This is a genomic window from Mangrovactinospora gilvigrisea (assembly GCF_001879105.1).
Classification (GTDB): Bacteria; Actinomycetota; Actinomycetes; order Streptomycetales; family Streptomycetaceae; genus Mangrovactinospora; species Mangrovactinospora gilvigrisea.
This window is the reverse complement of sequence record NZ_MLCF01000074.1, coordinates 1-42,835: the sequence shown is the minus strand read 5'-3', so window position 1 is coordinate 42,835 and position 42,835 is coordinate 1. Positions and strand designations below refer to the sequence as shown.

The 42,835-nt window shown below is 72.2% G+C and carries 46 protein-coding genes, 1 tRNA gene and 1 pseudogene; 41 read left to right on the top strand and 7 right to left on the bottom strand.

Features of this window, described 5'->3' with window-relative positions; all coding sequences use genetic code 11:
• Positions 1-153: pseudogene (locus tag BIV57_RS26085) on the top strand (SAM-dependent methyltransferase); the annotation flags it as partial.
• A gap of 199 nt (positions 154-352) precedes the next feature.
• Here the strand turns inward: BIV57_RS26085 and BIV57_RS14640 are convergent.
• Positions 353-1,660: a Fic family protein gene (locus tag BIV57_RS14640; RefSeq protein WP_071657241.1), complete on the bottom strand. Its 1,308-nt coding sequence runs from the start codon at positions 1,658-1,660 to the stop codon at positions 353-355.
• Between the two features lie 91 nt (positions 1,661-1,751).
• Here BIV57_RS14640 and BIV57_RS14635 point away from each other — a divergent pair, with 91 nt between their 5' ends.
• The 10 genes from BIV57_RS14635 (at position 1,752) to BIV57_RS14595 (ending at position 6,249) form a co-directional block, all read left to right on the top strand.
• Complete coding sequence (locus BIV57_RS14635) at positions 1,752-2,312, top strand: DinB family protein (protein WP_071657240.1); 561 nt, start codon at positions 1,752-1,754, stop codon at positions 2,310-2,312.
• A 15-nt stretch (positions 2,313-2,327) separates the two neighbouring features.
• Positions 2,328-2,672 carry a hypothetical protein gene (locus BIV57_RS14630; protein WP_071657239.1) on the top strand — a complete coding sequence of 115 codons (345 nt, stop codon included), beginning with the start codon at positions 2,328-2,330 and terminating at the stop codon, positions 2,670-2,672.
• A 77-nt stretch (positions 2,673-2,749) separates the two neighbouring features.
• Positions 2,750-3,118: a hypothetical protein gene (locus BIV57_RS14625; protein ID WP_071657238.1), complete on the top strand. Its 369-nt coding sequence runs from the start codon at positions 2,750-2,752 to the stop codon at positions 3,116-3,118.
• A 194-nt stretch (positions 3,119-3,312) separates the two neighbouring features.
• The gene (locus tag BIV57_RS14620) at positions 3,313-3,966 is read left to right on the top strand and encodes a DUF433 domain-containing protein (RefSeq protein WP_071657237.1); all 654 of its coding nucleotides are present in this window, start codon (positions 3,313-3,315) and stop codon (positions 3,964-3,966) included.
• Complete coding sequence (locus BIV57_RS14615; RefSeq protein WP_071657236.1) at positions 3,947-4,342, top strand: PIN-like domain-containing protein; 396 nt, start codon at positions 3,947-3,949, stop codon at positions 4,340-4,342. The genes BIV57_RS14620 and BIV57_RS14615 overlap by 20 nt, the downstream gene beginning before the upstream one ends.
• A gap of 29 nt (positions 4,343-4,371) precedes the next feature.
• Positions 4,372-4,551 carry a hypothetical protein gene (locus BIV57_RS14610; RefSeq protein ID WP_071657235.1) on the top strand — a complete coding sequence of 60 codons (180 nt, stop codon included), beginning with the start codon at positions 4,372-4,374 and terminating at the stop codon, positions 4,549-4,551.
• Complete coding sequence (locus BIV57_RS14605) at positions 4,548-4,841, top strand: hypothetical protein (RefSeq protein WP_071657234.1); 294 nt, start codon at positions 4,548-4,550, stop codon at positions 4,839-4,841. Before BIV57_RS14610 ends, BIV57_RS14605 begins: the two co-directional genes overlap by 4 nt.
• A gap of 25 nt (positions 4,842-4,866) precedes the next feature.
• On the top strand, positions 4,867-5,136 hold the full coding sequence (locus BIV57_RS14600) for a hypothetical protein (protein ID WP_175548760.1): 270 nt from the start codon (positions 4,867-4,869) through the stop codon (positions 5,134-5,136).
• A gap of 2 nt (positions 5,137-5,138) precedes the next feature.
• Entirely contained in the window at positions 5,139-5,261 is a 123-nt protein-coding gene (locus tag BIV57_RS26445) for a hypothetical protein (RefSeq protein ID WP_265736996.1), read from the top strand.
• Between the two features lie 214 nt (positions 5,262-5,475).
• On the top strand, positions 5,476-6,249 hold the full coding sequence (locus tag BIV57_RS14595) for a hypothetical protein (protein WP_139275671.1): 774 nt from the start codon (positions 5,476-5,478) through the stop codon (positions 6,247-6,249).
• Positions 6,250-6,452: 203 nt separating this feature from the next.
• Here the strand turns inward: BIV57_RS14595 and BIV57_RS14590 are convergent.
• Positions 6,453-6,524 (bottom strand) — tRNA-Arg (locus tag BIV57_RS14590).
• A 161-nt stretch (positions 6,525-6,685) separates the two neighbouring features.
• On the opposite strand from BIV57_RS14590, the gene BIV57_RS14585 reads away from it, so the two are divergent.
• The 24 genes from BIV57_RS14585 (at position 6,686) to BIV57_RS14470 (ending at position 31,898) form a co-directional block, all read left to right on the top strand.
• Positions 6,686-7,108 carry a response regulator gene (locus BIV57_RS14585; protein WP_107409569.1) on the top strand — a complete coding sequence of 141 codons (423 nt, stop codon included), beginning with the start codon at positions 6,686-6,688 and terminating at the stop codon, positions 7,106-7,108.
• Entirely contained in the window at positions 7,105-8,766 is a 1,662-nt protein-coding gene (gene argS / locus BIV57_RS14580; protein ID WP_071657230.1) for an arginine--tRNA ligase, read from the top strand. The genes BIV57_RS14585 and argS overlap by 4 nt, the downstream gene beginning before the upstream one ends.
• A gap of 102 nt (positions 8,767-8,868) precedes the next feature.
• Positions 8,869-10,263 carry a diaminopimelate decarboxylase gene (lysA, locus tag BIV57_RS14575; protein ID WP_071657229.1) on the top strand — a complete coding sequence of 465 codons (1,395 nt, stop codon included), beginning with the start codon at positions 8,869-8,871 and terminating at the stop codon, positions 10,261-10,263.
• Between the two features lie 100 nt (positions 10,264-10,363).
• Complete coding sequence (locus tag BIV57_RS14570; RefSeq protein ID WP_071657228.1) at positions 10,364-11,650, top strand: homoserine dehydrogenase; 1,287 nt, start codon at positions 10,364-10,366, stop codon at positions 11,648-11,650.
• Positions 11,651-11,690: 40 nt separating this feature from the next.
• Positions 11,691-12,752 (top strand): threonine synthase, encoded by a 1,062-nt coding sequence (gene thrC / locus BIV57_RS14565; RefSeq protein WP_071657227.1) that lies wholly within the window; start codon positions 11,691-11,693, stop codon positions 12,750-12,752.
• 201 nt (positions 12,753-12,953) lie between these two features.
• Positions 12,954-13,904, top strand: coding sequence for a homoserine kinase (gene thrB / locus BIV57_RS14560; RefSeq protein WP_071657226.1), 951 nt, complete (start codon positions 12,954-12,956; stop codon positions 13,902-13,904).
• 409 nt (positions 13,905-14,313) lie between these two features.
• On the top strand, positions 14,314-16,347 hold the full coding sequence (gene rho, locus BIV57_RS14555) for a transcription termination factor Rho (RefSeq protein ID WP_071657225.1): 2,034 nt from the start codon (positions 14,314-14,316) through the stop codon (positions 16,345-16,347).
• A gap of 169 nt (positions 16,348-16,516) precedes the next feature.
• Positions 16,517-17,560: an LCP family protein gene (locus BIV57_RS14550; RefSeq protein ID WP_071657224.1), complete on the top strand. Its 1,044-nt coding sequence runs from the start codon at positions 16,517-16,519 to the stop codon at positions 17,558-17,560.
• Between the two features lie 123 nt (positions 17,561-17,683).
• Positions 17,684-17,911 carry a 50S ribosomal protein L31 gene (gene rpmE / locus BIV57_RS14545; protein ID WP_071657223.1) on the top strand — a complete coding sequence of 76 codons (228 nt, stop codon included), beginning with the start codon at positions 17,684-17,686 and terminating at the stop codon, positions 17,909-17,911.
• Positions 17,912-18,041: 130 nt separating this feature from the next.
• Positions 18,042-19,118 carry a peptide chain release factor 1 gene (prfA, locus tag BIV57_RS14540; protein WP_071657222.1) on the top strand — a complete coding sequence of 359 codons (1,077 nt, stop codon included), beginning with the start codon at positions 18,042-18,044 and terminating at the stop codon, positions 19,116-19,118.
• A 20-nt stretch (positions 19,119-19,138) separates the two neighbouring features.
• Positions 19,139-20,002 carry a peptide chain release factor N(5)-glutamine methyltransferase gene (gene prmC, locus BIV57_RS14535; protein ID WP_071657221.1) on the top strand — a complete coding sequence of 288 codons (864 nt, stop codon included), beginning with the start codon at positions 19,139-19,141 and terminating at the stop codon, positions 20,000-20,002.
• Positions 20,003-20,111: 109 nt separating this feature from the next.
• Positions 20,112-20,762 (top strand): L-threonylcarbamoyladenylate synthase, encoded by a 651-nt coding sequence (locus tag BIV57_RS14530; protein ID WP_071657220.1) that lies wholly within the window; start codon positions 20,112-20,114, stop codon positions 20,760-20,762.
• Positions 20,763-20,857: 95 nt separating this feature from the next.
• A complete protein-coding gene (locus BIV57_RS14525; protein WP_071657243.1) occupies positions 20,858-21,487 on the top strand; it encodes an arsenate reductase/protein-tyrosine-phosphatase family protein in 630 nt (209 codons plus the stop codon).
• A 146-nt stretch (positions 21,488-21,633) separates the two neighbouring features.
• Entirely contained in the window at positions 21,634-22,944 is a 1,311-nt protein-coding gene (locus tag BIV57_RS14520) for an MraY family glycosyltransferase (protein WP_071657219.1), read from the top strand.
• Between the two features lie 376 nt (positions 22,945-23,320).
• Positions 23,321-23,710 (top strand): Cg1360 family ATP-synthase-associated protein, encoded by a 390-nt coding sequence (locus BIV57_RS14515; RefSeq protein WP_245797671.1) that lies wholly within the window; start codon positions 23,321-23,323, stop codon positions 23,708-23,710.
• 270 nt (positions 23,711-23,980) lie between these two features.
• Positions 23,981-24,790 carry a F0F1 ATP synthase subunit A gene (gene atpB, locus BIV57_RS14510; RefSeq protein WP_071657242.1) on the top strand — a complete coding sequence of 270 codons (810 nt, stop codon included), beginning with the start codon at positions 23,981-23,983 and terminating at the stop codon, positions 24,788-24,790.
• A 98-nt stretch (positions 24,791-24,888) separates the two neighbouring features.
• Positions 24,889-25,134 carry an ATP synthase F0 subunit C gene (gene atpE, locus BIV57_RS14505; RefSeq protein ID WP_071657217.1) on the top strand — a complete coding sequence of 82 codons (246 nt, stop codon included), beginning with the start codon at positions 24,889-24,891 and terminating at the stop codon, positions 25,132-25,134.
• A gap of 43 nt (positions 25,135-25,177) precedes the next feature.
• On the top strand, positions 25,178-25,747 hold the full coding sequence (locus BIV57_RS14500; RefSeq protein ID WP_071657216.1) for a F0F1 ATP synthase subunit B: 570 nt from the start codon (positions 25,178-25,180) through the stop codon (positions 25,745-25,747).
• Positions 25,744-26,568 (top strand): F0F1 ATP synthase subunit delta, encoded by an 825-nt coding sequence (locus BIV57_RS14495; protein WP_071657215.1) that lies wholly within the window; start codon positions 25,744-25,746, stop codon positions 26,566-26,568. The genes BIV57_RS14500 and BIV57_RS14495 overlap by 4 nt, the downstream gene beginning before the upstream one ends.
• Positions 26,569-26,697: 129 nt before the next feature.
• Entirely contained in the window at positions 26,698-28,284 is a 1,587-nt protein-coding gene (gene atpA / locus BIV57_RS14490) for a F0F1 ATP synthase subunit alpha (RefSeq protein WP_071657214.1), read from the top strand.
• Positions 28,285-28,319: 35 nt separating this feature from the next.
• Positions 28,320-29,297 carry a F0F1 ATP synthase subunit gamma gene (locus BIV57_RS14485; RefSeq protein ID WP_071657213.1) on the top strand — a complete coding sequence of 326 codons (978 nt, stop codon included), beginning with the start codon at positions 28,320-28,322 and terminating at the stop codon, positions 29,295-29,297.
• 4 nt (positions 29,298-29,301) lie between these two features.
• A complete protein-coding gene (atpD, locus tag BIV57_RS14480; protein WP_071657212.1) occupies positions 29,302-30,747 on the top strand; it encodes a F0F1 ATP synthase subunit beta in 1,446 nt (481 codons plus the stop codon).
• Positions 30,748-30,871: 124 nt separating this feature from the next.
• Entirely contained in the window at positions 30,872-31,252 is a 381-nt protein-coding gene (locus tag BIV57_RS14475) for a F0F1 ATP synthase subunit epsilon (RefSeq protein ID WP_071657211.1), read from the top strand.
• A 151-nt stretch (positions 31,253-31,403) separates the two neighbouring features.
• Positions 31,404-31,898 (top strand): DUF2550 domain-containing protein, encoded by a 495-nt coding sequence (locus BIV57_RS14470; protein WP_071657210.1) that lies wholly within the window; start codon positions 31,404-31,406, stop codon positions 31,896-31,898.
• A gap of 108 nt (positions 31,899-32,006) precedes the next feature.
• Here BIV57_RS14470 and phsA read toward each other — a convergent pair whose 3' ends face one another.
• From phsA to BIV57_RS14455, 3 genes are all read right to left on the bottom strand, one after another.
• The gene (phsA, locus tag BIV57_RS14465) at positions 32,007-33,866 is read right to left on the bottom strand and encodes an O-aminophenol oxidase PhsA (protein ID WP_079170332.1); all 1,860 of its coding nucleotides are present in this window, start codon (positions 33,864-33,866) and stop codon (positions 32,007-32,009) included.
• A 156-nt stretch (positions 33,867-34,022) separates the two neighbouring features.
• Positions 34,023-34,598, bottom strand: coding sequence for a cob(I)yrinic acid a,c-diamide adenosyltransferase (locus BIV57_RS14460; protein ID WP_071657208.1), 576 nt, complete (start codon positions 34,596-34,598; stop codon positions 34,023-34,025).
• Positions 34,599-34,607: 9 nt separating this feature from the next.
• Entirely contained in the window at positions 34,608-35,279 is a 672-nt protein-coding gene (locus BIV57_RS14455; RefSeq protein ID WP_071657207.1) for a FadR/GntR family transcriptional regulator, read from the bottom strand.
• Positions 35,280-35,405: 126 nt separating this feature from the next.
• Here BIV57_RS14455 and murA point away from each other — a divergent pair, with 126 nt between their 5' ends.
• Positions 35,406-36,716, top strand: a complete 1,311-nt coding sequence (murA, locus tag BIV57_RS14450; protein ID WP_071657206.1) for a UDP-N-acetylglucosamine 1-carboxyvinyltransferase — start codon at positions 35,406-35,408, stop codon at positions 36,714-36,716.
• A 35-nt stretch (positions 36,717-36,751) separates the two neighbouring features.
• Here the strand turns inward: murA and BIV57_RS14445 are convergent, their stop codons facing one another.
• Positions 36,752-37,111 carry a hypothetical protein gene (locus BIV57_RS14445; RefSeq protein WP_217651729.1) on the bottom strand — a complete coding sequence of 120 codons (360 nt, stop codon included), beginning with the start codon at positions 37,109-37,111 and terminating at the stop codon, positions 36,752-36,754.
• Positions 37,112-37,222: 111 nt separating this feature from the next.
• Positions 37,223-37,756, bottom strand: a complete 534-nt coding sequence (locus BIV57_RS14440; protein ID WP_071657204.1) for a TetR/AcrR family transcriptional regulator — start codon at positions 37,754-37,756, stop codon at positions 37,223-37,225.
• Positions 37,757-37,853: 97 nt separating this feature from the next.
• Here BIV57_RS14440 and BIV57_RS14435 point away from each other — a divergent pair, with 97 nt between their 5' ends.
• From BIV57_RS14435 to BIV57_RS14415, 5 genes are all read left to right on the top strand, one after another.
• A complete protein-coding gene (locus tag BIV57_RS14435) occupies positions 37,854-38,771 on the top strand; it encodes an SCO6745 family protein (RefSeq protein WP_071657203.1) in 918 nt (305 codons plus the stop codon).
• A 50-nt stretch (positions 38,772-38,821) separates the two neighbouring features.
• A complete protein-coding gene (locus BIV57_RS14430; RefSeq protein WP_071657202.1) occupies positions 38,822-39,220 on the top strand; it encodes a hypothetical protein in 399 nt (132 codons plus the stop codon).
• Positions 39,221-39,344: 124 nt separating this feature from the next.
• Positions 39,345-40,220 (top strand): 3-hydroxyacyl-CoA dehydrogenase family protein, encoded by an 876-nt coding sequence (locus BIV57_RS14425; protein ID WP_071657201.1) that lies wholly within the window; start codon positions 39,345-39,347, stop codon positions 40,218-40,220.
• A gap of 185 nt (positions 40,221-40,405) precedes the next feature.
• A complete protein-coding gene (locus BIV57_RS14420) occupies positions 40,406-40,720 on the top strand; it encodes an STAS domain-containing protein (protein ID WP_071657200.1) in 315 nt (104 codons plus the stop codon).
• 205 nt (positions 40,721-40,925) lie between these two features.
• Positions 40,926-42,835, top strand: a 1,910-nt coding sequence (locus BIV57_RS14415; protein WP_071657199.1) for a P-loop NTPase family protein, incomplete at its 3' end; no start/stop codon positions are given.

Here is a 42,835-nt window from a genome sequence, read left to right as displayed (position 1 = left end):
CGCCCCACCTCCATGACCGCCCGCACCCGCCCCCCGACCATGCCCTTCCCGGCCATCGCCCACCGCGCCCGCACCGTCCTCCCCGGCGCCCGCCTGCGCCGCCGCCTCTTCTGGCGCTACACCCTGGTGTGGCGCGCGCCGGACGCCGGCTGACGGGCGGTTACGCGTCCTGTGCCGACCCGTAGCGGGGAAGCGCCGCGGTCCCGAACCCGCCGCCTTCTCGGGGCTCACGCCCGGGCCTCCTCGCGGGCCGGCCGCAGCCCGGGCCGCACCCCGGCGCGGCGGAGGTCCGCGTACGAGGCGGTGAACGTCCCCTCGTAGCCGACGACCGGCCCCGGTCTCAAGCGATCGCTCAATCCTTGCGGGGGTGACCGATTGCGACAGTCACGCACCGGGCGAGGGCCACCGCGTCCTGCGGGGCGTCCGCGTGCCAGGAGACGCGGCGGAGCGGAGTGGCGGTGCCCGGCGCGGCGTCCTCGCGGGCGAGGACGAAGACCAGGGCGAGGAATGCCGCGCGGGCGTTGCCGTCGTCGAAGGGGTGGAAGAAGCAGACGTCGAGGCAGGCGCGTGCGGCGCGGACCGACAGCGCCAGCGGCCGCCCGGCGCCCGGCGCACTCTCGGCGAGGCAGGCGTCGAGGCGGGCGCGGATGCCGGGGCGGAGCCCGTACCGCTCGCGGCCGCCCTTGGCGAACGCTGGCGCCGTCCGGAACGGCGGCGGCTGCACGGTGCCCAGGACATGCCGCTGCCACCCGGCGAGCAGCGCGAAGTCGAGGACGGCGCCGCGCGCCGCGTCCGCCCGCGCCGACTCCAGCGCGGCGAGCAGCCCTTCGGCGCGGGCGGGGTCGATCGCCGCGTCGAACGCGCGGACGTCCTCGGCTGCGCCGTCCCGCGCCGCCGGCGCGGGTCCGTCCGCGCCCGCCTCCCACGGCACCGCGCCGCGCAGCGCCAGCCACCGTTCCAGATGGTCCGTCACCGGCCCCTCCGGACGCCCGAACCCGCCCGGCCGCAGCGACCTCGCGAGCCGCTCCGCGACGTCGTCGACGAGCACCGGCCCCGGCCCGGTCCAGCTGCCGAAGCGTCCGCCGACCGCCTCCTCGACGAGCGCCTCCGCCGGTTCGTCCGGGACGCCCCAGCGGGCCAGGAACCAGGTGAGGACCTGCCGGCAGTGCCGGTGCCACCCGCTGCCGCAGCCGGTGCGGTCGACCACCTGGAGGATCAGGTTCCGCGCCGCCCGCTCCCACAGGATCCGCTGCTCCTCGACAGCGCTCGGCTCCAGCGGGTAGCGCTCGAACCATCCGGCCAGGCTCTCCAGCCACGCCCGCCACTCGCACAGCGCGGCGGCGACACGGTCGAGCGTCTCCTTCGGCCCGGTGATCGAGTGCCGCGGGCAGCACCAACCGCCCACCGGCCCGCCGTCGAAGTCCCCCTCGTCGTGCGACCACCGCCACCCCGCCGCCCATCGCCCGTACCGCTCGACGAGCGCGTGCGACATGGCGTCGGCCCAGAGCGCCCCCGCGTCGCAGATCTCCGCCGATCGCGTCACCCGCCGCGCCGGCCCCAGCCCCCGCACCGTCTCGGCCGCCGACGCCGCGTCGAACGGATGCCGCGCGGGATCGACCTCGTCCCAACTCAGCGGCCACGGCGCGAAATCGAGGAACACGCCCCCACCCTCCCACCCCGGCCGCGGGGCCGGCCCGCAGCGATGACCGCGAGACCGACGATGTCGTACCGCGCGCCTAGGGTCCGTCCCCATGGCCGACCTCGATCTCAAGGCAGAACTGCTCACCGCGCTGCGCACCGCGCGGGCGGCGATGCTCGCCACGCTCGACGGGCTGTCGGAGTACGACCGGCGGCGGCCGCTCACCGCCAGCGGGACCAACCTGCTCGGGCTGGTCAAGCATCTCGCCGGGCTGGAGTACGGCTACCTCGGGAACACCTTCGGGCGCGACCGCTACGCATCGCCGACGTGGTTCCGGGGCGACCTGTCCACCGAGATCGACATGTGGGCGACCCCGGACGAGTCCACCGAGCACATCGCCGCCACCTACCGCGCCGCCTGCACGCACGCCGACGCGACCGTCGCCGCCCTCGACCTGGACAGCCCCGGCAGCGTCGCGCACTGGGACGCGGGCCATCGCGGCACCACCCTGGGCGGCATCCTCGTCCTGATGGTCGCCGAGACCGCCCGGCACGCCGGCCACGCCGACATCCTCCGCGAGCAGATCGACGACCTGCCGGGCGCCGCCGTCCCCGACGCGCTGCGCCGCACCGTCCAGGCGGCCGCCGACCCCTTCCGCGCACCGACGGCCTGACGGGACACTGCACCCATGCGACAAGCATTCGCCCATGACGCGCTGGTGGCCATGGAGCCGGACGGTGACCAGCGCGCACCCGGCGCGGCCATCACCACCGCGCTCTGCGGGCATTGGGAGCACCCGCCGCCGTGCCCGCTCGCTCCCCACCACACCGCCGCCGAACGCACCGGCACCGGCGACGGCGCCGACGTCCGCCTCCGCATCCTCTTCGCCGCCGACCCCGCCGACGAGGCGGAGGTCCGCACCCGCATCGACTCCGCGCTCGCCGCCGGCACCGGCTGGCGACTCCGCACCGCCGGCCCCGGCCGAGTCCGCGAGAACGAGGCCGCCCACGCCGATGAGCTCATCCGGGCGTGACGCCGGCCACCCGGGCCACCCGGCGGCAAGGGAAGAATCCGGGTGCGGTCACCGCGGCGCGCTGCGAACCTGGGGCTATGCCTCGACGGATCATGTTCGTGCAGTTGAAGACGGGTTACGACATCGACCGCGGGCCCTCCTGGATCGGGTGGGTCGACTTCTCGAGGACCTGGGCCACCGCGTACTTTCACGGGCGGACCCTGCGCCGGGCCGGCGGGATGTACGACGCGAACTTCTACGACGTCGAGACGGACGAGGAGTTCTGGCTCTCCGGCCCGAAGCGCGACCGCACGGACACCCGCTACGGCCCCACGGCCCCGGACATCGAGCCGGACGCCGCCGAGGCCTACCGCGCCTTCCTCGGCGGTGCGCCCCTTTTGAATCGCCTGCGCCCTCGCGCACGACAAAGCCCCGCGACCGTCATATTGACTGGTCACGATGCTTGATGACACTCCCTCAGGATTGCCCCCGGCCAGGCACTCTCCACATCCCTCCACGATCCCGCCGCTACGGTGACGCTCACCCGAACGGTCGACATCCGGCATTCCCGACGAGGCCCGCAACCGGCGGGGCAGCGGGTCGTTGTCCGGGTAGGGTCATACCGTATGGCCTGGTGAGGACGCTCCGAGGGAGGTGCTGGATGGTTGACCGGTTGAACGACCCGCTGATGGGGATCCAGGAGGCCGCCCGGCACCTGGAGATCCCAAGTCGCACGCTGTCCCGCTGGACGGGGGAGTGCGCCGCCGGCGCCCCCCTCGTCCACAGCGTGCCGCCCCTCCACCGGGGCGGCCCTGCTCTGCCCTTTGTGGCCGTCGTCGAGAGCTACGTCATCCGCTCCCTGCGCGAACTGGGTCTGCCGCTTCCGAAGATCCGTGAAGCCGCCACCGCCGTCCGCGAGGAGTTCGGCACCCCGTACGGGCTGGCCACGCAACGCATCGCCACCGACGGCGTCGATATCTTCACGGAGATCCAGGGCGGCGAGCTGGTCCGGGTCCATGACCGTCAGCAGCCCTTCCGCGAGGTCATCGAGGACTATCTGCGTTACGTCCACTGGCCCGCCGGCGACCAGTTCCCGGATCGGCTGAGGCTGCGTCAGTACCCGGACGTCGCACCGGTGATCATCGATCCGCGGTTCGGCTGGGGCAGCCCGGTGGTGGAGCAGAACAGGGTCCAGGTCGACGCGATCGTCGGCATGTGGCGGGCGGGAGAGTCGCTGGAGACGGTGGCAGAGGAGTACGGCCTCACGCGAGACCAGGTCGAGGCCGTCTGCCAGCATGCCCCAGCCGCAGCTTGAATTCTTCGTCGACCGCAACCTCGGACGCTCCACGCCCGCCCGCCTTCGCGAGCGCGGCTGGACCCTTCACCTGATCGCCGAGGAGTTCCCCAACGACGCCCAGGAGATCAGCGACGAGGTCTGGCTTCATCACGGCCTGGCCCGCGGCTGGGTCCCCCTGTGCAAGGACGGCCGGATCCGCGGCCGTGACCACGAGCGCGCCCCGATCGAGCGCCACGGTGGAGTGCTGTTCTACCTCGACAACCAGCAGCTGAAGATCGACGAGATGGTCCGCCGCATCGTCCGTGCCGAAACCGAGATCATCGCCGCTGTCACCCAGGGCGGCCCTGCCCTGTACGCCATCGGCGCGGAGGCGATCCGGAGGACCTGGCCGTAGGTGCGACGCGCGACTGTCAGCCCGGTACCGTGGCGATCGCGTGGGCGACCCGCTCGATCCAGTGGTCGGCGGCGGTCGACCAGTACGGCGAGATGTACGCCAACGCGGCGAAGGTCGGCGGCCTGGGCGAGGGCGAGACCGTCTACTACTCGTACGAGACCGGCGAGCCCTACCTCGGTCCGATGCCTGGGACCGGTGAGTCGTCGTGAGGCGCGACCTCAACGCCTGCACCGATGACGCGGCGGCCTGGTCTCCGATCAGCTCGGACCAGTGGTACGCGGCCCGGGACTCGACGGCCCACCTCCGGGACGCGCTGATCGCCGCGGGTCTGGCGGACGACTTCCCGTTCCTGCGCGCCGACCTGAACGCCTTCGGCCACGGGATCGTGGAGGTCGGCAGGACCACTCCGGAGGCGGGGGAGCGGATCGCCTCCCTCCTTCAACTCGGGCTGAGCGTCGGAGAGGTCTCCGGCGAGTCGACCCCCACCGACAACGACTGATCAAGAGAGCGAGACGGGGAAGACCATGCGCGCCTACGCCGAGCGGACCGTTTGCGCCCCGAGTGTCGAGATCCTGGAGGACGGGGTCTCCTACGTCCGCGGCTGGGGCCATGCCGACAGGGCGACGAAGATGCTCGCCGTCCAGCTCGACGCCGCCGGCCTGGCCGCGGACTTCGCCGGGCTCAAGGCGGACGTCAGCGTCCACGGGGACGGCATGGTCCGCCTCGGCATGGTCTCGGCCGACGCGGCGGACAGGCTGGTCGAACTCCTCGTCGGCGCGCGGGTCACTCGGTAGACGTGCTGCTGATGATCTACGCCAAGTGCATCGACGGCCAGGAAGACGAGATGAACAAGCGGATCGAGCGCGGCCTCGGCGAGGAGACGCAGGACATGGAGATTGAGGTGGAAACGGGAGGCTGACGCATCACGTAGACCAGACAAAGGGCCCCGGCTGACGCTGGGTCCCTTTGGTGTCCGATGGAGTTCCGGCACTCGGTGGGGATGCGCGGAGATCGAGTAGCGAGCGGGAACCACGGCTGGACCGTTTGGTCCCGTGACCAGCACCGTGACCAGGGGTACTGTGCCGACCGAATTGAGTCGCCCTTGAAGATGCGCTAAAAGGTGGCGGAGAGGGGTGGTTTCGATGAAGCGGGCCTCTGTCCTGGCATTCACGCTGCTTCTTGTCGCGTTAGGGCTGTGTGGCTGTTCTGACAACGCCAATCACAAGGCGAGCGGGAAGAGCGGAGCCAGCACCACCAGCAGCCGACCGTCCCAGGCCCCCAAGGCTGCGCATGCGACCGTTCGACTCGTGTGGAGCCACGTCGGCAAGTCGTTCGGTGATGCGCAGGTCTGGTATGTCGCCAGGGTCGACAATCGCGCGCCGACGCTGGCTTCCGTCGCGCTGAATGTCCGGGCACTGGATGCCTCCCGCGCCATCGTCGGCTCAAGTCAGGTAACCCTCCCGAACGTCCCCGGGCAGAGCAACTTCGACTACTTCGGCTACCTGGGAGGACCACCATCAGATACGAACCTCACCGGTACGCCTGTCAAGATCGACGTGAGTGAGGCGCACAACGCTTTCGGTCAGGCTGGTGCCGTCGAAATGCCGATGCTCAGAACCAGTGAGATCACGCTGGCCTTGGGGAGTGAGGACACGAACACCAACGCCCCGTACTCCTACGACCTGACGGCCAAGGTCACGAACGACATCAGCCGTGAGGTCGATGGAGGTGTCACGCAGCAGGTCGTGCTCTACGACTCGGCCGGTCACGTCGTCGGCGGCGATACGGGCACGTCGGACAACGCGCCGGACAGTCTCCCGACGGGAATGAGCTACCGCGAGCAGTGGACCGGGATCCCCGCCCTGCATCACGCGGTCCGCGCCGTCTACAGCGTGTGGGTTGGCTAGCACGGTGAGCTGAAGCTACAGGGCGCCTAACGGAAGTACTTCCTGAGCTGCGGAAGTCGTCTCCAAGATCATTGCGCCGGCATGACGTGATCAGTGACCTTAAGGTGCATGCGGCAGCGCCCGGCTGCCGCCAAGCGCACAACGAAAAACCCCGCGACCGTCAGAACGACTGGTCACGGGGCTTGATGACACTCCCTCAGGAGTGCCCCCGGTAGGATTCGAACCTACGCACACGGCTCCGGAGGCCGTTGCTCTATCCCCTGAGCTACGGGGGCGGGGGTCGCTTGTGGCGACGGACAGAACATTAGCATCCCCGCGGGTGTGGTCGTGAACGGGTTATCGGCGGCGCGGGCGGGGCCGCGGGCGGCGGCGCGGGGATCGGGGGGAAGTCGGAGAATCCGGTACAGACCGGCATCGGGGCGCCTACGCTCGGAGGGTGGTGGACGAGCGGCGCGGCGACGGGAGCGGGTGGGTGCTCGTCGTGGACGACGATCCCGCGGCGCGGGATCTGATCCGCGTCAACCTGGAGCTGGACGGGTTCCGGGTGGCCACCGCGCGCGACGGGGCGGAGTGCCTGGAGGTGGTCCACCGGGTGCGTCCGCACGTGGTCACGCTGGATGCGGAGATGCCGCGGCTGGGCGGCGCGGCCACCGCCGAGGCGCTGCGCGCCGACCCGCGCACCCGCGGCATCCCGCTGGCGCTGATCACCGCCGGCGGCGACACGCGGGCCCCGGTCGACGGATGGCTGGCGAAGCCGTTCGACCCCGCCGCTCTGGTGCGCCTGGTGCGGACGCTGCGCAGTGCCGCGCGGGCCCCGATTCCGGGCGACGGCGTTTTCTCCCCTACCCTTGCACCGTGACACCCGCAGAGCTCTCCCAGGCCGTCCTCACCGCCGTCCGCGACTCCGTCGAGGCCGGCGACTTCTCCGCGCCCGTGCCCGACGAGGTCACGGTGGAGCGACCGAAGAACAAGGTCCACGGCGACTACGCCACCAACGTCGCGCTCCGCCTCGCCAAGCCGGCCGGCAGGCCGCCGCGCGAGGTCGCGCAGGTGATCGCGGAGCGCCTCGCCGCCGCGCCGGGTGTCGCGAAGGTCGACATCGCCGGGCCGGGCTTCCTCAACATCACCCTGGACGCCGCCTCCCAGGGCGAGCTCGCGCTGAAGATCGTGGAGCTCGGGGCCGCCTACGGCACCAACGACACGCACGAGGGGCTCCGGATCAACCTGGAGTTCGTCTCGGCCAACCCCACCGGCCCGATCCACATCGGCGGCGTCCGCTGGGCCGCCGTCGGCGACTCGCTCGCCCGGATCCTCAAGGCCTGCGGCGCCGACGTCACCACCGAGTACTACATCAACGACGCCGGGGTGCAGATCACCAAGTTCGGCGCCTCGCTCCAGGCCGCCGCGAACGGCCGGCCGGTGCCCGAGGACGGCTACGTCGGCGACTACATCGGCGACATCGCCAAGAAGATCACCGACGAGGAGCCGGGCGTCCTCGAGCTCCCCGACGACGAGCAGCTGGCCCGCTTCAAGGAGCGCGGCCTGGAGCTGATGGTCGCCGAGATCCAGCGCTCCATGGACGAGTTCGGCGTCCACTACGACGTCTGGTTCTCCGAGAAGTCGCTGCACGACTCGGGCGCCGTCGGCAAGGCCGTCGACCGGCTGCGCGAGCAGGGCCACGTCTTCGAGAAGGACGGGGCGGTGTGGCTGCGGACGACGGACTTCACCGACGACAAGGACCGCGTCCTGATCAAGGCGGACGGCGAGACCACCTACTTCGCCTCCGACGCGGCCTACTACCTCGACAAGCGGGACCGCGGCAGCGAGGTCGCCGTCTACATGCTCGGCGCCGACCACCACGGCTACGTCAACCGGCTCCGCGCGATCGCCGCGGCCGCCGGCGACGACCCGAACCGCAACATCGAGATCCTCATCGGCCAGTTCGTGAAGATGCTCCGCGACGGCCAGGAGGTCCGGCTCTCCAAGCGGGCCGGCAACATCATCACCATCGACGACGTGATCGACTGGATCGGCGTGGACGCGGCCCGCTACAGCCTGGCCCGCTCCAACACCGACTCCACGCTCACCCTCGACATCGACGTGCTCACCAGCACCTCGAACGACAACCCCGTGTACTACGTGCAGTACGCGCACACCCGGATGTGCGGGGTGCTGCGGCAGGCCGCCGACCGCGGCTTCGACAAGGGCGCGGCCGAGGACTTCAAACCCGGGCTCCTCACCGCCCCGCAGGAGTCCGACCTGCTCGGCGCGCTCGGCGAGTTCCCCCGGATCCTCGCCACCGCCGCCGAGCTGCGCGAGCCGCACCGCGTCGCGCGCTACCTGGAGCAGCTGGCCGGTACGTACCACCGGTTCTACGACAGCTGCCGGATCCTGCCGATGGGCGATGAGGAGCCGACCGACCTCAACCGCGCCCGTTTGTGGCTGGCCGAGGCGACGCGCACCGTCATCGCCAACGGTCTGGCCCTCCTGGGCGTCTCTGCCCCCGAGCGCATGTAGCGCTCAGAGTTCAAGGCCCACAGAGGGAGACGGACGAGGCGCGCACAGCGGCGTGCGCGCCCCGCGTCCCCGGGCCTGCCCGGAAAGCTTTGGAGAACCGAGTTGAGCCGCTCCGCCCACCCCGCCGGGCCCCGCCACGGCGACGTCCTTCCCGAGGCGCACGCCACCACCCCGCCCGCGGACCTCAACGCGCTCGACGCCCGCGTCTGGTCGCGCACCGCCACCCGCACCGCGGACGGCGCCCTCGCCGTCGGCGGGCTGGACGTCCGCACCCTCGCCGACGAGTACGGCACCCCCGCCTACCTCCTCGACGAGGAGGACTTCCGGGCCCGCTGCCGCGCCTGGCGCACCGCCTTCGGCCCCGGCGCCGACGTCTTCTACGCCGGCAAGGCCTTCCTGTGCCGCGCGGTCGTCCGCTGGCTCACCGAGGAGGGCCTCAACCTCGACGTCTGCTCCGGCGGCGAGCTGGCCACCGCGCTCTCCGGCGGCATGCCGGCGGCGCGGATCGCCATGCACGGCAACAACAAGTCGCGTGCCGAGCTGGCCAAGGCCGTCACCTCCGGTGTCGGCCGGATCGTCGTCGACTCCTTCCAGGAGATCGAGCGGCTCGCCGGGATCGCCGCCGAGCACGGGGTGCGGCAGAAGGTGCAGATCCGCGCCACGGTCGGCGTCGAGGCCCACACCCACGAGTTCATCGCCACCGCCCACGAGGACCAGAAGTTCGGGTTCTCGCTCACCGGCGGGGACGCCGCCGAGGCGGTGCGCGCCGTCCTCAAGCACCCGGAGTCGCTGGAGCTGATCGGCGTGCACAGCCACATCGGCTCGCAGATCTTCGACATGTCCGGCTTCGAGGTCTCCGCCCGCCGGGTCGTCGGCCTGCTCGCCGACATCCGCGACGAGCACGGCGTCGAGCTGCCCGAGATCGACCTCGGCGGCGGCCTCGGCATCGCCTACACGCCCGAGGACGACCCCCGCGAGCCGCACGAGATCGCCAAGGCGCTCGCCGAGATCGTCGGCCGGGAGTGCGAGGCGGCGAACCTCGCCGTACCGCGGCTGTCGGTGGAGCCCGGCCGGGCGATCGTCGGCCCGACCGCCTTCACCCTCTACGAGGTCGGCACCGTCAAGCAGCTGGACGGCATCCGCACCTACGTCAGCGTCGACGGCGGCATGTCCGACAACATCCGCACGGCGCTCTACGACGCCGACTACAGCGTGGTGCTCGCGGGCCGCGCCTCGGCGGCCGAGCCGATGCTCGCCCGCGTCGTCGGCAAGCACTGCGAGTCCGGCGACATCGTGGTGCGCGACGCCTTCCTCCCCTCCGACCTGGCCCCCGGCGATCTGCTCGCCGTGCCGGCCACCGGCGCCTACTGCCGCTCCATGGCGAGCAACTACAACCAGGTGCCGCGCCCGCCGGTGGTCGCGGTCAAGGACGGGCAGGCGCGCGTCCTGGTCCGCCGGGAGACGGAGGAAGATCTCCTCCGGCTCGACGTCGGGTAGGGGAAAACACATCTCAGATCGTGGACCGGGCGCAGATTTCCGCGTCCGGTCCGCGAGACTGGGCAGCCGAAGATACCGTCGCGATCAGATGCGAGGTCGGATGATGCGTACGCGTCCGCTGAAGGTGGCGCTGCTGGGCTGTGGAACCGTGGGCTCCGAGGTCGCGCGCATCATGACGACGCAACGGGACGACCTCGCGCAGCGCATCGGCGCCCCCGTCGAGCTCGCCGGCGTGGCGGTGCGGCGCCCCGGCCGGCCCCGTCCGGGCATCGCCCCCGAGCTGCTCACCACGGACGCCGAGGAGCTCGCCGCCCGCCCCGACATCGACGTCGTCATCGAGGTGATCGGCGGCATCGAGCCGTCCCGCACGCTCATCCTGAAGGCCTTCGAGGCCGGCGCCTCGGTGGTCACCGCCAACAAGGCGCTGCTCGCCGCGGACGGCGCCACCCTGCACGCGGCCGCCGCCAAGGCCGGCGCCGACCTCTACTACGAGGCGGCCGTCGCCGGTGCCATCCCGCTGATCCGCCCGATGCGCGAGTCGCTCGCCGGCGACAAGGTCAACCGGGTGCTGGGCATCATGAACGGCACCACCAACTTCATCCTCGACCGGATGGACTCCACCGGCGCCGGCTTCCAGGAGGCGCTGGACGAGGCGACGGCCCTGGGCTACGCCGAGGCCGACCCGACGGCCGACATCGAGGGCTTCGACGCGGCCGCCAAGGCCGCCATCCTCGCCGGCATCGCCTTCCACACCCGGGTGACCGCCGACGAGGTGTACCGCGAGGGCATCACCGAGGTCTCCGCCGCGGACATCGCCGGGGCGAAGAAGATGGGCTGCGTGGTCAAGCTGCTCGCCATCTGCGAGCGCTCGGCCGACGGCGAGTCCGTCACCGCCCGCGTGCACCCCGCGATGATCCCGCGCAGCCATCCGCTTGGCGGCGTCCGGGAGGCCTACAACGCGGTCTTCGTGGAGGCCGACGCCGCCGGACGGCTGATGTTCTACGGCCCCGGCGCGGGCGGCGCGCCCACCGCCTCCGCGGTGCTGGGCGACCTCGTCGCGGTCTGCCGCAACCTGGTCAACGGGGGCCGCGGGCCCGGCGAGTCGGCCTACACCGAGCTGCCGGTGAGCCCGATGGGCTCGGTCACCACCCGCTACTACGTCAGCCTCGACGTGGAGGACAGGGCGGGTGTGCTGGCCCAGGTGGCGACCGTCTTCGCCGAGCACGGGGTCTCGGTGGACACGGTCAACCAGCGCGGCCACGACGGCGAGGCGTCGCTCGTCGTGGTGACCCACCGCGCGACGGACGCGGCCCTGTCCGCGACCGTCGAGGCGCTGCGCCGGCTGACGTCCGTGCGGGGCGTCGCCAGCCTGATGCGCGTCGAGTGACGCGCAGGATCCACATGAGCAGATCAGGGAAGCAACGGCGATGAGCAGCAAGCAGTGGCGCGGGGTCATCGAGGAGTACCGGGACCGGCTGCCGGTGGACGCGGGCGCGCCCGTGGTGAGCCTGGGCGAGGGCGGCACCCCGCTGGTGCGGGCGCGGGTGCTGTCGGAGCGGACGGGCTGCGAGGTCCACCTCAAGGTCGAGGGCGCGAACCCGACGGGGTCGTTCAAGGACCGCGGGATGACGATGGCCATCTCCCGGGCGAAGGCTGCGGGGGCGCAGGCGGTGATCTGCGCCTCGACGGGGAACACCTCCGCGTCGGCGGCGGCGTACGCGGTGCGGGCCGGGATGGTCTGCGCGGTGCTGGTGCCGCAGGGGAAGATCGCGCTCGGCAAGATGGGCCAGGCGCTGGTGCACGGCGCGCGGATCCTCCAGGTGGACGGCAACTTCGACAACTGCCTTCAGCTGGCCCGCGGGTTGGCGGAGAAGTACCCGGTGGCGCTGGTCAACTCGGTGAACCCGGCGCGCATCGAGGGGCAGAAGACGGCGGCGTTCGAGGTGGTGGACGCGCTCGGGGACGCGCCGGACGTGCATGTGCTGCCGGTGGGCAACGCGGGCAACATCACCGCGTACTGGAAGGGGTACGCCGAGTACGCGGCCGACGGGGTGGCCTCGCGCAAGCCGCGGATGTGGGGGTTCCAGGCGAGCGGGGCGGCGCCGATCGTGCGCGGCGCGGTGGTGGAGCAGCCGCAGACGATCGCCACGGCGATCCGGATCGGCAACCCGGCGTCGTGGGGGTCGGCGGTGGAGGCGCGGGACGCCTCCGGCGGGGTCATCGACCTGGTGACGGACCGCCAGATCCTCTCGGCGTACCGGCTGTTGGCGGCGCAGGAGGGGGTGTTCGTGGAGCCGGCGTCGGCGGCGGGGGTCGCGGGGCTGCTGGCGGCGGCGGAGGACGGCCGGTTGGCGGCCGGGCAGACGGTGGTGGTGACGGTGACCGGGAACGGGCTGAAGGATCCGGACTGGGCGGTGGCCGGAGCGCCGCAGCCGGTCACGGTTCCGGTGGACGCCGACGCGGCCGCCGAGCGGTTGGGCCTCGGCTGACCGGCGGACCGGCGGACCGGCTGACGCGGTGCGGGGTTCGCCGCCCCTCCGCCCCGGCACCCCACCCGCCCTGGTGCGCGGGGCGCGCGGGCGGGTGGGGCGGCACTGGGAACGGGAACGCGGCTTCGCTACGCTTCGTTTCAACCGCAGCGCTTCGATCACGCTCCCCCTGAACGATCCCTGAGGAGTTGTCCCCTCCACATGGCCGGTCCCGCCTTCCGCGCCGCAGCGGTGCGCGTCCGCACCCCGGCGACCAGCGCCAACCTCGGCCCCGGCTACGACGCCTGCGGCCTGGCACTGGGCCTCTACGACGACGTCGTGGTCCGCGTCGCCGACGCCGGGCTGGGGGTCGACATCGCCGGGGTGGGCGCCGACACCCTGCCCCGCGACGAGGGCCACCTGCTGGTGCGCGCCATGCGCGCCACCTTCGACATCCTCGGCGGCCAGCCCCGCGGGCTGGAGGTGGTGTGCGCCAACCGCATCCCGCACAGCGCCGGCCTGGGCTCCTCCTCGGCCGCCATCTGCGCCGGCATCACCGCCGCCCGCGCCGTCACCATCGGCGGCCCCGAGCGGCTCGACGACGCCGCGCTGGTCGCCCTCGCGACCGAGCTGGAGGGCCACCCCGACAACGTCGCGGCCTGTCTGCTCGGCGGGTTCACCGTCGCCTGGACGGAGGACGACGGCCGGGCCCGCGCGGTGCGCATGGAGCCCGACGCGCGCATCGTCCCGGTGGTGTTCGTGCCCACCGAGGCGCAGCTGTCCACGGAGACGGCCCGTGGGCTGATTCCGGACACCGTTCCGCATGTCGACGCGGCCGCCAACGCGGCCCGATCCGCCCTGCTCGTCGAGGCTCTGACGCACCGTCCGGAACTGCTGCTGACCGCCACCGAGGATCGGCTGCACCAGGTCTACCGCGCGCCCGCGATGCCCGCGACACTCGATCTCGTCGATGCGCTGCGCGCCGACGGCGTACCGGCTACCGTCTCCGGCGCGGGCCCCACTGTGCTGGCGCTCGTCGACGGCGGCGAGGAAAGCCCCGGCCCCACTGTGGACTCCGTGCTGAAGTACGCGGAGGAGGCCGGACCGGGGTGGTCCGCCCACCGACTGGCGCTCGACACCGGCGGCGCGGGCGTCCTGCCGCTGACCCAATAGAGCCGGGGGCGGCACGCCAGAGAATGATCCGACGCGGAACGGGGGAATGTCTCCACAAGGCCACTAGTGTTAACCTCGGGTGTGCACCGGGCGCCCAGCAGGGCGCGGTGCCGGCGTCCCGGGCCCCGTCTTCACGGTCCGGATCCGGGAGCCTCCCTCCAAAACGCGCTCAGGCAGCCTGTCTGGGGTGTCTCGGAGCTGGTACCTCGCAGCCGAACGTCGGCATTGATCCCTTAAGTCCCTGCCGATCCGTCCGGACACGCATCCTGCCGTTGCTATCACCCGCCTGGCCGCACCGGGTCCAGGCGGACCACCAGTCCCGGCCCGCGCCATGCCGCGGTCAATGCCGGACAGCACAATCGGTCGCCGAGCCAAGAAGGCCGACGTCCGCTCCAGGGAAGGACCCTTCGTGAGCGACACCACCGATCTGATGGGCGTGGGCCCGGAGGCCGCCACGTCCGCGGAGAGCCCCGTCGCAGCAGCTCCCAAGCGCCGTCGCGGGACGGGCCTGAACGGCTTGGTCCTCGCCGAGCTGCAGCAGATCGCTTCCGGTCTCGGCATCACCGGCACTGCGCGGATGCGCAAGAGCCAGCTGATTGAGGCGATCAAGGAGAAGCAGGGCGGTGACACTCCGTCGGGGACGGCGGAGAAGGCCGCGTCCGGCGCCAAGGGCGGTGCCGCCAAGGAGGCGAAGGCCGGCAAGGCCGAGAAGGCGGAGGGCGGCGACGCCGCGGCGTCGTCGACGGCCACCGCGCGCCGCAGCCGGGCCAAGGCCGCCGCCGAGCCGGCCGCCGAGTCCGCCGCGCAGACCCAGATCGACATTCCGGGGCAGAACAACCAGGAGTCCAAGGAGGGCAAGGCCGGCTCGTCGCGCCGCCGCCCGGTGGACACCGAGCGCGCCGCCGGGGACGTCGCGGACGCCGCGCAGAACGGCGCGGGCTCCGTCGCCGTCCAGGAGCGGGCGGACAAGGGCGAGCGGGCCGGCCGCGACCGGTCGGACAAGGGCGGCGACGCCCAGAACGGCCAGAAGCAGGGCCAGCAGGACAAGGGCGGCCAGGGCGCCAAGCAGGGCGAGGGCCGCCGCAGCCGGCGCGACCGCAACCGCGACCGCGACCGGGACCGCGGCGGCAACCAGCAGCAGGGCCAGAACCAGCAGGGCCAGGGCGGCGGCAACCGCCAGAACCAGGGCAACCAGGACGACGACGAGTTCGGCGGCCGCCGCGGCCGCCGCTACCGGGACCGCAACCGCCGCCGCGGGCGCGACGGCTTCGAGGGCGGCAGCCCCAACGAGCCGGTCATCTCCGACGACGACGTGCTGATCCCCGTCGCGGGCATCCTGGACATCCTCGACAACTACGCGTTCGTCCGGACGTCCGGCTACCTGCACGGCCCCAACGACGTCTACGTCTCGTTGGCCCAGGTCCGCAAGAACGGCCTCCGCAAGGGCGACCACATCACCGGCGCGGTGCGGCAGCCCCGCGACGGCGAGCGCCGCGAGAAGTTCAACGCCCTGGTGCGGCTGGACTCCGTCAACGGCATGGACCCGGACCACGGCAAGGGCCGCCCCGAGTTCAACAAGCTCACCCCGCTGTACCCGCAGGACCGCCTGCGCCTGGAGAGCGAGCCGGGCATCCTGACGACCCGGATCATCGACCTGGTGTCGCCGATCGGCAAGGGGCAGCGCGGTCTGATCGTGTCGCCGCCGAAGGCCGGCAAGACGATGGTCATGCAGGCCATCGCCAACGCGATCACGCACAACAACCCCGAGTGCCACCTGATGGTCGTCCTCGTCGACGAGCGTCCCGAAGAGGTCACCGACATGCAGCGGTCGGTGAAGGGCGAGGTCATCTCCTCGACCTTCGACCGGCCCGCGGAGGACCACACCACGGTCGCCGAGCTCGCCATCGAGCGCGCCAAGCGGCTGGTGGAGCTCGGCCACGACGTGGTGGTGCTGCTCGACTCCATCACCCGCCTGGGCCGCGCCTACAACCTGGCGGCCCCGGCCTCCGGGCGCATCCTCTCCGGTGGTGTCGACTCCACCGCCCTCTACCCGCCCAAGCGCTTCTTCGGCGCCGCGCGGAACATCGAGGACGGCGGCTCGCTGACCATCCTGGCCACCGCGCTGGTGGAGACCGGCTCGCGGATGGACGAGGTGATCTTCGAGGAGTTCAAGGGCACCGGCAACATGGAGCTCAAGCTCGACCGGAAGCTCGCCGACAAGCGGATCTTCCCGGCGGTGGACGTCGACCAGTCGTCCACCCGCAAGGAGGAGATCCTCATGGGGCAGGACGAGCTCTCCATCGTCTGGAAGCTCCGCCGGGTGCTGCACGCCCTCGACCAGCAGCAGGCGATCGAGCTGCTGCTGGACAAGATGAAGCAGACCAAGAGCAACGCCGAGTTCCTCATGCAGATCGCCAAGACGACGCCGGCGCCGAACGACTGACGCACCGTCGCAGGCCGACCGAGGGCCCGGACCTCCACCGGAGGTCCGGGCCCTTCGGCATGTCCGCCGGGCCGCCCGGCTTAAAGATCCTGTTATGTGACGAAGGCCTGCCCGACGTGCACCGCCTACCCTTGGCCGGATTCGTACCGACGATCAAGGAAGCAGGCGCATGGCACGCCATCGGAAGACGCGCGGGGGAGCGAGGGGACCGGGCCGTCCCAGGCGCCTGGGACGCCGCATAGCCCTCGTGGTGTGCGCCGTCCTGGTGGTGCTGGGCGGCGCCGGCGGATTCGCCTACTACAAGCTGGACGGCAACCTGCACGGCGTCGACATCGACAAGGCGCTCGGCAAGGACCGGCCGAAGAAGGTCGACAACGGCGCCGAGAACATCCTGGTGCTCGGCTCCGACTCGCGCTCCGGCGCGAACGGCGCGTACGGCCGCGACGAGGGCTCCGCGCGCTCCGACACGGCGATGGTGCTGCACCTGGCCAAGGGGCGGAAGAGCGGCACCCTGATCAGCATCCCCCGGGACACCCTCGTCGACCGGCCCTCCTGCACGGCCCCGAACGGCTCCACCACGGCCGCGGCGAGCGGCGTGATGTTCAACTCCGCCTACTCGGCCGGCGGCCCCGCCTGCTCGGTCAAGACCGTCGAGAAGCTCACCGGCGTCCGGATGGACCACTTCGTGGAGATCGACTTCGCGGGCTTCACCAAGGTGGTGGACGCCCTCGGCGGCGTCACCGTCGACATCCCCCAGGACATCGACGACAACGACAGCCACCTGCACATCACCAAGGGCGTCCACAAACTGGACGGCAAGCAGGCGCTGGGCCTGGTGCGCACCCGGCACGGCGTCGGCGACGGCAGCGACCTGGGAAGGATCAAGCTCCAGCAGTTGTTCATCCGGTCGCTGATGAAGCAGGTCGAGAGCAGCTCGCTGCTCACCAGCCCGACGAAGCTCTACCGGACGGCGGACGCCGCCACCAAGACCGTCACCACCGACAGCGGGCTGGACTCGCTGAGCAGCCTCACCTCCTTCGCGCGCAGCATGTCCGGCCTCACCGGCAGCCGTCTGAAGACGGTGACGATGCCCGTGCAGTACGACCCGTCGAACCCCAACCGTGTGATCCCGATCAACTCGGAGATGACCAGGCTGTGGACGGCGGTCCAGCACGACCGGCCGGTTCCGGCCGTCAAGGGCACGGCGGAATAACGATCCCGCCGGGCCGGTTTGGGCGAGTGGGAGACGTGCTGGCACACTGGTACGTCGGCCCCGGTTCACGAGCGGCATCCGCCGCGCGACCCGGAGCCCCCCTTGAGCCAAGAGGAGAACTCCGTGAAGTCCGAGATCCACCCGAACTACTACGTCACCCAGGTCACCTGCACCTGCGGCAACGAGTTCACCACCCGCAGCACCAACGAGAGCGGTGTGATCCGCGCGGAGGTCTGCTCCAACTGCCACCCGTTCTACACGGGCAAGCAGAAGATCCTGGACACCGGTGGCCGCGTCGCGCGCTTCGAGGCGCGCTTCGGCAAGAACGCCGCCGGCAGCCGCAAGAAGTAGCGCGCCGCGTCGCCGGCCGGGCGCTCCCACCCCAGCGGTGGGGCGCGTCCGGCCGGCGTCTTTGATGCAGCACCCCTTTCCCCCACCACCGATCCACTCCTGCATCTACGTCATCGAAGGCGGCAATCCCATGTTCGAGGCGGTGGCCGACCTGCTCGTCGAGCAGGGGGTCCTGGAGAAGCAGCTCGCCGACCCCGAGGTCCACGCCGACCAGGCCGGCGCGCGCAGGCTCGCCAAGCGCTACGCCGAGCTGACCCCGATCGTCGACGCCTACAAGGCGTGGCGGCAGACGGGGGAGGACATCGAGACCGCCAGGGAACTCGCCCACGACGACCCGGAGTTCGCCGCCGAGGTCGACACCCTCGGCCGGCAGCGCGACGAGCTTGCCGAGCGGCTGCGCCTGCTGCTGGTGCCGCGCGACCCCGCCGACGACAAGGACGTCATCCTCGAGATCAAGGCCGGCGAGGGCGGCGAGGAGTCCGCGCTCTTCGCCGGCGACCTGCTGCGGATGTACCTGCGGTACGCCGAGCGGGTCGGCTGGAAGACCGAGGTCATCGACGCCACCCCGTCCGATCTGGGCGGCTACAAGGACGTCTCGGTGGCCGTGAAGAACCGCGGCACCCCCGAGCCCGGCCAGGGCGTCTGGGCCCGCCTGAAGTACGAGGGCGGCGTCCACCGGGTGCAGCGCGTCCCCGTCACCGAGTCGCAGGGCCGGGTGCACACCTCCGCCGCCGGCGTGCTGGTGCTGCCCGAGGCCGAGGACGTCGACGTCGAGATCAACGCGGGCGACCTGCGGATCGACGTCTACCGCTCCAGCGGCCCCGGCGGGCAGTCCGTCAACACCACCGACTCCGCGGTGCGCATCACCCACCTCCCGTCCGGCATCGTGGTCTCCTGCCAGAACGAGAAGAGCCAGCTGCAGAACAAGGAGCAGGCGCTGCGCATCCTGCGGGCGCGGCTGCTGGCCGCCGCCCAGGAGGAGGCCGACGCGGCCGCCTCGGACGTGCGCCGCAGCCAGGTGCGCACCGTGGACCGCTCGGAGCGCATCCGCACCTACAACTTCCCGGAGAACCGGATCTCCGACCACCGGGTCGGCTTCAAGGCGTACAACCTGGACCAGGTCCTGGACGGCGAGCTCGACGCCGTCGTGCAGGCCTGCGTCGACAAGGACGCCGAGGCCCGCCTGGCCGAGGCCGAGAACCACTGACCCGGGGGAGGGCACACGCTATGAACCTGCTGCTCGCCGAGGTGGCGCAGGCCACCCGACGGCTGGCCGACGCCGGCGTGCCCTCGCCCCGCTTCGACGCCGAGGAGCTCGCCGCCTTCGTCCACGGGGTGAAGCGCTCCCAGCTGCACGCCGTCTCGGACGGCGACTTCGACGCCCGCTTCTGGGAGGCGGTGGCGCGCCGCGCGGCGCGCGAGCCGCTGCAGCACATCACCGGCCGGGCCTTCTTCCGCTATCTGGAGCTGCGGGTCGGTCCCGGGGTGTTCGTGCCGCGCCCGGAGACGGAGCTGGTCGCCGGGTGGGCGATCGACGCGCTCCACGAGATGGACGTCGCCGAGCCGCTCGCCGTCGACCTGTGCACCGGCTCGGGCGCGATCGCGCTGGCGCTGGCGCAGGAGGTGCCGCGCAGCCAGGTGCACGCGGTGGAGCTGTCGGAGGAGGCGCTGGGCTGGGCGCAGCGCAACGTCGACGCCTACGCGGACGCCACCGAGGGCCGCGTCACGCTGCACCACGGCGACTCGCTGACGGCGCTGCCGGACCTGACGGGGCAGGTGGACCTGGTGGTCACCAACCCGCCCTACATCCCGCTGGAGGAGTGGGAGCATGTCGCGCCGGAGGCACGGGACCACGATCCGGAGATGGCGCTCTTCTCGGGCCAGGACGGGCTGGACCTGATCCGCGGCCTGGAGCGGACGGCGTTCCGGATGCTGCGCCCCGGGGGCGTGGTGGTGGTGGAGCATGCGGACACGCAGGGCGGCCAGGTGCCGTGGATCTTCAGCGAAGAGGCGCGGTGGACGGACGCGGCGGACCACCGGGACCTCAACCAGCGGGCCCGCTTCACGACGGCGCGGAAGAGGGTGCCGTGATCTTCGGGGTTCTTGCGGTCCGGGGCGCGCCCCGGGTCCGCGGTGGGTCACTCGCGCAGTTCTTCGCGCCCCTGACGGGGCGCGTCAACGTGATGGAGGGATGCGTTTCATGAGTCGTCGTTATGACTGCGCCGACCCGGCGGACCGGGAGACGGGCCTGCGCGAGGCGGCGTCCGCGGTGAAGCGCGGCGAGCTGGTCGTGCTGCCGACCGACACGGTCTACGGCATCGGCGCCGACGCGTTCTCCTCGGACGCCGTGGGCGACATGATGGAGGCGAAGGGCCGCGGCCGCGGCATGCCCTCGCCCGTGCTGGTGGGCTCGCCCAACACGCTGCACGGCATCATCGCCGAGCTGCCCGAGTGGGGTTGGGACCTGGTGGACGCGTTCTGGCCGGGCGCGCTGACGCTGGTGGCCCGCCACCAGCCGTCGCTGCGCTGGGACCTGGGCGACACCCGCGGCACGGTGGCCGTCCGGATGCCGCTGCACCCGGTGGCGATCGAGCTGCTCAACGAGACCGGCCCGATGGCCGTCACGGCCGGCAACCGCTCCGGACAGCCGGCCCCGGAGAGCTGCGACGCCGCCCAGGAGCAGCTGGGCGAGGCGGTGGCGGTCTACCTGGACGGCGGGCGCCCGCTGGAGGCGTCGGCCTCCACGATCGTGGACGTGACGGGCGAGCGGGCGGTGCTGCTGCGCGAGGGCGCGCTGACGGCGGAGACGCTGCGCGAGGTGGTCCCGGACCTGGAGCACGACCAGCAGTGAATCCGTACGGCTCGCGATGGCGCTCCGGCGCGGGCTCGTTGGGGATCGGCGTCTCGGACGCCGCCGCCCCGGCGGGCGTCGCGTCGGGTTCCGCGCTGCCCGCGGGGCAGGGCCGGCTCGACCGGTTCCGCATCCTCTTCGTGTGCACCGGCAACATCTGCCGCGGGCCGATGGCCGAGCGGCTGACGCGCCATGAGCTGGCGCGCCGGCTCGGGCCGGGGTACGCCGCGGAGTGCGGTGTGGAGGTGGAGTCGGCCGGGACGTGGGGCCACGAGGGCGCCGGCATGGAGGCCAACGCGGCCTCCGTGCTGGAGGACTACGGGGCGCCCGCGGACGGCTTCACGGGCCGCGAGCTGGTGGAGGAGCACGTCGCGGAGGCCGATCTGGTGCTGGCCGCGACCCGGGACCACCGCTCCCAGGTGATCTCGATGGGGTATTCGGCGGGCCTGCGGACGTTCACCATCAAGGAGTTCACCCGGCTCGTCGGGGCGATCGACCCGCTGACGCTGCCGCCGGCCGGGGCCGGGGTGGGCGTGCGGGCGACCGCGCTGGTGCGCGCCGCGGCGGCGCTGCGCGGCTGGCTGCTGGCGGCGACGCCGGAGGCGGACGAGATCGACGACCCGTACGGGGCGCCGCTCACCGTGTTCCGTCATGTGGGGGACGAGATTTTTCGCTCGCTTGACCCGGTGTTGACGGTCCTTACCGGGATCGACGCTCGGGGGTAACGTTTCCGCGTGCGCGGGGCCGGGAACCGCGCGCCGGCTGCGGGCGTCCCCATTTGGGGGTTTCCGCGCGGACCGTGGAACCTGAGGGGCGAGCGCCCCGTATGGTGAAGGGCGGCAGTCCAGACGGCAAGTGGGAGTGAACCGGCGTGCGTGAGTATCTGCTGACGCTTCTTGTGACGGCGGGGGTCACGTACGTACTCACGGGGCCGGTGCGCAAGTTCGCCATCGCGGCCGGGGCCATGACGGCCATCCGCGAGCGGGACGTCCACAAGGAGCCGACGCCGCGCCTCGGCGGGATCGCGATGTTCGGCGGCCTCTGCGCCGGGCTGCTGGTCGCCGAGCACCTCACCAAGATCGGGCAGATCTTCTCCGACACCTCTGACGTGCGCGCGCTGCTCTCCGGCGCCGCGGTGGTCTGGGTGATCGGGGTGATGGACGACAAATGGGACCTGGACGCCCTGGTGAAGCTGGGCGGCCAGATGGTCGCCGCCGGCGTGATGGTCCTTCAGGGATTCAAGATTCTCTGGCTGCCCATTCCGGGCGTCGGCACGGTCCTGCTGACGTCGTTTCAGGGCACTCTGCTCACCGTGGTCCTGGTGGTCGCGACCGTCAACGCGGTGAATTTCGTGGACGGGTTGAACGGGCTCGCGGCCGGGATGGTGTGCATCGCGGCGCTGGCGTTCTTCGTCTACGCCTACCGCCTCTGGTACGGCTACAACCTGGAGGCCGCCGCGCCGGCCGCGCTCTTCAGCGCGGTGCTGGTGGGGATGTGCCTCGGTTATCTGCCGCACAACATGACGCCGGCGCGCATCTTCATGGGCGACTCGGGCGCGCTGCTGCTCGGGCTGGTGCTCTCGGCGCCGTCCATCTCGCTGGCCGGCCAGGTCGACCCGGACAACATCGCGGCGCAGGCGGGCTCGGGCGCGAGCGCCACCCTGAAGCTGCTGCCGTTCTACATTCCGCTGGTCCTGCCGCTGGCGATGGTGGCCATCCCGCTGGCCGACATGGTGATGGCGGTGGTGCGCCGGACGCTCGCGGGGCGCTCGCCGTTCTCGGCGGACAAGAAGCACCTGCACCACCGGCTGCTGGAGTTGGGGCACTCGGAGACCCGAGCGGTGCTGGTCATGTACTTCTGGTCGGCGGTGCTGTGCTTCGGGACGGTGGCGCTGTCGGTGCGCAGCGGCAAGCGCGAGGTGCTGCTGGTGCTGGTCGCGGCGGTCGCGGTGGGCGTGGGGATCCTGCTGCTGCCGCGGTGGAGCCCGCGGGTGCCGAGGTGGATGGAGCGCTTCGTGCCGCCGCGCTACCGGGCGAGCCGGCACCACGGCCGCCATGCCCGGGACGGGGCGGTCGCCGACTACCGGCGCCCGTCCGGGGCCACGGCGGTGACGTCGCTGTCGGACGGCGAGACCTCGTCGGAGCTGCCGCAGCCGGAGTCGGAGCCGCACCCGCACGGCTGATGCCCGATTGGCGCCCTATTGACCGCATTTGGTCAATAAAGCGGCTATTGATACGGTAAGACCGCCAATTGCCCTGAAACTTCAGGAATTTCAAGATTCGGCAAAATCTGCAGCTGCCGAACCATGCCATCATGGAGACGTTGAACGGCGCAGTTTCACGGGATTGTGACCGGACGCACACCGTCATGGTAAAGCGTGCATCAAATCGTTTGTGATACCGTTCACGAAGACTCAGGAGGGCACCGCGGCCCAGGCCCGGCGCTCCTCAAGTTCCTTGATCCCCAGACCAGATGCCGGAGCCGCCGACATGAGGTCCCATGACGCCCGGATCGTCCGGCGCGCCGCCGTCCCCACGCTGATCGCCGGTGTGATCGCCATGCTGATCAGCCTGCTCGCGGCGGGCGCGCACGGCGCGATCGGAGCCGCCCTCGGAATGGCGCTGGTGGTGGTGTTCTTCGCCGCCGGCCAGTGGGCCATCAGCTGGGCCGCCGACAACATGCCCGACTTTCTGATGCCCGCAGCGCTCGGCACCTACTTGGTCCAGATCCTGCTGGTGGCCGTCGCCGCCGGAGCTCTGCGGCACGTCACGTTCATGGAGCCGCGGGCCTTCGGATTCACCGCCCTCGCGTGCACCTTGGTGTGGATGGCCGGCCAGATTCGCGGTCTGGTCAAGTCAAAGATGTTCTATGTCGAGCCCGAATCGGGCACCGGTTCCACCGCTTCCAAGCCCTCCGCCGACGACCCGGCGAAGGAGCCCGCGAGGTGACGCCCCGGTGCGAGCTCGGTCGTCCGACAACTGCTAAGGTCCGGGTCAACATGCTCGGGGACCGGAGCGCCGCCGCGTGCCTTGCCGGGCGGCCCCCTTCGCCGGCGACCGGAAGGCCCTTCCGGCTTCAGCCGATCACCGAGAACGACCGACCGAAGTCGACCAGAAGCCCAGAATCCGTGCTGCCCCCGTGGTCAACGCCACGCCGACACACCGAGGTTGCCGTACCCATGCGTCAAGTGAAGGAAGTCCGTGGTGAGTGCTGACCTGATCTCGCTCGCCGCGCAGAGCTGCGAGAACGCGCACTACGGGAACAGCTCCGGCTGCTCGTTCCCGGCGCCCAGCCTCTGGACCTTCATCTTCAAGCCCTGGGCCCATGTGGGCATGGACCTGAACAAGCCCATGCTGCTCTCGGTGATCTGCATGGTCCTGATCGTCGTCTTCTTCTGGGGCGCCTTCGCCAAGCCGAAGGTGCGCAAGCCGGGCAAGCTCCAGCTCATCGGCGAGATGGGCCTGGACTTCGTCCGCCGCGGCGTCGCCCGGGACATGATCGGCAAGGAGGGCGACCGGTACGTCCCCTACCTGGTCTCGCTCTTCTTCTTCGTCTGGCTGATGAACCTGATGGCGATCATCCCGTTCGCCCAGTTCCCGGTCACCTCGGTGATCGCCTTCCCGGCCGGCCTCGCGCTCACGGTGTGGGTCACCTACATGGTGCTCACCTTCAAGCGCAACGGCTTCGTCGGCGGCATCAAGAACCTCTGCGTCCCCCCGGACGTGCCGCTGCCGATCTACTTCATCCTGACGCCGGTCGAGTTCATCTCCAACATCTTCTTCCGCCCCTTCACGCTCGCGGTCCGGCTCTTCGGCAACATGTTCGCCGGCCACCTGATGATCGTGATGTTCTCGGCGGCCAGCTGGTACCTGCTGTCCCCGTCCATCGGGGCCCTCTACTCCGGCGCCTCGTTCGTGATGACGATCGTCCTCACCGCGTTCGAGCTGGCGATCCAGGCCCTGCAGGCCTACATCTTCGTGATGCTGACCGCCTCCTACATCGGGCAGGCCCTCTCCGAGGAGCACTGACCGGCCCCGGCCGGACAGCCGCCCGCCCCGCGGATACGACCCCAAGACCACCGGTGGACCAACCCCCCACCGGCTGACACCGCAAAGGAATCAGAAGAATGCTGAACACGCTCGCCGCCGCCTCGAGCACCCTCAACATCAACATGCTGGGCGCCGTCGGTTACGGCCTCGCCGCCATCGGCCCCGGCATCGGCGTGGGTCTGATCTTCGGCAACGGCGTTCAGGCCATGGCCCGCCAGCCCGAGGCCGCCGGCATGCTCCGCACCAACATGTTCATCGGCTTCGCTCTCACCGAGGCGCTGGCGCTGATCGGCATCGTCGTCCCCTTCATGTTCAAGGGCTGACAACCCCCGACTCCGACGAACGATTCCGACGATTGGATCTGATGTGATTGCCCATCTGGCCGCTGAGGGACCGCAGAACCCGCTGGTCCCCCACGCGTCCGAGCTGATCATCGGCCTGATCTGCTTCTTCATCGTCTTCGGGATCCTCGCGAAGAAGCTCCTCCCGAGCATCAACAAGGTGCTCGAGGAGCGCCAGGACCTCATCGAGGGCGGCATCGAGCGCGCCGAGGAGGCCCAGGCCGAGGCCCAGCGCACGCTCGAGCAGTACCGGGAGAAGCTGGCCGAGGCTCGCAAGGAGGCCAACGCCCTGACGCAGAAGGCCCAGGAGGACGGCTCCGCCATCAAGGAGGAGCTGCGCTCGGAGGGCCAGCGCCAGCGCGAGGCCATCGTCGCCGCCGGCCACCAGCAGATCGAGGCCGACCAGAAGCAGGCCGCCGCCCAGCTCCGGCAGGACGTCGGCCGGCTCTCGGTCGAGCTCGCCGGCCGCATCGTCGGCGAGTCGCTGGAGGACGAGGCCCGGCAGCGCCGGATCGTCGACCGGTTCCTCGACGAGCTGGAGCAGCGCGCCGCCGAGCAGGCCCCGGCCGACGCGACCGAAGGATCGGCACGATGAACGGCGCCAGCCGCGAGGCCTTCGCCGCCGCGCGCGAGCGGATCGGCACCCTGCTCGGAACGGCGTCCACGGACGCCGCCCGGCTCGGCGCCGACCTCGCCGCGGTGGTGACGCTGCTGGACGGCGAGGCCGGCCTGCGCCGCGCCCTCACCGACCCGTCGCGGCCGGCGGACGCCAAGGCCGGCCTGGCCGCGGCGCTGCTCGACGGCCAGCTCGACTCGGGCGCCGTCGACCTGGTCGCCGGCATGGTCCGCAGCCGCTGGTCGGCCCCGCGCGACCTGGCCGACTCGATCGAGAAGCTGTCGGTCGTCGCCGAGCTCACCGACGCGGAGCGCCGAGGCTCCCTCGACGCCGTCGAGGACGAGCTGTTCCGCTTCGGGCGCATCGTGGCCGGCAACAGCGAGCTGCGTGCCGCGCTGACCAGCCGGATCGACACCGCGGCGGGCCGTGAGGCCCGCGGCGAGCTGGTCCGGGGCCTGCTGGGCGGCCGCGCCGACGCGGTCACGATGCGTCTGGTCGAGCGTCTGGTGCGTGCACCGCGAGGCCGTAGCCTGGAAGCAGGCCTCGAGGCCGCCTCCCGGGATGCCGCGGACCTCCGCAGCCGCATCGTGGCCGTCGTGACGGCGGCACTGCCCCTGAACCAGGAGCAGAAGGACCGGCTCGGCGCCGCGCTCACCCGGCTCTACGGGCGCCAGGTGCACCTCAACATCGACATCGACGCGGAGGTCCTCGGCGGCCTGCGGATCGAGATCGGCGACGAGGTCATCGACGGCACCGTGGCGGGCCGGCTGACGGCGGCCCGGCAGCACTTCGAGGGATAACGACGAGCGCGCCCGGTCCGCCGGGCGCGACACATAGGCATCGGCCGGCTGACGGAAGCCGGCCACAGGCAAGCACCTTTGCGGCCGCTTTGGCAGGCCGATACCTAACGAGGAGAGCAGGGACACCAGATGGCGGAGCTCACGATCCGGCCGGATGAGATCCGGGACGCGCTGGAGCGCTTCGTCCAGTCGTACGAGCCGGACTCGGCGGCTGCCGAGGAGGTCGGGACCGTCACCATGGCCGGTGACGGCATCGCCAAGGTCGAGGGCCTGCCCTCGGCCATGACCAACGAGCTGCTCCGGTTCGAGGACGGGACCCTCGGTCTCGCCCAGAACCTGGAGGAGCGCGAAATCGGCGTCGTCGTCCTGGGCGAGTTCAGCGGCATCGAGGAGGGCCAGAAGGTCCACCGCACCGGCGAGGTCCTCTCCGTGCCGGTCGGCGACAACTTCCTGGGCCGCGTGGTCGACCCGCTGGCGAACCCGATCGACGGCAAGGGCGAGATCGTCTCCAGCGAGCGCCGCGCGCTCGAGCTGCAGGCCCCCGGCGTGATGATGCGCCAGCCGGTCAAGGAGCCGATGCAGACCGGTCTGAAGACGGTCGACGTCCTCACCCCGATCGGCCGCGGCCAGCGCCAGCTGATCATCGGCGACCGGCAGACCGGCAAGACCGCTCTCGCCGTCGACGCGATCATCAACCAGGTCGACAACTGGAAGAGCGGCGACCCGAAGAAGCAGGTCCGCTGCATCTACGTGGCGATCGGGCAGAAGGGCACCACGATCTCCTCGGTGCGCCAGGCGCTCGAGGACGCCGGCGCGATGGAGTTCACCACCATCGTCGCGGCCCCCGCCTCCGACCCGGCCGGCTTCAAGTACCTGGCCCCCTACACCGGTTCGGCCATCGGCCAGAAGTGGATGTACGAGGGCAAGCACGTCCTCATCGTCTTCGACGACCTCTCCAAGCAGGCCGAGGCGTACCGCGCCATGTCCCTGCTGCTGCGCCGCCCGCCGGGCCGCGAGGCCTACCCGGGCGACGTCTTCTACCTGCACTCCCGGCTGCTGGAGCGCTGCGCCAAGCTCTCCGACGAGCTCGGCGGCGGCTCGATGACCGGTCTCCCGATCATCGAGACCAAGGACGGCGACGTCGGCGCGTTCATCCCGACGAACGTCATCTCCATCACCGACGGCCAGTGCTACCTGCAGGCCGACCTCTTCAACCAGGAGATCCGCCCCGCGCTGGAGCCGGGCACCTCGGTCTCCCGCGTCGGCGGCTCCGCGCAGACGAAGGCCATCCGCTCGGTGACGGGCCAGCTGCGCCTGGACCTCGCCCAGTACCGCGAGCTGGAGGCGTTCGCCGCCTTCGGCTCCGACCTGGACCCGACGTCCAAGGCCCAGCTGGAGCGCGGCCAGCGCATGGTCGAGGTCCTCAAGCAGCCGCAGTACCAGCCGCTGCCCTTCGAGGAGCAGGCCGTGGTGCTGTGGGCCGGCACCTCGGGCAACCTGGACGACGTCCCGGTGTCCGAGATCCAGCGCTTCGAGGGCCAGTTCCTGGACCACATGCGCCGCGACCACGCCGACCAGCTGAAGTCGATCCGCGAGACCGCCAAGCTCGGCGACGACACGGTGGCGGGCCTGGAGAAGTCCATCTCGGAGTTCAAGCAGGGCTACCAGACCGAGGACGGCACGCTGCTCACCGACCTCGCCGCGTCGGACAGCTGATGGGGCGGGGAACTTCGAGGAGAGAGCCTTAGCCCATGGGAGCCAAGCAGAGGGAGTACCGGAGGCGGTCGCGCGCGATCGCCAACATCCGGAAGACCACCAAGGCGATGGAGATGATCTCCGCGTCGCGTATCCAGAAGGCCCGTCGGGCCGTCGAGGCGTCCACGCCGTACGCGTCCGAGATCACCCGTGCCGTGGCCGCGGTCGCCACCCGCTCCACCACCCAGCACCCGCTCACCGACGCCCACCCCAACCCGACCCGCGCCGCGGTCCTGCTGATCACCAGCGACCGCGGCCAGGCCGGCGCGTACAACGCCAACGCGATGAAGTCGGCGGACGCGCTCACCGCGAAGCTGGTCGCCGAGGGCAAGACGGTCGACACCTACATCGTCGGCCGCAAGGGCGTCGGCAACTTCAAGTTCAAGAACAAGCCGTTCGTGAACAGCTGGACGGGCTTCTCCGACCGTCCCGCCTTCTCCGACGCCAAGGAGGTGGCGGCCGCGCTGGTCGCCGCCTTCACCGGCGCGGACGGCGTCGCCGGCAGCGTCGACGAGGTGCATGTCGTCTTCACCGAGTTCGTCTCGATGCTGACGCAGAACGCGGTGCAGCGGCAGGTGCTTCCCCTGCAGCTGCAGGACGCGGCGGACGAGACGGGCCTGCCCGTCGGCGGCGGCTCCGAGGCGGGTGCCAACCCGGCCGAGGAGGCCGTCACCGCGCGCAAGTCGGAGCTGTACCCGCTCTACGACTTCGAGCCCTCGGCCGAGGGCGTCCTCGACGCGCTGCTTCCGCGGTACGTCGAGGCGCGGGTCTTCAACGCCCTGCTCCAGTCGGCCGCGTCCGAGCACGCGGCCCGGCGCCGGGCGATGAAGTCCGCGACCGACAACGCAACGGATCTGATCCGGGTGTACACCCGGCTCGCCAACTCGGCCCGTCAGGCCGAGATCACCCAGGAAATCAGCGAGATCGTCGGTGGTGCCTCCGCCCTGGCCGACGCGACCGCGGGGAGTGACTGAACACATGACCACCACTGCTGACACGACTGCGACGGGCACGGCCACCGGCCGGGTCGCGCGGGTCATCGGTCCGGTCGTCGACGTGGAGTTCCCCGTCGACGCGATGCCGGACATCTACAACGCCCTCTACGTCGACGTGGTGACGCCCGACGGCAGCACCAAGACGCTGACGATGGAGGTGGAGCAGCACCTCGGCGACGGCATGGCCAAGTGCATCTCCATGCAGCCCACCGACGGCCTGGTGCGCGGCGCGGCCGTCACCGACTCCGGCGCGGCGATCACCGTGCCGGTCGGCGACGTCACCAAGGGCAAGGTCTTCAACGCCCTCGGCGAGGTGCTCAACGCCCCCGTCGAGTCGGTGGCCAAGGCCGAGCGCTGGGGCATCCACCGGACGCCCCCGAGCTTCGACCAGCTCGAGCCCAAGACCGAGATGTTCGAGACCGGCATCAAGGTCATCGACCTGCTGACCCCGTACGTCAAGGGCGGCAAGATCGGCCTGTTCGGCGGCGCCGGCGTCGGCAAGACGGTGCTCATCCAGGAGATGATCTACCGTGTCGCCGCCAACCACGGCGGTGTGTCGGTGTTCGCGGGCGTGGGCGAGCGCACCCGTGAGGGCAACGACCTCATCGGCGAGATGGAGGAGGTGGACGTCCTCAAGTCCACCGCCCTGGTCTTCGGCCAGATGGACGAGCCCCCGGGCACCCGTCTGCGGGTCGCGCTGTCCGCGCTGACGATGGCGGAGTACTTCCGCGACGTCAACAAGCAGGACGTGCTGCTCTTCATCGACAACATCTTCCGCTTCACCCAGGCCGGCTCCGAGGTCTCCACGCTGCTGGGCCGGATGCCGTCCGCGGTGGGCTACCAGCCCACCCTGGCGGATGAGATGGGACAGCTGCAGGAGCGCATCACCTCCACCCGCGGCCACTCCATCACCTCGATGCAGGCGATCTACGTCCCCGCGGACGACCTGACGGACCCGGCGCCGGCCACCACCTTCGCGCACCTCGACGCGACGACGGTGCTGGAGCGGGCGCTGACCCAGAAGGGCATCTACCCCGCGGTGGACCCGCTGGCGTCCTCGTCCCGGATCCTGGACCCGCGCTACATCTCCAAGGACCACTACGACACCGCCAACCGGATCAAGGCGATCCTGCAGAAGTACAAGGACCTGCAGGACATCATCGCGATCCTCGGTATGGACGAGCTGTCCGAGGAGGACAAGGTCACCGTCAACCGGGCGCGCCGGATCGAGCGGTTCCTCTCCCAGACCACCTACATGGCGAAGCAGTTCACCGGCATCGACGGCACCACGGTTCCGCTGGACGAGTCCATCGCCGCGTTCAACGCCATCGCGGACGGGAAGTACGACCACTTCCCCGAGCAGGCGTTCTTCATGTGCGGTGGCCTGGACGACCTGGAGAAGAAGGGCAACGAGCTGCTCAACAGCTGACGCCCCGACGGTCGATGGGCGGGCGCGGCGACCGGCTGTGAGCATCGGGCGCCGCGCCGCCCGCTATCCTTTGTCCCAACCGGTCGTCCCGCGGCAGCGGGTCGGCCAGAGTTAAGGAGCCACGTTGGCTGAACTGCACGTCGAGCTGGTGGCGGCGGACCACCTGGTGTGGTCCGGCGACGCCGTGATCGTCAGCGCGCAGACCGTCTCGGGGTCGATCGGCATCCAGGCCGGCCACACGCCGGTGCTGGGCGAGCTGACCTCGAACACGGTGGTCATTCGCCAGGAGAGCGGAGAGGCGGTCGTCGCCGCGGTGCACGGCGGCTTCCTGTCGTTCGCCGACAACAAGCTGTCGCTCCTCGCGGAGACGGCGGAGCTGGCGAAGGACATCGACAAGGCGCGTGCCGAGCGGGCCCTGGAGCGGGCGCGGACGTCGCACGACGCCGCGGCCGAACGGCGGGCCGAGCTGCGGCTGAAGGCCTCGATGGCACTGCTGTCGAAGTAGCGGCGGCAGCGGTCGAGGCCGGAGAAGACGGTTCGTTGCACCGGGCTGCGGGAGAGCGATTCTCCCGCGGCCCGGTGTGCTACATCCGGCGCCGGGCCGGTTCGGTCGGCCGGTGCCATGAGCGCCTTGGGGCGAGGAGGGTGCGGGCGGAATGATCCTTGCTCTGGTGCTGTGCGGGGCGGTGGTGCTGGCCGTGCTGCTCGGGTTGTTCCTGCTGGGGGTGCGCCGCCGGGTGATCCAGCGGCGCGGGGGAACGTTCGACTGCAGCCTGCGGCGCGAGCGGGCGGCCGCGGGGGCAGCCGCGGGAGCGGCTTCGGGGGTGGCAGAGGGGGCTGCCGAGGAGGAGCCGGACGGCAAGGGGTGGACGTTCGGGGTGGCCCGGTACAGCGGGGACCGGCTGGAGTGGTTCCGGGTCTTCTCCTACGCGCCTCGTCCGCGGCGGGTGCTGACGCGCGGGGACATCGAGGTGACGGGGCGTCGGGTGCCGCAGGGGCAGGAGGAGGTGGCGCTGCTGTCGGGGGCGGTGGTGCTGGAGTGCACGAGCGGGGGGCAGGCGGTGGAGCTTGCCATGTCCGAGGACGCGCTGACGGGGTTTCTGGCGTGGCTGGAGGCGGCGCCGCCGGGGCAGCACGTGAACGTCGCTTAGGGTCCGTGCGGTTGCCGCGGTCCGCGCCGTGCCGGGTTCGCCGCCGTTTCGCCCCGGCGCCCGCCCGATCGCCTTCGGCGATCGGGCGGGCGCCGGGGTCGGGGCGGCCTACATCGGCATGGGCATGGAGCCCATGTCGTGGCCGAAGGGGATGGCCTCGCGGGGCATCACCGTGAAGGGCCGCATCATGCCCATGTCCTCGTGCATCAGCAGGTGGCAGTGGTACATGAAGCGGCCGTAGCCGCCGGTGAACTGGCCCATCACCGCGAGCATCTGCCCGCTGCGGCTCTGGAAGACGTCCTTGTGCCCGTGCTCGTTGGGCGCGATCGTGCCGCTCGCCGCCGGCGTCCAGGCGATCGGCGTCCGCGTCCCCGCCGCCTTCGGGTCGAAGCCGCTCGCGTCGTAGCCGTCCCGCCCCAGGATCTGGAAGTCCGTCAGATGGATGTGCATGGGGTGGGTGATGCCCGAGATGTTGAGGAAGTTCCACACCTCGAAGTCGCCGTGCGCGAGCATGAAGTTGAGCGAGTCCTCGAAGCGCCGGGCGGTGCGGCGGTAGGTGGTGACCGTGCCGTCCTTCCCCTTCACCTGGACCCAGCCGTCGGCGGGCAGCTGCACCGGCGGCTCGCCGTCCACCATCTCCAGCTCCCACAGCTCCGGTTCGCCGCCGCCGCCCTTGGTGCCGGGCGGCGTCAGCAGCAGCATCCGGTGGCCGTGCGGGAAGCCGTCGTGCGTGTAGGTGACGAAGGAGTTGTCGAGCACCTCCGGCGGCGCGAAGTCGTCCCCGGTGCGCTCGGTGCCCACCCGGAACTCCATCACCTCGGGGAACGGCACATTGCCCACCGGGTCCGGCACGCCCGTGCCCTTGCCGCCGCGGTTGACCAGCCGCACCCGCTTGCCGCGCAGCGCGCGGAAGTCGAGGAGCAGGTCCATCCGCTCGGCGGGGGCGATGGTGAGGCTCTCCATCGTCGCGGCGTCGAAGTCGACGGGGACGGGTGAGGGCAGCAGCCCGCCGTCCGAGCCGATCTGCACCAGGGCGTGCGGCACCGGTCGGTTCTCCTCGTCCACCAGCACCAGGTCGAAGAAGCGCGCGTTGGAGGCGTTGAGCAGCCGGAAGCGGTACCAGCGGGCCTCGACGTCCAGGTGCGGCCAGATGACGCCGTTGACGGTGGTGTACGGGCCGGTGAAGGGCAGCTCCACGGGCTGGCCGGTCTCGGCGTTCTTGGGATCGACGACGACCGTCTTGTAGAGCAGGCGGCCCGTCAGCCGGCCCTGGGCGTCGGTGTCCAGGTTGCGGTCGGCGAGGGTGAGCGGGATCTCGTGCGCGCCGGACGGCAGGCCGAGGGCGTCCTCCTCGTCGTCCCGGATCAGGTACTGGCCGACGAGCCCGGCGTAGACGTTGAACCGGGTGATGCTCATCGCGTGGTCGTGGTACCACAGGCCGGTGGCGCGGTGCCGGTTCGGGTACTCGGAGAGCTGGGCGTCCCCGCGGACCACGGCGTTCTCGGCCCAGCCGTCGTTGCCGGCGTTGGTGACGGCGCCGTGCAGATGCGTCACCGTCCAGGCGGGCAGCGCCGGCACCCGCGGGTCGGGCACCAGGTCGCCGCGGCCGGGCTCGGCGGACGGCGGCACCTCGGTGCGCCCGCGCGCCGGCGCGGAGACGGCGGTGAGCGGGTAGTCGTCCTCGCCGTCGACGGCGTTCGTCCAGGCGATGCGGGCCTTCTCGCCGCGCCGCACCTCGATGGTGGGGCCCGGGAAGCTGCCGTCGTAGGCGAGCATCGCGGTGGGCGGCAGCTGCGAGTGCAGCCGCACCCAGGTGTGGCGCTGCTCGACGACGGTGGTGGCGCCGGGCTCGGGCCGCACCACCGGCGGGATGCGCAGCGGATCGCGATAGGGCGTCAGGCCGCCCCGCTGCGGGGCGGCGTCGTGCTCGTGGATCTTCTCTTCGAGGCGGTCGATGAGCTCGGACATGGCGGATTCCCCCCGGAATGCCAGTGTGCTGACGTCTGTCCGGTTGGACGGACGCGGCGCAGTGGGGGAGGAGTTCCGTATTCCGGACGTCCGCGTCCGAGTCGTTACGGGGCGTTCGAGGGGCGGGGGCGGGGCTGAGTGTTCCGGGCGGCCGGCTCAGCCGCGGTCGCCGCCGGGCTTCCAGAGCACGTCGCCGTGCTCGGTGTTGGCCGCGCGGGCGAGGATGAAGAGCAGGTCGGAGAGGCGGTTGAGGTACTTGGCGGTGAGCGGGTTCATGGTCTCGCCGTGCGCGTCCAGGGCGGCCCAGGCGGAGCGCTCGGCGCGCCGCACCACGGTGGTGGCCTGGTGCAGCAGGGCGGCGCCGGGGGTGCCGCCGGGGAGGATGAAGCTGCGCAGCTTGGGGAGCTTCTCCAGGTAGCGGTCGCACTCGCCCTCGAGGCGGTCGACGTAGGGCGCGTCGATGCGCAGCGGCGGGTACTTCGGGTTCTCGGAGACCGGGTTGCACAGGTCGGCGCCGACGTCGAAGAGCTCGTTCTGGACGCGCACCAGCACCGCGGCGATGTCCTCCGGCAGCCCGCCGAGCGCCAGGGCGACGCCGAGCGCGGCGTTGGCCTCGTTGGCGTCCGCGTAGGCGTGCAGCCGCGGATCGTTCTTCGACGTCCGCGAGTTGTCGCCGAGCGCGGTGCTGCCGTCGTCGCCGGTGCGGGTGTAGATGCGCGTCAGATTGACCATGGCCCCAGGTTAGAGGCGGTCGAGGCGGGACTCCACGTCGTCGAAGTGGGCGAGGACGGCCCTGCGGGCGGCCTCGGGGGCGCCGGCGCGCAGCGCGGCGGTGATCGCCTCGTGGCAGCGGGCCGTCTCGTCCGGGTCGGGGCGCGGGCCGAGGTCTGCGCGGACGTGCTGGAAGGCGTCCCAGAACAGCTCGATCAGCTGGGCGGCGAGCTCGTTGCCGAGCGGCTCGACGAGCAGCAGGTGGAAGCGGCGGTCGGCGTCGGCGGTGTCGGGCTCGGCGCGCATCCGGGCGGTCTCCGCGTCGAGGCGGGCGAGCAGCGCCTCGTCGGCGCGGGCGGCGACGTCGGCGATGAGGCCGGACTCTATGGCCCGGCGGACGGCGACCAGTTCGCGCAGCGCGCCCGGGTTGCCGCGGGTGAGCTGGCGGGTGCGGTAGAGCAGCCCGGGGGCCATCGCGGCGAGCGGCGCGCTGCCGACGAAGGTGCCGTAGCCGTGCCGGATGTCGACGATGCCGCGGGTGTGCAGCGCGCGCAGCGCCTCGCGGACGCTGTTGCGGCCGGCCGGGGCGAGCAGGTCGATCAGGTGCGCCTCGTTGGGCATGGGGTCGCCGGGCGCGAGCTCCATCTCGAAGATGAGCTCGGTGATCCGCTCCTCGAGCTGCTGCCGGACTCCCGCTGCCATGGGGGCGAGTGTACCGCCGGGCGCGCCAAAGATCCCAGGTCCCATGTCCGGGACGGAATGCCCGAGTTGGTGAGCGCGGTGTCCCCGTTGGCCGTGCGGCGCCCCGGCGACGGCTAGCATGCCCTGATGGATCGATTTCGGGTGTGCGGCGGGGCCAGGCTGGTGGGGGAGGTCGGCGTCGCGGGGGCCAAGAACAGCGCGTTGAAGCTGATGGCGGCGGCGCTGCTGGCACCCGGGACCACCCGGCTCCGCAATGTGCCCGGGATCCTCGACGTGGACATCATGGCCGAGGTGCTGCGGCGCCTCGGGTGCCGGGTGGAGTCCGTCGAGGAGTCGGCCGCCGCCGGGACGGTCGCGCTGGCCATGGAGATCCCCGAGGAGCCCGGCTCCGAGACCGACTACGACCTGGTGCGGCGGATGCGCGCCTCGATCAGCGTCCTCGGCCCGCTGCTGGCCCGCCGCGGCGAGGTGCGGGTGGCCCTGCCGGGCGGCGACGCGATCGGCTCCCGCGGCCTGGACATGCACATCGACGGCCTGAGCCGGATGGGCGCCGAGTTCGGCAGCGAGCACGGCTTCCTGGTGGCCCGCGCCCCCCGCGGGCTGGCGGGCGCGTCGCTGGCGCTCGCCTTCCCCAGCGTCGGCGCCACCGAGAACATCCTGATGGCCGCGGTGCTGGCGCGCGGCACCACGGTCATCGACAACGCCGCCCGCGAACCGGAGATCGTCGACCTCTGCGAGCTGCTGGAGGAGATGGGCGCCAAGATCGGCGGCGCCGGCACCGCCACCATCGAGGTGCAGGGGACGGACGCGCTGGCGCCGCCGGCCGCCCCGCACCGCGTCGTCCCCGACCGCATCGTCGCCGGCACCTTCGCGGTGGCCGCGGCGATGACCCGCGGCGACGTCAGCGTGCTGGGCTCGCGCCCGGAGCATCTGCAGATGCCGCTGGAGAAGCTGACGGCGGCCGGCGCCGCGGTCTCCCTGGTGCCGGACGGCTTCCGGGTGGTGATGGCCCGTCGGCCCACCGCGGTGGACATCGTCACGCTGCCCTACCCCGGGTTCGCCACCGATCTGCAGCCCCAGTTCGCCGCGCTCAACGCGGTGGCGGACGGCTCGGCGATGGTGACGGAGAACATCTTCGAGGCCCGCTTCGTCTTCCTCCAGGAGCTGGGGAGGCTCGGCGCGCAGATCCGCACGGACGGTCACCATGCGGTGGTGCGCGGGGTGGAGCGGCTCTCCGGCGCGCCGGTGCGCGCCACCGACGTCCGGGCCGGCGCCGGGCTGGTGCTCGCCGGGCTGGTGGCGGAGGGCGACACGGTGGTCAGCGAGGTGCACCACATCGACCGCGGCTACAGCGCGCTGGTGCCGCAGCTCGCCGGGCTGGGCGCGGGCATCACCCGGGAGCCGGACCCCGAGGTCGACCCGCTGCGGGGCGGCTGACCCGCCGTCCGCCCGCGGCGTCCGCCCGCGGGGCGTCAGCTCTCGTCGGGGACGGAGGCGAGGACGGTGCGGGCGCGGTCGGCGTCGTCCGGCCAGACCAGCACCCGGGGGCCGTCGGTGGTGGCGGCGAGGGTGTGCTTGATGCCGGCCTCCCGCAGGCTGCGGCCCAGCCGGCGGGCGTGCGCGGCGGAGACGGGCTCGGCGACGGGCACCAGCAGGCCGTACTCGTCGGGGCGGCCGATCCGCGGGGGGCGGGCGGAGAGCGAGCGGCCGCGGCCGAAGGTCCAGCGCAGCAGCAGGATGAGCACGCCCAGCACGACGACGAGCAGAGCCAGATCGTTGGCGCTTGTCACCGGCAGCATCGCGTCTCCCGTCCCCTGCTCTGGCTGACTCACCCCATCCTTACCCGCCGCGGCCCGGGACGCGAACCCTGGGCGGCATGATGATGTGTCAAGCGGCCCACGGGCGGGCCATGGGCGGGCGCGGGCGGGCCGCGGGCGTCGTTGTCAGGGCTTGAGGTGGCGGGCGGCGGCGCGGAAGGCGGCGTAGGGATCGGCCGCCGCCTCCGGCGGCAGGGTGGCCGGCAGGCTGCCGGTCAGCCACAGGGTGGCGAAGCCGTGCACCAGCGACCAGGCGGCCGAGGCGCCGGTCGGCCCGGAGACCTCGGTGGCGGCCAGCAGCGCGGCGCTGCGGGCGCGGGCCGCCTCCAGCTCGGCGTCGCCGTCGCGCAGCAGCGCGTCCTGGAACATCACCTCGAAGTGCGCGGGGTGGGTGAGCGCGAACCGCAGATAGCCGACCCCGGCCTCGATCAAGTCGCCGTCGGCCCGCTCCAGTTCCGCGGAGAGGAGGGTGTGGCCCTCCGCGGCGAAGGCGGTGAGCAGGCCGGTCTTGTCGCCGAAGTGGTGGGCCGGGGCGGCGTGCGAGACGCCGGCCCGGCGGGCGAGGTCGCGCAGGCTGAGGGCGGCGACGCCGTTCTCGCGGACGGCCTCGTCGGTGGCGTCCAGGACGGCGCGGCGCAGATCGCCGTGGTGGTAGGGCATGATCCCAGCGTAGCGAGAATCTAGTCGTTGACAAGATTCGGGGTCGGGGGCATGCTGGACCTCAATCTAGTCACTGGACAGATCTTGGGGGATCGCGATGGCGCAGACGATCGAGGACGCGGCCCGCGGCATGTGGCGGCTGCTGGAGCCCGTCCATGCCGCCCACTACTACGCACCGCAGGCCTTCGAGGAGGCCGCGGCGCTCGGCATCGCCGTGGACGACCGCTGGCCCAGCTACTTCGCCTACCGTGCGGCGCCGCTCGGCGCGGCCGGGGCCGGGCTGGTCACGGCGGCGTTCTTCACCTTCGCCCCGGCGAAGGTGGCGGCCCACGTCCCGGCGGTGTGGCGGGTCGCCGCCCCGGAGGAGGTCGGTGCGGCCCGGCTGCGCGGCGTCGACCGCACACTGCGCGCGCTGCTCGGCGACGGGGTCGCCGAGGGGGCGGAGCTGCGCGGGGCGGCGTCGCTGGCGCGGCGCGCGGCGGAGGCCGCGGCGGCGGATGCGGCGGGGCGGCCGATGGCCGCGGCGCAGGCCGACCTGGTCGCCCGTCAGGGCTGGGACGAGCGGCCCCATGTGGCGCTCTGGCAGGCCGCGACGGTGCTGCGCGAGCACCGCGGCGACGGGCACCTCGCCGCGCTGCACGCGGCGGAGCTGGATCCGGTGGAGGCGCTGGTCTCCTTCGCGGCGGTGGGCGCGGCGCCGGCGCAGGTGTTCGCCTCCCGCGGGTGGACGGACCAGGAGTGGGCGGCGGGCCGCGAGCGGCTGCGGGCGCGGGGCTGGGTGGACGCGGACGGCCTGGCCACCGCGCGGGGGCGCGCGGGGCGCGCCGAGGTGGAGGCGCTGACGGATCGGCTGGCGGCGCGGCCCTGGTCGGCGCTGGGGCCCGAGGACGGGGGGCGGCTGGCGAAGGCGGTGCTGGGGGTGCTGCCGGCGTTGGCGGGGTCGGGGTTGTTCCCGGAGTTCAGCACGCTGGGGTTGGGGCGGGGTGCGCGGGTGGACGAGGGGGGTGCGGTGTGATGGCGGGTCGCGGTGGGTCTCTGGCTGCTCGCGCAGTTCCCCGGGGAGGCGTGGTGCTGCCGCTGCGCTGGGTGGCGGGGGCCGGTGGGGAAGGGGGCGGGGACGTGGTGGTGATGGTGTCGCGGTTGGAGGTGAAGCGGCTGCGGGACGTGCTGCCGTTCCTGCGGGACTCGCTGCGGATCCGGCGGCAGGCCGCCGCCGCGCCCGGCGGGCTCGGCCACGCCCTCGCCGCCGCGCCGCTGCGGCGCACCTTCTGGACGCAGTCCGTGTGGGCCGACCGCGCCGCCGTGGAGACATTCGCCGCCGCGCGCCCGCACCGCGACATCGTCCGCGGCAGCCGCCCCCGGATGGCCGACTCGCGGTTCGTCTTCCTGGTCAGGCCCGCTTCCGAGGTGCGCCAGGGCCTGCCGTGGGACAAGGTGCGGGAGATGACCGCGGGGCAGGGGTGATCGGCACCACGCCGACACCGGGTGCCGAATCGCCCCCCAAGAGCGTTACCCTCCGGTAAAGACGCGGCGTCGGCGATGATGCCGCGTCAGATCCACCCGTGCGCATGCATCTTGGAGGGATTTCGTGGGCGAGGCAGCGGTCGACAAGGGAGTCGACGGGAGCATCGCGGTGATCGGGGCCGGGCTGATGGGGTCCGGGATCGCGCAGGTCGCGGCCCAGTCCGGCCGCCGGGTCGTGCTGCGCGACGTCACCGAGGAGGCGCTGGGCCGGGCCCGCGCCGCCATCGAGCGCTCCTACGCCAAGTTCGTCGAGAAGGGCCGCCTCGCCGCGGAGGACGCCGAGGCGGCGCTCGCCCGCATCGCCACCACCACCGACCTGGACGCGGCCGGCGAGGCCGACATCGTGGTGGAGGCGGTCTTCGAGGAGATCGGCGTCAAGCACGAGGTCTTCCGCGAGTTGGACCGGATCGCCAAGGACGGCGCCGTGCTCGCCTCCAACACCTCCGCGCTCCCGATCACCAAGATCGCGTCGGTGACGCAGCGCCCCGAGGCCGTCGTCGGGACGCACTTCTTCTCGCCGGTGCCGATGATGGCGCTCTGCGAGCTCGTCCGGGGCCTGAAGACCAGCGACGAGACGCTGGCCCGCGCGCGGGCCTTCGCCGAGGGCGCCGGCAAGACCTGCGTGGTCGTCAACCGCGATGTGGCCGGTTTCGTGACGACCCGCCTGATCACCGCGCTCGCCATGGAGGCCGTCCGCCTGGTGGAGACCGGCGTCGCCTCCGCCGAGGACATCGACATCGCCTGCAAGCTGGGGTTCGGGCACACCATGGGCCCGCTCGCCACCACCGACCTGACCGGCACCGACGTGCTGCTGCACGCCACCGAGAACATCTACCGCGAGACCCGCGACGAGAAGTTCGCGCCGCCGGAGCTGCTCTCCCGGATGGTCGAGGCCGGCGACCTGGGCCGCAAGAGCGGGCACGGCTTCTACTCCTACTGACGGCGCGTCGGCGCCGTCAACACGACGCCGTCAGGAGGCGCGTCCATATTTCACCCCGACGGGTGAAATCCGGTGCCTTCTGCGGCGAGAGCACAACATTTGCGACCCATGGGGCGTCAGATGAGTGAAGAGCCTGAAGGCAGCAGAAGCAGCATCAGTTCCCGCAGTTCCTGGAGGAGTTCCTCATGCGGATCACGGGGGACGACGAGACGGTCCGTTTCGAGGGCTCGCTCGACGTCCGCACCGCGGCCGATGCCCGGCGGCGGCTCCACGCCGCGGTCGACGACGGCCGGGGCGACCTCGTCCTCGATCTGTCCCGCCTGGCCGCGTGGGACACCACCGGCCTCGGAGTGATCATGGGTGTGCACCGCCGAGCAGGCCGGGAGGGCCGGCGCCTGGTGCTGCGTGCGGTGCCGCCGCAGCTGCAGCGGATCCTGATCGCCACCCGATTGCACCGCATCCTGAGCTTTGAGGACGATCTGGACGCGCTCGCGGTCTGATGCGCGCCGTGCGCCGAGATGGGTCGCCATGGGGCGTTCGAACCTGGCCGAACGTGCCCCGAACCGGTTCCCCCGCGGGCGCTTCTCGTGAAGAGTGTGCGAAGGTTTGGGATTCGGTTATCCGGTCGAGACCTACCGCCACGACGATAGTACGGGCGGAAAGTACCGTGCGGTCGCCATCATCATCGCAGCAGGGGGACGGGCCATGCCCCAGTCACGAATAACCCGGCCGAGACCCGAAGACGAGCACTCCCCGGCGTTCATCGCCGGGGAGCTCTACGTCTCGGCGTCCGGCGGCGACGGGTTCGCCGTCGAGCCCTGCCCGGAGCGCCGCGTTCCCGTCGTCGAGCGACGCGCCGCCGCGCCCGCGACCCCGCTGCGGCCCTCGGACATCCGCCACCACCCGGTCTCCGCGCTGGTCGGGCGCGCCCAGGAGCGCGCCGGGCTCGTCGAACTCCTCTCCCAGGGGCGGTCGGTGCTCCTCACCGGCCCCTCCGGCGTCGGCCGCAGCGCGCTGCTCGCCGCCGTCGCCGCCGACTGCGCGCACCTGGCCCCCGACGGCGTCGTCCGCCTCGACGGCACCGGCCGCACCGCCGACGACCTGCTGCACGAGCTGTTCGCCGCCACCCACCGCGTCGCCGGCGCCGCCTACCGGCCCGACGGGGCGACGCTGCGCGCCCGGCTCGCCTCGGTGGGCGCCGTCGTCACCGTCGACGACCTGGAGTTCGGCGGCGAGGAGCTGGAGCGGCTGGTCTCCGCGGCGCCCGAGTGCGCGTTCCTGCTCGCTCTCGACCGCGCGCTGCTGATCGGCGCGGGGCGGACGGCCGGCCTCGCCCACGACTCGCGGCTGGAGGAGGTCGCCCTCGAGGGGCTGGAGCGCAACGACGCCTTCGCGCTGCTCGAACGGCGGCTGGGCCGCCCGCTGATGGGCCCCGAGCGGGGCTGGGCGGGCGACCTGTGGTTCGAGTCCCAGGGCCTGCCGCTGCGCTTCGTGCAGGCCGCCGCGGTGCTGCGGCAGCGCGACGCGCGGGGCCGCGGGCCGGGCGCGGCGGGGGAGTGGGAGCTGCCCCCGATGGCGCAGAGCGCGGCGCCGGCGGCGCTGCTCGCCGCGGACCTCAGCGCGGGCGCCAGGGAGCTGCTGCGGATCGCCATAGCGCTGGACGGGCAGCTGCCCGCGGCGGTCCATCTTCCGGCCCTCACCGGCGCCGTGGAGGGCGCGGACGCCGTCACCGAGCTGCTCGACGCCGGGCTGGCGACGGCGGCGGGCTCCGGCGAGAGCCATCGGCTGGCGGCCCATGTGCTGCCCGTCCCCGACCAGTTGGACCTGGGGTCGCCCTTCGGGCCCGTCCCGGAGCGGCCGGCGGGGGTGGTGGACGCGCTGGTCGACCACTACGTCTGGTTCGCCGGGCACACCGGCGTGACGCCCGCGGCGATCGCCGCCGAGGCGGAGGCCGTGCTGGGCGCGATGGCCGCGGCGCGCGACCTCGACCGGCACGACGCGGTGGTGCGGCTGGCCCGCGCCGCCGGCCCGGTCTTCGCGGCGGCGCTGCGCTGGGGCGCCTGGGAGCGGGCGCTGCGGCTCGGCGCGGAGGCGGCGCGGCGGGTGGGGGAGCCGTCCGCCGAGGCGTACTTCCACCATGAGCTGGCCGTCCACGCGCTGGTGACGGAGGATCGGGCGACGGCCCGCGAGGAGGCCGCCTCCGCGGTGGAGCGCCGGGCGGCGCTCGGCGAGCAGACCGCGGCGGCGCTGTCGCGGCGGGTGCTGGCGGCGTGCGGGGCGGCGGAGCCGGTCCCGGCGGAGCTCGCCGGGCTCGGGGAGCTCGGGGACGGGGCGTCGGCCTCGGCGTCGGCGTCGCCGGCGGTTCCGGCGACGGCGGAGCTGCCTGCGCTGGTCGCGGCGGGTGCCGGCGGTGGTGTCGGCGGGGTGCGGCGGCCGGTGGACCGGCGGCGGGCGATGGCACGCCGGCGGATGGCCGCGGTGGCGGCGTCCGTGGTGGTGGTGCTCGGCGCGTCGACGGTGCTCTCGCTGCAGCTGGGCAAGGGCCGCAGCGACGGGGCGCCGGACAAGGTGCGGCCCACCTCGTCGGCGGTGGTGACGACGCCGACGGACGCGGG

Excerpts from the sequence above, each read along its gene's own strand:
- BIV57_RS14635 (WP_071657240.1), top strand. The coding sequence starts at position 1,752 with ATGGCCGACCTCGATCTCAAGGCAGAACTGCTCACCGCGCTGCGCACC.
- BIV57_RS14630 (WP_071657239.1), top strand. The coding sequence starts at position 2,328 with ATGCGACAAGCATTCGCCCATGACGCGCTGGTGGCCATGGAGCCGGAC.
- BIV57_RS14625 (WP_071657238.1), top strand. The coding sequence starts at position 2,750 with ATGCCTCGACGGATCATGTTCGTGCAGTTGAAGACGGGTTACGACATC.
- BIV57_RS14620 (WP_071657237.1), top strand. The coding sequence starts at position 3,313 with ATGGTTGACCGGTTGAACGACCCGCTGATGGGGATCCAGGAGGCCGCC.
- BIV57_RS14615 (WP_071657236.1), top strand. The coding sequence starts at position 3,947 with ATGCCCCAGCCGCAGCTTGAATTCTTCGTCGACCGCAACCTCGGACGC.
- BIV57_RS14600 (WP_175548760.1), top strand. The coding sequence starts at position 4,867 with ATGCGCGCCTACGCCGAGCGGACCGTTTGCGCCCCGAGTGTCGAGATC.
- BIV57_RS14570 (WP_071657228.1), top strand. The coding sequence starts at position 10,364 with ATGATGCGTACGCGTCCGCTGAAGGTGGCGCTGCTGGGCTGTGGAACC.
- thrC (WP_071657227.1), top strand. The coding sequence starts at position 11,691 with ATGAGCAGCAAGCAGTGGCGCGGGGTCATCGAGGAGTACCGGGACCGG.
- thrB (WP_071657226.1), top strand. The coding sequence starts at position 12,954 with ATGGCCGGTCCCGCCTTCCGCGCCGCAGCGGTGCGCGTCCGCACCCCG.
- BIV57_RS14550 (WP_071657224.1), top strand. The coding sequence starts at position 16,517 with ATGGCACGCCATCGGAAGACGCGCGGGGGAGCGAGGGGACCGGGCCGT.
- prfA (WP_071657222.1), top strand. The coding sequence starts at position 18,042 with ATGTTCGAGGCGGTGGCCGACCTGCTCGTCGAGCAGGGGGTCCTGGAG.
- prmC (WP_071657221.1), top strand. The coding sequence starts at position 19,139 with ATGAACCTGCTGCTCGCCGAGGTGGCGCAGGCCACCCGACGGCTGGCC.
- BIV57_RS14530 (WP_071657220.1), top strand. The coding sequence starts at position 20,112 with ATGAGTCGTCGTTATGACTGCGCCGACCCGGCGGACCGGGAGACGGGC.
- BIV57_RS14515 (WP_245797671.1), top strand. The coding sequence starts at position 23,321 with ATGCTGATCAGCCTGCTCGCGGCGGGCGCGCACGGCGCGATCGGAGCC.
- atpE (WP_071657217.1), top strand. The coding sequence starts at position 24,889 with ATGCTGAACACGCTCGCCGCCGCCTCGAGCACCCTCAACATCAACATG.
- BIV57_RS14495 (WP_071657215.1), top strand. The coding sequence starts at position 25,744 with ATGAACGGCGCCAGCCGCGAGGCCTTCGCCGCCGCGCGCGAGCGGATC.
- atpA (WP_071657214.1), top strand. The coding sequence starts at position 26,698 with ATGGCGGAGCTCACGATCCGGCCGGATGAGATCCGGGACGCGCTGGAG.
- BIV57_RS14485 (WP_071657213.1), top strand. The coding sequence starts at position 28,320 with ATGGGAGCCAAGCAGAGGGAGTACCGGAGGCGGTCGCGCGCGATCGCC.
- atpD (WP_071657212.1), top strand. The coding sequence starts at position 29,302 with ATGACCACCACTGCTGACACGACTGCGACGGGCACGGCCACCGGCCGG.
- BIV57_RS14470 (WP_071657210.1), top strand. The coding sequence starts at position 31,404 with ATGATCCTTGCTCTGGTGCTGTGCGGGGCGGTGGTGCTGGCCGTGCTG.
- phsA (WP_079170332.1), bottom strand. The coding sequence starts at position 33,866 with ATGTCCGAGCTCATCGACCGCCTCGAAGAGAAGATCCACGAGCACGAC.
- BIV57_RS14460 (WP_071657208.1), bottom strand. The coding sequence starts at position 34,598 with ATGGTCAATCTGACGCGCATCTACACCCGCACCGGCGACGACGGCAGC.
- BIV57_RS14455 (WP_071657207.1), bottom strand. The coding sequence starts at position 35,279 with ATGGCAGCGGGAGTCCGGCAGCAGCTCGAGGAGCGGATCACCGAGCTC.
- murA (WP_071657206.1), top strand. The coding sequence starts at position 35,406 with ATGGATCGATTTCGGGTGTGCGGCGGGGCCAGGCTGGTGGGGGAGGTC.
- BIV57_RS14440 (WP_071657204.1), bottom strand. The coding sequence starts at position 37,756 with ATGCCCTACCACCACGGCGATCTGCGCCGCGCCGTCCTGGACGCCACC.
- BIV57_RS14435 (WP_071657203.1), top strand. The coding sequence starts at position 37,854 with ATGGCGCAGACGATCGAGGACGCGGCCCGCGGCATGTGGCGGCTGCTG.
- BIV57_RS14420 (WP_071657200.1), top strand. The coding sequence starts at position 40,406 with ATGCGGATCACGGGGGACGACGAGACGGTCCGTTTCGAGGGCTCGCTC.